Here is a 57671-nt window from a genome sequence, read left to right as displayed (position 1 = left end):
TGTATAGATTTTTAATTTCACTGAAAAAATTATTTAATAAAGGAACAGAACTATTATTAATTACGTGATTAGATATGTCTGTTGAAAAATAAGAACCTGCTAATAAGTTAGTTTGTATGCTTTCTATGGAAGGATTTGTACGGTGTTCATTCTGATTTTTGTCTCTATATAACAAACAAGCAGCTAACTCTACTGTTTCATTTTCTATATCCCAGTATATTGGAGATGGATTAAGTTTTAGTTTATTGTTTGTAGATAGACCAAGTGAGAAATGGCTGTGAACATTTCTCTCTAATGCCTTTAATTTATTTCTCCTATTATCAATGTGAAAATTACCATTGTTAGTCATTATTCAAAACTCCTTAATAAATCACCATCAACTAATGTGAAAAACCAATTATGACAAACTGAGTGAGCATTTTCCAGCCATTTATCTAAGTTGGCAGGAATTTCCGGTAAATCAGGTGCAATTGATTGAATAGTAATTTCCCATATTAAAGCATCACTGGGTAAATTTGTCTGATTATCCAACTTTTGCCCTTTAACAATTCTGAAATTTACAATTCCTTTAGGATTTTCAGAGTTAAAGGCAAATTGTAAATCTAATTGTATGGGATTATTTTTTACTAATGTCTTCTCGAAAAGTAAAGGATTCAAATTTAATTCTATTTTCATTCTATTTTTTAAAAATTCATAAAATTCATTTTCTTTTAAGTTTAAATCTATAGCATCAATATATTTTAATATGAGATGACGTGGACGAAATTTATCTTTACTTGGATGCACTATATACAAATTATCTACAACTTCAATGATTCGTTTTTTGAAATCTTGCCAAATATAATTTTCTGTATCATTAACTGTTAAAATTCCATTACCTAATTGTACTAGAGGCCAACCTTGATTACTCTTGAATCTATGTTTAATAATACCTTCTGCCATTTGCTCAGGAATAGAAGCAAAGGGCAATTGTTCATATACGGGATAATTCTCATTTATTCTGTCAAATAATCTGCCAAGTATTAGTTGAGTATTAGGATCACCACCTATTAATTGTGGTTGTTCTACATACCATCTAATCTCAAATATTGCCTCGACAAGAGGTTTGTTTGTTAAGTTTTCTAGGGTCATTTTTAAACTATGGTTTCTTACACTCTTTTATCTTAACTTACAAGGCTAATTATCTTGCATATTTTATTAACCATATATTGTCAGTACAGTAGGCGATCGCATCCTGAACAGTTTAAAGTAAAGTGTATCTGCTTTATATATAAGAGTCTTAGTTTTTTCCTAGCTCCAGAGATAAATGTTGATAAATAACATCTAGTCAGACAGGAATTACAGCTTTACCTTTATCTAGGGAAGCGATCGCAAACCACACTAACAAAAGAGAATATGTGTTTAAGAATAAAGGCCAGCAGTTGGATTTGAACCTACGACCTTCCGATTACAAGTCGGATGCACTACCACTGTGCTATGCTGGCGGTTTGGGTAAGAACGTTTTTAATTGCCTCACCGATTTCATATTATAGCATAGGCATATCATTTGTCTAGAGGGTAAACAAAATATTTTTCCAGTTGCCAAGAATCAGTAAAACTAGCGGACGTGCTGTAGATTGATGCAAAAATATTTGGTACAGTGCAATTGGAGTATTCCTGGTGACACGGCTATACCAAAGCGCAGGAACATTTGTTCTTTAGAGATAATCAAGCATGGCAGCATTGATAGGCAGAGATTTATTAAGTCTAGCGGATCTGAGTTCTGAGGAACTGCAAGAACTTCTGGAATTGGCTACTCAACTCAAGTCAGAAAAACTGAAGTTGCATTGTAACAAGGTTCTAGGTTTGTTATTTTCCAAAGCTTCAACACGCACTAGAGTCAGTTTTACAGTCGCAATGTACCAACTGGGCGGACAGGTAATTGATCTGCATCCTAATGTCACTCAGGTGAGTCGAGGAGAACCTATCCAGGATACTGCTAGGGTGTTAGATCGTTATTTGGATGTTTTAGCAATTCGTACCTTTGCTCAACAGGAGTTGGAAACTTTTGCCAAATATGCGAAAATTCCTGTAATTAATGCCCTCACGGATTTAGAACACCCCTGTCAGATATTGGCAGATTTACTCACCATTCAAGAAAAATTTGGCAGTTTGGCGGGTTTAACATTAACCTATGTCGGTGATGGGAATAATGTCGCTAATTCCCTGATGTTGGGTTGTGCTTTGGTGGGAATGAATGTCAGAATCGCTTTTCCGTCAGGATATGCCCCAGATGCAGAAATTGTAGAAAAAACTAGGGAAATAGCTAATAAAAAAACTGAAGTTATCTTGACTCACGATCCTGAAGCAGCAGCAAAAGGTGCATCCGTACTTTATACTGACGTTTGGGCAAGCATGGGGCAAGAAACACAAGCCAATAATCGCTTCCCTGTTTTTCAACCTTATCAAATTTCACAACAATTATTAAGTCTTGCAGATCCAGAAGCAATTGTTTTACACTGCTTACCAGCCCATCGCGGTGAAGAAATTACTGAAGAGGTAATTGAAGGTTCACAATCACGGGTTTGGGATCAGGCAGAAAATCGCCTCCACGCTCAAAAAGCTTTACTTGCAAGTATTCTTGGGGCAAAATAACAGTATTGGTAATGGGTAATGGGTAATGGGTAATGGGTAATTAGTGAAATTATTATCTGTTCCCTATTCCCTATTAGTTACTAATTACCATAAATTTTTAATAAAAGCTTGTTAAGGGAAGAATTTTGTAGTACCAATGTTCTAGGGACATTTATTATTTACTTCCCAAAAAAATTATGGAACGTCTCACAGAACCCCAAAAAGAACTATACGAATGGTTGGTAGAATATATCAGGTTGAATCAACATTCTCCATCAATTCGCCAAATGATGGAAGGGATGAATTTGAAATCTCCCGCACCCATTCAAAGTCGGTTAGAACATTTACGCAATAAGGGCTACATTGGCTGGAATGAAGGCAGGGCAAGAACTTTGCGGATAGTTCATCCTGTTAAACAAGGTGTACCAATTTTAGGAACTATTGCCGCTGGTGGTTTAATTGAACCGTTCACTGATGCGGTGGAACATTTAGATTTGGCTAATTTATCATTACCTCCTCAAAGCTATGCTTTACGGGTCGCGGGGGATAGTATGATTGAGGATTTAATAGCAGATGGTGATGTCGTATTTTTGCGCCCTGTAGCCGAACCAAATCAATTAAAAAATGGAACTATCGTCGCGGCAAGGGTGGAAGGACATGGAACAACTTTAAAACGATTTTATCGCCATGATGATCTTGTCACCCTTAAACCTGCAAATCGTAATTATCACCCGATAGAAGTATCAGCAATGCAAGTAGAGGTACAAGGTTCTTTGGTGGGTATTTGGCGTAATTATAACTAAAGGATGTCATTTGGAGACTTCCAAATAAAAAAATGTCCCAAAACTGATGCAAAAATTCTCTCTCTGTGTACTCTGTGCCTCTGTGGTTCGTTTCTTGGGATAATTTATTTCTTGGAAGTCTCTTGTCAGTTTGTAGGGGTAAAATGCAATGCTCATGAGTGTCAACTTAAGCTGCAAATGGCTCATCTGTAAGCTGCCACACCCGCCCAGAAATGAATTTCCGGGCTAATAGCCAAAGTGTACTAAAGTAGACTGATAGCAAAGCGTAACGTAAGCCATAGATTCTTCAAATTATTTAGTCATCTTTAGATGACTTGAGCTATTAGCAAGGAACTTAAGTTCCTTGCGGAACTAAGGTTTTACTTTACTCCTACTAATAATTACCAATTTATGTACCTAACGCAAAATGCAGTACCGAAATTGCCTACTTTTAAGCTCAAGTTACCTTATGCGGGTGAGAAAAAAGGCAGTTATCAAATTAATAAATCATTACCGGGATGTCCAAAAATGCCTTTATCTCTGCAATTGCGGGGATATCAACGCCAAGCTGTGACTAGCTGGTTTGCTAATCATGGTAGGGGGACATTAAAAATGGCTACTGGTAGTGGTAAGACTATTACTGCATTAGCGATCGCTTGTGAATTGTATCAGCAAATTGGTTTACAAGTCTTGTTAGTGGTGTGTCCCTATCGTCATCTTGTCACCCAATGGGGCAGGGAATGTGAGAAATTTAACTTACAGCCGATTTTAGCATTTGATAATTTACGCAGTTGGCAAAGTCAACTTTCTACGCAAATCTATAATTTGTCTGCTGGTTCTCAAGATTTCGTCACGGTAATTACCACTAACTCGACTTTAATTGGTGATGGTTTTCAAACACAACTTAAATATTTTCCACCAAAAACATTGATTATTGGCGATGAAGCCCATAATTTAGGCGCACCAAAACTAGAAGAAAGTTTACCCCGAAAAGTTGGTTTACGTCTAGGTTTATCAGCCACACCAGAAAGATATTTTGATGATGATGGTACAGAATCTTTATTAGATTATTTTGGGAATATTCTTCAACCTGAATTTAGTTTACAGGATGCAATTTCTCAAGGTGCATTAGTTCATTATATCTATAATCCGGTGTTGGTAGAATTGACGGAAACTGAGAGTATCGCTTATTTAAAATTAACCAAAAAAATTGGGCGTTCTCTTCTTTATCGAGATCGAGATATGGGGGAAGCAGGAGATTTTGAAGACAACGAAGATATCAAATCATTATTAATGCAAAGAGCGCGGTTAATTGGCACAGCAGAAAATAAATTAATAGCATTAAAAGAATTAATGTCAACTCGTCGAGAAACCACCCATACACTCTTTTATTGTAGTGATGGTTCTCAAGAAATCGGACAACGTTATTCTCTGCGTCAACTCAAAGCCGTTTCTCAACTTTTGGGAGGAGAATTAGGTTATAAAGTCAGTACCTACACAGCAAATACTTCTTTAGAGGAAAGAGAAACTTTACGCCAGCAATTTGAAAGTGGAGAATTACAGGGTTTAGTCGCAATTCGCTGTTTAGATGAAGGTGTAGATATTCCCGCAATTCAAACCGCAGTTATTTTATCAAGTTCAGGAAATCCCCGCCAATTTATCCAACGTCGGGGACGGGTTTTACGTCCTCACCCTGGCAAAGAACGGGCAACGATTTTTGATATGATTGTTTTACCGCCAGATTTGGATAGAGAAACTATTGAAGTGGAACGAAATTTATTAAAGAAGGAATTACGGCGGTTTGTGGAATTTGCAGATTTAGCTGATAATGCTGGAGAAGCGAGGATGAAGTTATTGGCTTTGCAAAAACGATATGGGTTATTGGATATTTAATGTTATGCGGATTTATCAATAGTTATTGACTTTATGTACCAAAAAAGGTACAATATGGTGTAGCATCAAATCTAATGTATGTATTTGTTGAGTAAAGGTATACAGAATACCTAATTCTAACTTATACATTTAATTAGGTTAGATGTATGACAGATAAAAGAGTTCCGGCTGAATTTTATAGAAACGAGAATGGTACTGAACCAGTCCGTGATTGGTTAAAAAGTTTACTTAAAGAGGAAAGATTTTTGATTGGTGCTGATATCAAAACAGTTGAATTTGGTTGGCCAATTGGAATGCCAACCTGTCGGCCAATGGGTGACGGATTATTTGAAGTGAGAACAAATTTACCACAAAATCAAATTGCTCGTGTATTATTTTGTTTTTATGAAGGTAAAATGATATTGCTGCATGGCTTCATTAAGAAAAGTCAGAAAACTCCAAAAAAGCAATTGGAATTAGCCTTGAAACGTAAACACACATTGGAGGCATAAACTATGATACAGAATGCGTATATTGGTTCTTCTTTTGATGATTTTTTGGAAGAAGATGGAATGTTAGATGAAATCAATTTAATAGCTATTAAAAGAGTGATTGCTTGGCAGATTAAAGAAGCAATGGCTGAGAAAAATCTTACTAAAACAGCAATGGCTGAGAAAATGAAAACAAGTAGATCATCTGTTGATAGACTTTTAGATCCTGATAATTCTTCTATTACTTTAGAGACAATTGATAAAGCTGCTAGAGTTGTTGGTAAGAAAATCCGTTTTGAATTAGTAGATACTGTTTAAAAAATAGTGTTAGGTTAAGCAAAAAAACAACCTCCGGCTTTTTGGATCAAAACATTATTTTATGTTTATTCTTGATCTTCAGGGTATAGGACATAATCTACATCTTCTTTTTGGAATTTATTCGTAAGCAGTAAGCTGATTAATTTTTTTCTGTTAGGTCCCGGATGAATTTTGATAGAGATACGTTGTTCACTTGACATCTTTTGAGTTATCCCTGTTCTGTCAGAGTAGGGATATATAACAATAATCAATAGTTATTGAATTTGTGTACTAGAAAAGGTAAAATATAGTCACTTATTTTACATCAGGGTATTGTATGCAAACTCCATCAAATCTGTTATTTTCCAAGTTCCAACCCCAAGAATTTAATCAACTATGTCAAGAAATTTCTAATGTGTTTGAAACCTCTCCAGCCGAATTAGCAGAACTATACAAAAAAATTCATGATAACTTTCACATTGACGGCTGGCCAAAACAATTCACAGAAAGGAATTTCTTCAAATCTCAGGACGAAAAATTTCATAATGACTACTATCAAAAATCACCTGTGATTGCTGTTGACTTACCTAGTCTCATGGAACTGAAAAACGATTCTGTTAATAAACCAACAATTGCTGTTATTGCTCAAGATCCTTACGGTAAAGACCTTTGTCAAGATGTAATAGTTGGTACACCTTTTGGGCTACATCATAAAGATTCCCGTGAAAAATATCCTCCTGAAACAGTATTTTATTTTGAAATAATTTATAATCTGCTTGAGGAACTGAATTGTAAGGTATATTTAACTGATGCTTACAAGATATGGGTTGGGGATCATACAAAGCAAAAAATAGAGAGAAGACGACTGCGAATAAAAGATCGACAAAGATTTATTCAACTGTTAAAGCGGGAATTGAATATAATTAATCCAGTTGGATTAATTACTTGGGGTAAAGAAGCCAAAGATGCGGTCAATCAAATAAACTTAGGAATTAAACATAAATATTTTCCTCATCCATCAGGTAGTAATGGTGCTGAGTGGAAAAAGATAATAGATGGTCGCATAACTCACGAAAATAAATTAAAGTTCTATAAAGAAAGCATTAAAAGCATTAAAAAACAATGGGAAATATAAAACTACATAGCACTAAGAAGGATTACTATAGTTGATTTATCGTTATCTTTTGGGAAGAAAAAGTTTTACTTTATTGGATAATAATACAATAACTAAAAATTAATCTTCTTCCCAAAAAAACAAAGATTCAAGTTTACCAGATTCAGTAAAGGTGATTGCAGCTATTAAACATTGAGGTAAATTAACACAAACTTTCTCAGCATAATTCCCCGCTTGTCCACCAACAATTAATTTTGGCTCATTATCAGAATTCACACTATTATTTTTAGCATAGACATCTGATTTAGCTATTTCATAATTAACCGGATATAAGAGAGAATAAAAAACCTCATCATCTAAGGTTGCAGTAACAATATATTTACCAGCATTACCACCACCAATCATCATATAACTCTCGTCGTCTACTTCTAAACTGACTAAAGTTTTAGTATTACCATCTAAATCACAAATAGCTGTTTTAATTTGTTGCAAATTTGGATTTTCAATGAAGTTTTCTTCATTTCTGTTTCCCGTCCAGTTGTCTGTATATAATTTTGATACAAACATTATTGCCTCCTTGACTTTGCGGTAAGTAAACTACCCTATCTTCCCTTTTACCCAAGTGCGGAAAGATTTCAACAAAGCAATTTCACCCATAGTTTTACTTTGCTGGATAAATCTATTCATATCCCCAGCAGAAACTAGAGGAAAAGTCATACTAAACTTAATTTCAATATATTGATTTTCCACCAATTGATAAAACTTCAAAACTTCACCGTCATATCTCCAAAGTTCAGCCACACCTAAAGCCGCATAAATATTAAACTTATTCACAGAACTGCTAGTAATATCAATTTCAACTGCTAAATCTGGAGGAGGATCTATTTCTAAATTTAAAGTTTCCTTACCTCTCATAACTGCTTCATTTTGGATATAATAGCAACTATCTGGTTCTATTCCCTTTGCAAAGAGTTTACGTTTTAATGTTGTAGAACCAGCGCTTCTAAGTTCTATATCTAATTCTTCAGCTAAGGAAAATATCAATCTGTCAAATTGAATTTTTGGATTTTCGTGTTCAAATAGTGGAGTCATAATTTCTAAAGTACCGCAGTCATAAGCAAACCGAGAACCCCTATCCTCACCTGTATCTCTTAACAAGGCTTCAAAGGTTTCCCAGCTAACGTTATATAAAACCGTTCTTTGTTCAGCAGTAATTGACTCCGGAAGCATATACAATACCTATTCCATCACGATACTAGATAAAATACTGAGAATTTTACTGATATTATTAATATAATAATCTGTCAAGTCAATTTCTACCACTTGATTAATCAGGTTTAAAAATTCCAGTTATACTCAAAACTGCTAGTACCGCAAGGCGGAAGTCAAAAGTCAAAAGTCAAAATGAAGACAGTATAGGCTTTTGGAGGATTTAGAATGGTTGGTTTATTTACGCCGTTTTGTACTAGAAGCTGGACTTTTTTATCATACAAAGAACAAGGTTCAAAGCCTCTCCAGTATTAAATATTATTCCTTTTCCCTCTCCTCTTAGGAGAGGGTTAGGGAGAGGTGCAAAGGAGAGGTTTACCAGAGGGGTTTCATATTTGGTTAAACCATGAACCGATTGCAGTATAGTAAGTAGTGAGACAGAATTAATTACACAATGTCATTGCGTAAACGTTGCGTGGCGTTAGCCATATGGAACGAAGTAAAATGAAGCAATCGCAAGGGTTGTGATTGCTTCCCTTCGCTCGCAATGACTGTAAATTTTTAATCGAAAACGGCAGGGACAATTGTTGGGGTGACGCTTTGTGTTCAGTCCTGACCTTGGGTATACTACTATTGCTGATGCCTAAACTCGTCAAAAACCGACTACCCCAACTACATTTTTCTTGTTTCTTTTTTGGTGGTTTATATCGCTCGCAAAAGCCTTTGTAGCGTTTGGCACAGTCATCTAATCTGCTGACAAACTTTTTGATATCCTACGATCCACTTTTCCCAAACTAGCCAAGTATGAATTATCAATTGACAATTGACAATTGATAGCTAACTGTGCAAAATTAATTGAATATTTTAAATGTTGGGTTTCCTTGCGTCAACCCAACCTGCACAAAGTGTGTTATTTCATAAAATGTCAGGGTCAATATTCAATTCTCTGAGTTTGGCAGCTAAACGTTCTGCAAGTTGTGTTTGTTGTTCTGCGAGTTGTGTTTGTTGTTCTGCACGTTGTGTTTGTTGTTCTGCGAGTTGAGCCTGTTGTTCTGCACGTTGAGCCTGTTGTTCTGCAAGTTTGGTTGCTTCTTCTGTGAGTTGAGCTTGTTGTTCTGCACGTTGGGTTGCTTGTACCCCATATTCTTCTGGTGTTAGCATTAACTGTCCTTCTGGCAGAAAATAACGCAATTTACCGTCATGGACACCTAAATATAAATTTAGCTGCTGACTCCATAATAAACCTTGAGGATTAGGTTCTATGGGTTGATATGTTCCACCAAACAAGATAAAACCAGCAAATTCTAAATTTTGCGGATTAAACCAGAAATATTCAGGTGTGCGGAAAATATCTTGATAAATTTGTTTTTTTAACCCTTTATCAGTGGAAACAGTGGAGGGAGAAAGCAATTCTATAATTAAGTTAGGATATTTACCATCTTCCTCCCAGACTACCCAATTATTGCGATCGCGGTTTTCTGTATCCAGCACTAGGAAAAAATCTGGACCACGAAAATCTTTGGTTTTAATTTGCCGAGGACTGTAATAAATAGTCATGTTCCCAGCAACAAAATAGTCATTAATTTTATTTATATCTCGCCACCACCAATTGAGACATTGGATTAGTAGTAGCATTTGTTGTAGATGTAAAGATGATTCCAAAGGGGGTTCGTCACTTTCTAGATTACTTGGTGGAAATATTACATCCAAACCGGGTTCAATATTTTGGGTGACGGTCATAGCTGCAAGTTAGTGGAGGATCTATTTTTATGGTAACAGATACTCAAAAAAGTTGTCATCCTCATATTTTACTGCCCATTATTGTGGAAAATTCAATTTCTCAGCCTCTCATTGTTAATGGTTACAAATATCAACATTTACGTTGTTCTTTTAATCCTGTTAATCCTTAAATCCTGGAAATCCTGATTCTGACAATTAAATTAAATCAGCACGAGGTTTAAAGGTTTCTATTTCTCGCAATTTTTCATAAAGTTCCCGTTCTTGGGGAGTAATATTTTTGGGAGTTACTATCTGAATTTCTACCAGTTGATCACCTCGTTGACCGCTTTCACTAGGGTAGCCTTTATTACCAAGACGGAATCTTTGTCCAGACCTGACACCAGGGGGAATGGTCATTTTCACTGGACCATCAAGGGTAGGTGCTTCAACTTGTCCGCCTAATGTTGCTTCACTGGGAGTTACAGGGACTTGACAGAAAATGTTAGCCCCTTCCAGCTTAAACAAAGGATGAGGATCAACGGTAATTTTCAAGTATAAATCACCACCACTAATTCCTTGATTTCGTAAGCGGATGGTTTGTCCTGTCACCATAGCTGGGGGCATTGTCACTTCGAGCGATCGCCCGTCCTCTAACCTTATTCTCTCATTCCCACCTTGATAAGCTTTTTCCAATGGTAAAGTTAATCTGGCTTCGATATCCCTGCGAGTGCTACGGGGTGGAGTATTGACAGTATATGCCACTTTAGTTCTAGGAGTGCGAAAGGGGTCGCTAGTGGTGGTGCTTCCCGGACTATTTTTAGGATCTTTACGGTTGCTGACACCAATCACTTGATTGACAAAACTTTCAAAATCGTTGAATTGGCTGGGGTCTACATCCTGACTAGAACGCCCGTTAGGACGGCTATCCCAACCTTTAGGCTTGGGAGTTTGTTTATTGCCAGCAAAGCCGTTTTGTTGCCAATAGCGGCTAAATTGGTCATATTGCGATCGCCTGCTAGAATCGGAAAGGATTTCATAAGCCTCCCCAATAGTTTTAAATTTCTCCTCAGCTTCCTTATTCCCTGGGTTCAGATCAGGGTGATATTGTCTAGCTAAACGCCGATAAACCTTTTTAATTTCTTCGCTTGTGGCATCTTTAGAAACTCCTAAAATCTCGTAATAATCCCGAAAATTTTGCAAATTTTGCATATATTTAAACGTCAGTGGTCAGTGGTCAGTGGTCAGTGGTCAGTGGTGTTTCTACTTGTGACTGACCCTGCAAATCCAATATTGGGAAAGATATTAAATCCCAATTTAAAAATCTAAAATCGAATTATAACCAATCATCGTCATCATCCCAGTTATCCTGGTAGCTGGGGCGTTTGCTGCGAGTGGGACGACTTTCATAATTGGGAGAACGCCCTGGGTTGCCATAATCTCTGTTAACACCTCGGTTAGATGAATCTCGTTGGCGATAGTTATCTCTGTAAACATCCCGTTCCGGTTCTCTTTCTTTTTCACCCACGAAGATTTCCCGGATAGCGCCAAATAAATCCTCATCTTCATCCTCAGCATAATACTGACGGACTTCTCTATTCAGTTCATACAGAGCATCTTGTAAATCAGCATAAGCCTGATCAATCCCCCGATCTTCGTCAGCTTGTAAACTTTCTCGTAAATTTCGGCAAATATTATCAATGCGTTGACGACGGTTACGGGCAAATTGCATTCCCATTTCCAAAGCCACTTCTCGCAGTTGCCGTTCTGCTTGTAATATTAACGCTTCGGCACGGGTACGTTTTTCAACTCGTTCTTTCCGTTCTCTGTCAACATCGGCGTATTTTTGAGCATCCTGAATCATCCGGTTAACTTCTGATTCACTCAAAGTAGAAGCACCTTGAATAGTAATGCTTTGTTCCCTGCCAGTGGTACGATCTAGTGCCGTTACCTGGAGAATCCCATTAGCATCAATATCAAAGGATACTTGAACTTGAGGAATACCTCTGGGGGCTGGAGGAATACCATAGAGTTTAAACCGTCCCAAGGACTTGTTATCTGTAGCCATGTCCCTTTCACCCTGCACTACATTGATTTCTACACTGTTTTGGTTATTTTCAGAAGTAGAAAAAATATCAGAACGACGGACTGGGATGGTTGTATTCCGGGGGATGAGTTTTTTCATTACACCACCGATGGTTTCTAAGCCCATAGATAGGGGTGTGACATCTAAGAGGAGAACATCTTTAAGTTCACCAGCCAGAATACTGCCCTGAATAGCTGCACCTACAGCGACGACTTCATCAGGATTGACGTTTTCATTAGGTTCAATGCCAATTAAGTCTTGAACTAGCTGTTTTACCATTGGCATTCTCGTAGAACCACCAACGAGGACAACTTCTTCAATATCTACAGGAGAAAGTCCGGCATCTTTTAACGCCCGTTTGACTGGTGTTCTGATTCTACTCAATAAGTCTACACATAAACCTTCAAATTGCGATCGCGTCAGGCGAGTTTCTAGGTGTTTTGGACCATCTTCCGTGGCGGTAATGAAGGGTAAATTAATATCGGTGACACTGACGGCAGAAAGCTCTATTTTCGCCTTTTCTGCGGCTTCCATTAACCGTTGCAAAGCTTGGCGATCGCGTCTTAAGTCTACACCCTCTGCTTCTAAAAACTGTTCCGCCAACCAATCAACTACTTTTCTATCAAAATCATTGCCACCAAGTTGAGTATCTCCACTAGTAGCTTTAACCTCAAATACGCCGTCACCTACTTCGAGCAAGGACACATCAAAAGTTCCCCCACCTAAATCAAACACGAGAATAGTTTCTGTGTAACCTCGATCTAATCCGTAAGCCAAAGATGCCGCTGTGGGTTCGTTGAGAATTCGTAACACATCTAAACCAGCAATTCTGCCCGCGTCACGGGTAGCTTGGCGTTGGGAATCATTAAAATAAGCCGGAACAGTAATGACAGCCCCGGTAACAGGTTCACCCAAATAACGACTAGCATCATCAGCTAATTTTTTCAGCACCATAGCTGAAATTTCTTCTGGAGAAAATTCCTTATTCAGCCGAGGACAGGCAACTTTAATATTGCCAACTTCATCTTTACGGATAGTGTAAGGTACGCGCTTAGAATCTGGGTTTAATTCGCCATACTTGCGCCCAATGAAGCGTTTTACCGCAAAAAAGGTATTTTGGGGATTAAGGACGGTTTGCCGTCTGGCCATTTGCCCCACAACCCTTTCCCCTTCTTTACTAAAGCCAACGACGGAGGGGGTTGTTCGCATTCCTTCTGCATTGGCAATCACCACCGGCTTGCCACCCTCCATGACGGCGACTACTGAGTTGGTTGTACCCAAGTCGATGCCAACTACCTTGCCCATGCGTTACTCGTCTCCTGTTGCGTGTTTTATAAATTTATTATGATATAATAATACTGCTTTTAGCTTGGTGCTAAATCAGGTCAACAATCCAATAATATAATAGTCATCATTATTAAATCAGGAATTAGAGGCATTTTAGCAACAGCAGTGCTACTTGCTAAACTAGGATAGCATTTTAGGTCAGTTGTCAGTTGTCAGTGGTCAGTTGGAAAAGGAAATTTTGATCTTTACTCTTGCCCATTAAACATTATCTTTATCCACTTTGAATTTAAAACAGCGGTTAGAAACCCATCTTCACCTGAGTTCGATGTAAGAAAACCAGCTAAAAATGAGTATTCAAAAGGGTTAGAGGCTTTTCTGGAAAGAGCCTATATTCTCAATAAGCCTTAATTATTGAGAATTAATAGGAAACCAGCCTAGATTTAAGTAAATTTTCATAACAAAATCTAAATTTATATTACGAATACTATTTGAATACAAACTCAAAGTACCTCAGATTAGGGACAATAGAAGAGGTTTAATTAAAGAAAATTAATGATTATAACTCATGGAATTAGAAACTATTTTCTGTGAAATTGATGATTTTTGTACCTATTTTGAGCCAATATTTCAAGCTCAACTTATCCCATCCCAAATAAAAAAAAGAATTAGACCCAGCCGATTATGTCTAAGTGAAATTATGACAATAATTGTGTATTTTCATCGCTCTAGTTACCGCAATTTTAAAGATTATTACCTGAAACATATCTTCAAATATTGCCAAGGTGAATTTCCCAATTTAGTGAGTTATCAAAGATTTGTTGAATTAATGCCAAATGCTTTAATTCCCTTGATGTATTATCTGAATACACGAAAAGGACTCAATACAGGTATAAGTTTTATTGATAGTACCTCTATTCCCATTTGTCATTCTAAAAGAGCCAAGACAAATAAGGTCTTTAAAGATTTAGCTGGCTGGGGGAAAAGTTCTATTTGTTGGTATTTTGGGTTTAAACTTCATTTGATTATTAATGATCAAGGAGAGTTACTTGCGTTTCAAATTACTCCTGGAAATACAGATGACCGAAAACCTGTTCCCACTTTGACTAAGAACTTATTTGGGAAAATATTTGGAGACAAAGGATATATTTCTCAAAAACTCTGGCTTGAACTTTGGTCTAATGGACTCAAATTAATCACTCCTTTCAAGAAAAATATGCGGAATAAGCTCTTGTCCCTGGAGGAGAAATTAATGCTCCGAAAACGCTCTTTAATTGAAACTGTTAATGACCAACTCAAAAATATTTCACAACTTGCTCATTCTCGACATCGAAGTGTTACTAATTTCATGGTTAATGTTGTTGCTGCAATAATAGCTTATACTTGGCAACCTAAAAAACCTTCTTTAAGATTTGATGAAAATGAAATTGAAACCTTACCAGTTTTATTAGCTTAATTACCAATTAAATATCAATATTACCTAATAGTAAATACATTTCAAAAAATTAATTTTTTGAGAACTTTTTGGCGTGGGCTTTAATTCTCAATAACCAATACTTATTGACAGAACTGTTGCTGTTACGTACTTTTAGACTTTTTATTTACATCGAACTCAGGTATCTTCAGGAAGTAGCCAGAGAACGCAACCCATACATGGACAGTGCGGCGCATTTCTTTGTTCAAGAATACATTCGCCAGCAATTAGGACAATGGGGAAGTGTGGAAATCCACACCTTTGAAGTCAGAGGCAAAACCTGTAAAAACCTAATTTTAAATTTACCCGCTGCAACCACAAAACAAAAGGCAGATTTACCACCTATTTTAATTGGCGCTCACTATGATGGTGTCCCTGGTACAGTAGCAGCGGATGATAATGCGACAGGGGTGGCAGTTTTATTAGAATTTGCCAGAAGTTTTGCCGAAACTCCCGCGAGATATCCTTTGCGGTTGGTGGCTTTTGACATGGAAGAATATGGGTTGTTAGGTAGTGCTAATTATGCAGCTTTGTTGCACGAACAAAAGCAACCTCTTCGCTTGATGATATCTTTAGAAATGTTGGGATATCGAGATTCTACTCCTGGTTCTCAAAATTACCCATTTCCTTTACAGTTTTTTTACCCCAATCGTGGTGATTTTATAGCTTTAATTGGCAATTTAAGGACTTTGGGTGATTTAATTAGTTTAAGTAAAAGTATTGATCAATCTGGTATATTTAGTCAATGGCTACCAGCACCAAATCGGGGTTTATTAGTTCCCCAAACTCGTCTAAGTGATCATGCACCTTTTTGGGATGAGGGTTATCCGGCAATTATGGTGACAGATACGGCGTTTATGCGAAATCCTCATTATCACAAACCCAGTGACACTATTGCCACTTTGGATTTAGATTTTTTGACGGGTGTATTTGAGGGTTTGGAACAGGGAATTAGGCGATTTTAAATTAAGATTATTGTCTGAATCAGGATATCCAGGATTAAAGGATTAACAGGATTAAAACTTCGTTCGGCAATAAGAGATTCCTACGGAGTACTTCGCGATCACATGATTCCTCTCTTTTCTAAAGTTTACTGGAGGCGATCGCTATTTCATCCAACAACAAATACTTTCAAATTATGTGATGTGTTTTGGAGTGTGATCGCAAATGATCAGAAGTCGGCATATATTAAGACCTATGCTAATTAATAGTATCATGTCTTGTGGAAAGCACCTCATAAAACATGATACAATAGGGGCTTATCAGCAAGATATCTACATACTCACAGATAGCAAATGACTAAGATAATTTCTTTGTTCAACAATAAAGGTGGTGTTGGCAAAACAACTACTGTTTTTAATTTAAGCGCTTCTTTGGCAAGAAAAGGAAAAAAAGTTCTTCTAATTGATTTTGATCCTCAGTGTAATCTTTCAATTGCTACAATTGGTTACGACGAGTTTTCAGATTATATTAAAAGGACAAAAGAGTATCCTTTTGGAAAAACTATTAGAGCTTTTGCTCAACCATCTTTACAACCGACTCAAAGTATTAAAGTCCATGTAACACAGCCTAAATACCAACTAAGCTGTCTTCATGACCAAATGGAAACCATAGATGGTCAAGTTTTAATAGATGTTATAGCAGGTGATTTTTGGCTAAATAGTTTTGCTGACGTTTTAACTGTTGGAACAGATGTTGTTCAAGGCTCAGGGCTATACAAATTTCTAATCCCTTTTCTTCTAGTAGAAAAACTTAAAGAAGAAGAAAAGAAGATTTACGATTATGTCTTAATCGATCTGCCTCCTTCTTTTAATACTCTAGTACGTTCTGCATTGTATTGTTCCGATTATTTTCTAGTGCCTTGTACTCCCGACTCATTTTCTTCCTATTGTGTTAATTTAATTGGGGAAGTTTTACCATCTTTTATCGAAGATTGGAATCAAGGCAGAAAGCGGTATGAAGCTTCAAATAAATACGATGAAATTATACCCTTAAAAGGTCAACCTAAATTTGGCGGCTGGATATTTAATGGGTTTGATACAACGATATACACCAGTACGAAAGAACGTAAAGAAATCGGATCTCATAAATTTCATCTTGATCAAATATTGGACACAATGAGAAATAGTCTCTTTCCTAAACTAAATGGAATTTCTTCTTACTCTTGTCTTCCTAGCTTCGTCACACCTGAACCTGCCGCAAAAATTGAAGACTTAAATACAATGGCTGCTGAAATTCAGAAGTTAAATGTACCTCTTAGCGATTTATCTTCATGGAAACCAACAATATTTTCATCTTGGTCAAGTTTTCAAAAAGAACTAATGAAAAGAATGAACCAAGAATACTCTTTTTTGGCAGATTATGTAATTAATAATTTTTAGTGTTAAGAACAACATTAGTAAACCGAAACAAGATTAGTGCGGGAGTCAAAGAAAGCAAATTTTCATTTCTTAGCATCAAAGTGAAATTCTCAAGTTTACGATTATACTATCCGAAGGTCAGGGTAGCGATTACTAGGTCGCGCTTCGCTATCGCCTCTTATCTTAATGGATATAGTAACTAATGCTATAACTACTATATATCCCATTCTCACATCACTAAAGATATGGAAGAACTTTTGACATTAAGGGAATTACTACTTAAAGGTGATATGACTGGAGCTTTGGCAATTGTTGACGAATTAGAAGAAATGAGCAGAGACGATAAAATCAACAACATTCGTAGCTATGCAGTAATTCTGCTCATACATCTAATCAAGCAAAAAGCAGAAAATCGCACTACGAAATCGTGGGAGCTATCAATTCGCAACTGTATACGCGGTATCCAAACCAAAAACCAGCGACGTAAAGCTGGCGGAACATACCTCAATACCGATGAATTAAGCCTAGCAATTTCTGAAGCTTATACAGAAGCAGTTGATCGCGCCTCCTTAGAGGTTGAAGAAGGACGCTATGAACCCCATGAGTTAGCCAAACTAGTCAACCGTCAAGAGATATGCGATCGCGCCATGATTTTAATCTCTACAAATCTAGAAATTTAAACTGGGTGTTAAGGATTCTAATGGGAGCTTAGGCGATTCAGAAGGTCAGCGTAGCGATCGCCAATACTACAAATAATACATACAATATATTTAAACATTGGCAATAAATTCTTCTACTGTTAACCCAGCAGTTCGTATCAGACCGAGTAAAGTCCCTTTTGCCACCTCATGATGATCAGGAACAGACAAAGTTACCATTTCACCTTCTTTGACCAAAATTATATGACTTGCACTTTGGCGTGCAAATCGCCAGCCCAGCTTTTCAAAGGTACGAACTAAGTAGGTGAACACAATAAAACCAAACTGTGTAAAGAAACGTAAAATCGCTGAAAACTTCTTTACTATTGCCTCTTGCCTTGCTATAACGACAATTTTCAACGTCAACCTACTTACTTCTTGTCCACTCAGACCAGGTAGTTTTGATGCCATAACTATACTAAGACTTCTACTTGTTTAGTTTCAATAGTCAATGGCAAGCCAATCTCTGCCCTAACCTGCAAGCAAGCAAAAATTGCATCTTGAATATTCTCTAAAGCCTCTTCTTTTGTCGCTCCCTGACTAATGCAACCAGGAATACTAGGACATTCAATCATCCAGACACCATCTTCATCTCGATCAATCGTAACATTGAATTTCATACTAAGTTGTAGTTAAGTAATACCTGTATTTTAGCTTTTAAAATTTCGATTATCCAACTGAACTTCCACAGTTTTAGTCTTAATGAAAGATTACCGCAAATTCTCGGAAAAAGTCAATTGCGATCGCTTTAAATAATAATTATAAGTGATACCTGCTGAGTAACAAACAGATACCACTCTCATAATCGTTCTCTTTCTCAGTCGTGGTTTATTTCACAAACTACCATAAACGGGAATGACTGCGCCACGAATATCAATAGCTGCTTCTGAGGCTAAGAAGCAGATAACTTGGGCGATAGATTCGGGTTTTACCCATTTATCAGCGTTTTCTGCACCCATAGCGGCTCTATTGCTGGGAGTATCAATGATACTGGGGAGAATGGTATTAGCTGTAATATTAGTATTTTTGGTTTCATGAGCGATCGCTTTTGTTAAGGCTATTACCCCAGCTTTGGCCGCAGAATAAGCCGCTAAATTTGCCGCAGGTTCAGCACCAGCGCGAGAACCTACAGTCACAATACGCCCATAACCATTTTCTAGCATACTTTCAAGGCTATATTTACAAGTTAAAAAAGTTGTATTTAAGTTTAAGTCTATTTGCTGTTTCCAATCATCAAAGCTGTATTTGTGAGTTTTTCCCATAGAAAAACCACCAACTAAATGAATTAACACATCCACTTTTGTCATGCGGCTGACCAGTTTCTCTACTGAGGCTTCATCTTCCAAATTAGCAGGAATAAAATGAATTCTCGCAAAATCCGCCGGCGAAATAATTCCTTTGAGCCGTTCTACATCTTGAGGATTACGATAAGGAATAGTTACATCTGCACCTTGGGCGATAACTGCGGGTGTGACACCTAAACCGAGTCCCCCTGTGCCACCTGTAAGTAAAACTTGTTTGCCTTTCATTATAAAGATGCACTCCTTGGATATTCTTTATTCAAGATAGCTTGACACTCCCCGGTCTAAAGACGCGGGGATTCTTAATCGAATAATTGTAAAGACAACTGCTCGAATAATATCCGCTTTTCAGGTATTACCTTAGATGTACGGTTCTTGCCCTGATCCTGTTTGCCATTACTGGCAGAATCATCTCTGACAAGCGTAACTTTCCCGCAGTCCGCAGGTAGGTTTTTAATGTCTTTGCTGACAAATTTTAAATTAGCTCTTCGTAAAATTGTCCGGGAGGCTTGAGTATCAGCATGGTCAATATGACCGCAGTTTTCACAAATGAACTTTTCGCCATCTCTGTTAGCTTTACTAATATGATGACAAGCCGAACATTCTTGAGAAGTAAATTTAGGATTAACGGATAATACTGGCTTACCAGACTTCAATGCCAGCCAAGCGATTTTAGAAAATAAGTCACCCCAACTGGCATCAGAAATAGAGCGATTTAACCCACGTTTTGCAGATTGACCATTAGGCATAAATCGCCCTTTCTGCCGTTTAGGTTTGCAGCGGGACTTCATCGCCTTAACATTTAGATCCTCTTGGACAATTGCCTCAGCGGTGTTAACAACTTTATTGGCTGCTTTCCATTGATGATCATTCCGTTTATCTGCAATCTTTTTATGTAGTTTGGCGACTCTTTTCCCGGCTTTTTTACGATTATTAGAACCCTTGACTTTACGGTTAACCCGGCGCTGTCTGATTCTTAATTGACGACGGACTTTTTTGTTAGTTGCAAATTTAGGATTTTCAATAAATGAACCATCCGACAAAGAAATTAATTTAGGTAGAGTCGAGGGCGGGTATTATCCCGCGCCCCTCTCTGTTAAATCTGGACGTGCCACTTTCACGGCATCCAGCTTCCGATGTTCTTAGCTTTCGCTTTTGCTCATGTGAATATAATCGTGGCAGCTTTCATGAATTGCTAGAAGGTTTTTAGGTTTACCATTCTTATGGTTTCCATCTATATGATGTAAGTGTACCTTCTCATCACTGAGCATTTTTAACCCACAATTACCACATTTATGGTTTTGCCGTTTGAGGGCTTTAGAGGTGTTACCGTCATATAACTTACTGTTGCGTTCGCTCCAGTAGGTTATATCTCCGTCGTAGGGTGATTTTTCACCTTTGACATTGATATGTTTATTTTCGGAGTAAGGGACTGCTGGGAACGCCTTATCTAGTAATTGCTTACTAGTGTAGCGATTCTGCTTTGTTTCCTTGTTGAATACCCTAAATGCTCTAGTTTCGATGTGGAATAACGAGTTTCTTGACCCGTCCATCTTGCAGAAGCGGTGGTAATTCCTCCAACCTCTAACTACAGGGGCTAATTTCTCAGCCTTTGTGGTAGAACCATAATTCGAGTTGTTGACGATGTGTTTTACTTTCTTGCGGAAAGCTTTGAAATTGTCCGCTGATGGGACGCATCTAAACTTCCCGTTTTTCTGGACTTTAAAATTCCAGCCGAGGAAATCAAACCCCTCTGTCGCGGCGGTTAACTTTGTCTTTTTCTCACTGACTTTCATTCCCCGCTCTGCTAAGAACTGACTGATTTTGTCAAGTATATCAGTTGCATCGTCTTGTGGTCTGAGTATTATTACCATATCATCGGCGTAGCGAATTGATGGCTCAATAATCCTTTCCTTTGGGGTCTTGTCTGTGATTCTGTAGCCTGACATCTGGTGATATCTGTGAATACTTTCAATCCCATTTAAGGCGATGTTAGCTAAAAGTGGACTTACCACCCCGCCTTGAGGTGTTCCTTGTTCAGGAAACTCTGGATTAACTCCGGCTTTGAGACAGCGGAATACTCCCTGTCTTATACTCTTAGGAGCGATAAGTTTATCCATGATGGCGGTATGGTTTATCCTGTCAAAGCATTTTTCAATATCGAGTTCTATAACTCGTTTATCTATTCCATTGCAAAATGAGCGTAGGTTGTTGAACAGGATTTTCTGGGCATCGTGAGCCGAACGCCCCGTCCTAAACCCATAGCTGTATGCGTGGAAGGTTGCTTCGTGCGCTGGTTCTAATGCGTATTTGATAAGGCATTGATACGCCCTATCGGCAATAGTGGGGACTTTGAGAATCCGGGTTTTACCATCCTTTTTAGGGATGGGTATTTCACGCAATCCCTGGTGATTCCAGTTATTGCATTCTGTTCTAAGTTTTTCATTTAGTTCAAACCTTTGCTCGAATGAGAGCGCGGTTTTCCCGTCAATTCCCGCTGTCTTTTTCCCAGCATTTAGCTGTGTTACTTGACGAATAGCCAGTAATCTTGCTGCGGTTGATTTCAGAATCAGCTTTTGTAGGGACTTAGCTTTGCGCTTGTCGCCAACTTGAACCGCTTTGTACACTCGTTTTTGTAGGCGGAATAGGTTACGGCGGAATTTCTTCCAAGGTAACGTTTTCCAGGATTCACTAGAGTTTTCTCTGTGTCTAATCATGCTCTGCTCCAATTTGTGTATTCTGAACACCTCAGACCAATTACGGTCTGTCCTACCCGAATTGAAGGAGTTCCGCTGCTCGTCTAGCCTACTTTAGGGTTCGACCTCCCTAAGACCCTCAATCCGTTTTTATTCGTTCCCTCGGTTAGATTGTTAGTTCCTTTAGGTGTAGCCATTTCAACTACTGGAATCCCTAGACTCTTGCCGCTATTAATTAAAGATGCGGCGGGAATTAATTCCAGTTAAGTCAGGATTTTTAATGTTGTGTCCTGCTTCGTAGTTAGTCGCTTTTCTAGGCTCTGTTTCACCGTGGGAACTCCCCATTAGCACCAGTGTCACCCCACAACGGATGTCTGATTGCGCCCTGTTCCTAGCTTCGACCTCCCGAAACCGAGTCGGGTCATCGTAGGCAGATAGGGAGTCATACCTGAGTCTGGTAGATGGGACTTACACCCATATCAGACCGAGAGTTCAACCTTTCCTCTATTACTAGAGTTGGGTTGGTTAGCTTATGTACGGGCTGGATACCGTGATTCAACTAACAACGAATCGCACTTAATTCCTACGTCAATACCCACCGCTGATTTGACAGTTTCAATTTCTGTGACTTCAGGTAGCGATTCAGGTAAATTGAGTAATACACTCATGTACCAGCCTTCCCGCAATCTCCTGGTGGATTTTCCAGAATCAATTTCATGATTTTGTTTCGCACAATCTCTCTTAGAGATCCCGCAGGGGTAGATACAAAGGGGCAAAGGAAGAAATACACGGAAAACCGCTGTCATAGAGACGCGGGATTTGGCATCTCTAATTGAAGACAGTAACTATTTTAAAGGTTAAAGCTTTGCTTGCAGATGTTGTACTAATTGTGGTGCTTGCATAACACCTTCGATTCTATCTACAGGCTGTCCTTGTTTAAATAGTACCAAGGTTGGTAAAGCCTCAATGCCGTATCGGCTGGCTAATTCTGTATACTTTTCTGTATCAATCTTGACAATCCGCAAACGGTCTTTCAATTGACTGTTGACTTGTTCTAAAATTGGCACCATCATTTGACAAGGACCACACCAGTCAGCATAAAAGTCTACCAATACGGGTACATCTGAACCAGATAGCATTTCTTCAAAGCTGTTGAATTGTTTTTTAATGGTCATAACACACCAGTTTTTAATTAATTGTTTGTTTTAATGTTAGTTCTTAGAATCTGTAATTTGTATATGTTTATATTTTTTATAGATCCCCAACTTCTCTAAGAAGTCGGGAATCTGGGTATTAATCTCTTACATTGTCAAAAACTGAGGATTGGTTTCAATCAATTTTGCTAAGTCTTGCAAGAATCCGGCGGCATCAGCACCATAAATGATGCGATGATCACAGGTAACAGTTACTTGCATTTGTTGACGTACACCAAATAAGCCGTCGGCTGTGGCTACTACCTGAGGACGTGATGCACCAATGGCTAAGATAGAACCTTGTCCAGGTGGTAAAATGGCATCAAAGGTATCTACACCAAACATTCCCAAGTTGGAGAGGGTGAAAGTACCGCTGTTGTATTCTGCTGGTTGTAGCTGTTTCGCTCTAGCGCGTTCTACTAAGGATTTCCAGTTGCGAGATAAAGAGTAGATGTCAACTGTATCTGCATTTTGCAAAACGGGTGTTATTAAACCACCATCATCCATGGCTACGGCGACGGAAACGTTAATATTAGGATGATTGACAATTCCTTCGTCTGAGTAGCTGGCATTGAGGATGGGGTGTTTTTGCAATGTCACGGCTACAGCTTTGGCTAGTAGCGCGGTCATTGTTACGCCTTTAGACTTAATTTGTTTGTAAAGTTTATCGAGTCCATCGGTGCTAATTGTGTAACTAACACGGAATACAGGTACGGATAGACTGGCTACCATACCCCGAACTACGGCATTTTGTAAGGTAGTGAATGGTACTATTTGACCGGGAACAGCACTACTAACTACAGGCACAGGTGCTGGTGCTGCTACAGGCACAGGTGCTGGGGCGGCTACTGGTACTGGTACTGGTACTGGTACTGGGGCGGCAGTGACAACAGGGGTAGCAATTGGCTGAACTTTACCAACTGCAACTTCTACATCCTCAGCGACAATGCGACCGTAGGGACCGCTACCTGTGAGGGTATTTAAATCTATTTTGAGTTCTTTGGCTAGTTTACGGGCGCGGGGTGAAACTACGACTCTGCCCGGTTGATGGTTAGAACCATTTTGAGATGCGGTGACAGGGGCGGCAACTGCGGCAACTGCAACTGGTGTGGGAGCAGGTGTCGAGGGGGCAGCAGCGTTATCTGCGTTGGCTAGGGACTTGGCTGTGGCTATTTCTGCTTCTGTTTCGGCAATGTAAGCGATCGCTGCGCCGACTGGTGCGGTTTCACCGGCAGGAACAATAATATGGGCGAGATATCCTTCATAGAAGGTTTCTACATCCATATCAGCTTTATCTGATTCGACAACCACCACCGTTTCGCCTTTCTCTACTTTATCTCCCGGCGACTTGACCCAGGAGACAATTTTGCCTTCGGTCATGGTGGAACTCAGCGCCGGCATAAATACTTCGTTAATGCTCATGATATGGTGGTTTCAGAATCAATTATATATGGACTTCAATCTACGAATTTTAACAGTTTTGTGATCAAGTGGGTGATTTTTTGGAAAAATCAGATTGATGAAAACTATCTGTTTTTTTTGCACAAAACACAACCGCCTACTTCATTGTCAGCGGTTCTGGGGAGTTGAATAGATTTTTGTAAGAAGATAGTTCTTCCTTATCGGTTTTACGATAACAAATCCAAAATCGTTTGTCAACCCCCTAATACTCTATTTTGGCGTTTTTATGGGAGTAAATCTTTTTGTCTAGTTTTTCAACTTAGGGAAATTACCCTGCCAATAAGACAATAAAGTCTGCCAAACAGCTTCCAATTCAGCATCACTACCATCAGATTTCGCTAAGGAGAGTTGCCCCCAGACACAGCGTTTGTCACGGAGAGTCTGTTTACCGTTGAAGAGATTCAACCATTGAGAGGGATTTAAATAAGGACGATAAAAATAGGCAATGAATTGAGACGCTGTGACTGTACTTTTTCCCATAGAATTAATGCAGGCTGTCAAATAGTGGTTTTGCTCAGAGGAGAATTGTAAATGATAACCTTTGGGATTGACCTTTTCCAGAGGCTTTATTAGCTTAGGTAAATCAGGTAGATAACTAAATTGCTCATATTCAGATTGGATATCACCTAAACTGATAGGGATGTAGTAGAAGTTGACAGTTAAACTCTGTCCGGCTTTTTGGTAATGATAAATTTGTCCAGCCAAGACATCCTTCCTCTTATCTGCTTCCATATCTGTAGTCTTTTGCGGTAGAGACAGAGGTTCACTAGCGGTGAATTGCCACCCAGGGAGAGGAATTTGCTGTGGAAAACGATAGACGGCGGCTTCACTCAAGCCCGCTCTGGGATAGACCCAAAAATTAAATAAAATGATGACTAAACTGATACCTATCAGTACACTTGAATAGGATACTGGCTGGGATTTCTGAGGGGTGACTTCTGACAGTGATGATAGTGATGATGGAATTTGGTTATTGGGTGATAGTAAGAGAATCACAGTCCCAAACAATAGGAACGAGAGTACAGCAAAGATATTACCACCTTGAGAACCATGCCAATAATGAAATGCAGGTTTATCTGTGACTACGAAGGCGATAATAGCCAATCGGATAATGGAAAAAATCAGACTAATAACGACTGCAAGGATAAAAGGCAAATAAATATTTTTCAGGAACCCGGGAAAAAGAATGACCAGCAGCAAAGAAACTTTTAATAGCAATATCAGCAGTGGTATCGCTGTACATTCTGACAAAACATCAATTGTCCCATTATTCACAGAAACAAGAGCGCCCTGAGTAGTAGAATCAAAGCCCAAGTACCATAAAAGAAAAGAGGTGAATTTGGCAGAAATGACCGTAATCTGCATCAGCATTCCCAATAATTTTACCAAGATAATAACTAAAGGAAATAGGGCAATAATTACTAAATATTGCCGGAATTGTTTAATTCCCTGAAATCCTGATGCCAATAAAGCGAAACCTATGGAACTGATTAATGGCAGAAAATACCAGAAAATAGAGATTTCTTGGAATGAAAAATTTGCATTGAGGTAGGGAATGATTATCAAACAACAACCAATAAAATTAGTCGGAAATCGGCTAACTAAGGTGAGGTCATAGCGTTTCTGGTAAAGATGCCCCAGGATACTTGTATATAGCGCTAGTTCCAAGAACCATTGATTGAAATCTTGTTCAACTCGCCAGTAGAGTGTTAGGTTAATTGAAGAAATCAACCCAAAGATGAATAGGAGCAGGAAAGTATGATCAGTATGATTGAGTAAGTTAACTTTCCTGAATCTTCCCATTTTACGTTTAATTGCTAACATTATCTGTAACATTCTAAAAAGCCTGGCCTATTTTGAACCAAACAAATACAAAGGTAAAACCAAGAATAAAGAGAGCAATAATTGTTCTATAACTATTTTTCCATCTATTTCTATATTGCTGTCGCTTAGCTTGGGCTGCCGCTTCGGAAATTCTTCTTTTGGCAATGAGTAAGTTTTGTGTAATTGCATTTTTGATCTGAGGATCTGGTAAATTTAATTCCTTTGGACTCAGGTTGATATTCTTACCAAAAAGCTTGAGTTGTTTTGTACTAACCCCAGAATTTAGACTCCTCTCGATTTGGCTTATTTGTTCAATATTGCTCTTTTGCTGTTCGATGATCTGATTATTTACTGATTTTAATAAACGTCCTGTATTTACAAAAACCAGGGGAATTGCCAGGAAAAATGCGACTCCCATCAATAGGATTATCCAGCGAATAATTTTTTGAAAAATAATTTCTGGAAAGCGGATGTCATATTGATTTTCACTAAAATAACGAGTAAAAATAAACCCCAAACCAATCAAAAAAATCCAACTGTGTTCAGTGAATGCTCTAATAGAATTAAGTTCACTTTCAAAGTTTTGGAGTTGGAACTCAGAAAGAACATAGATAAAGTCTATGAATGACATAATCACAAGAGCATAACCGATGATTGGTAATAGACCAGTCAGATCACTACTCTTAAATGAGATTCCTATTAATTTAACCCGACGGAAAAATTTGATAAAATTCCTGACTAAAGAGAAAAAGAAGAAATTAATGCTTTTTCTAATGTTCTTCATGTTCATGATGTTTGTTTATGCTATATAGCGGTATGCACTTGAGTGAGATACAGTCAGTGAATTATAACCTTTGTAGTAGCGTAGATTATACGCCCTAAATTATGTTATAAATTAAAGATAACCGTTATAGCGGTATCGGTAGGCTGATGTAACTTTGTTAAAAAATAGCCAAAAAACTGATAATAAGATTAATTAGCAGGAACAAAGCCAAACTATCTAATTGATTATAAATTGGTAGTGTGTCAAAAATTTCGGTTTTTAGCTATTATTAGTAATATTTATCTTTTAGAGATTCAATATAGTCATTTATTTCATTTATTTATCAAATAAGCGATCGCTTCCCCCTGCTTCAAGAAATATCCCCGACTTCTCCAAGAAGTCGAGGATTAAGTTATTTAGATATCTCCGCGAATTTCTTCAACAATGCCATCACGCAGGACGACTTCCACCTGCATTTTACTAATCAAGTTATCACCCAGTTCGATGCGGAAAAAGCTTTCCATTTGAAATTGGTTGACTTCTTGATCTAATTCCAACAATTGTACTTGCTGGAGGTTTTGCAGCATTTGGTTTTTCTGCTCTAGGAGTTCACTTTTCTTTTGATTGACTTGCAGTTGAATATTGTCAATTTGTTGGAGTGTTTGGGGTCCTGGTGGTTGAACACTTTGCTTTTGAATGGCGCTAATTGCTCTTTGTCCTTCAACGTCTAGTTGTTGTAGTTGTTGATCAACTTGATTAATCTGAGCTTGGAGTTGCTGTTGTACTTCCTCTTTCCAGAGACTAGTAACTATGGCTTTGACATTAATTGGGCGTTTTAAAAGCAATTGAGGGTTGGAGACATCCATAAAATTTGTACGTTCACTCTTAAATAGTTTGTAGTGTGGAGAGGAGTCAGTAGGGGTTTCCCCGCCCAAGATTTAGGGGGAAATTAGGAAATTATTTAGCAAACATCTTGTTAATAATATCGCAATATCGTTCCATGACAACGTGACGACGGATTTTCAGAGTTTGTGTCATGAGTCCATTTTCAATTGAGAATTGTTCCTCAATGAGTTTAAATGCTCCAATACGATCATCGGCTCGATAGCTGGGACGGTTTTGGACTTCCCGATTTAATTCTTGACGAAACAAATCCTGGACTATTTTACTCTCTAAGTCAATCTTTTCACTATTATTTTGAGTTTCTGCCCATTTTGCTAAGGCTTCTAGGTTAGGAACAATCAGAGCGCCAATGCTACGTTGATCTTGTCCTACTAACATGATTTGGTCAATATAGGGCGATCGCAAACAAGCATCTTCTATAGGCTGTGGTTCGATGTTTTCACCGTTGGTTAAGACAATGGTGTCTTTTGCTCTACCTGTTAATACTAGGTCATTTTCAGGAGTTACCCAACCTAAATCACCGCTATCAAACCAACCTTCTGTGTCTATGGCTTTGGTTGTGGCTTCGGGATTTTGATAATAGCCCTGCATGATTTGTGGCCCTTTGAGCAGGACTAAACCCCGTTCTCCAACTGGTAGAGGTTGACGAGTCTCAGGATTGACAATTTTTACTTCCGTACCCGGAATTGGTTGTCCCGAAGAACCCCGTAAATTTCGCCAAGGACGACGAGCATTAGTTACTGGTGAGGTTTCTGTCAAACCATAACCTTGTAAAATTTCCACACCAACAATTTCAAAGAAGTTATCTATATATGCAGGTAGCGCCCCACCACCACTAATAACGTGCTTAATTTTTCCACCTGTGGCTTCTCGCACTTTGGCATAAACTAATTTTTCACCTAGTATATGGAGTGGTAACAAGACTAATTCTGCTATTTTGGCTTGGGAACGTTCAATAAGTGAGGTGTGAATGTGATTTAAGCTCAATCTCTGGGAAATACGCCGCGCTTCAACATATTTCTGGCTCATATCCAGTAAAAATTTGACCAAACTTTGTTTTTTAGCTGGTTGTTCGCGGAATTGTTTTTGCACTCCTTCATAAATTGATTCCCATAGTCGAGGAACAGCAATCATGTAATTGGGTTTAAATTTCTTTAAATCCCCTTTCACAGAACGCAAATTAGTGTAAATTTGGGTACAACCTTGAGAAAGTAAAAAATATTCTCCACTGCGTTCATAACTATGCCATGTGGGCAGAATACTCAGAACAATATCTCCTTTTTCTGGTTGGACAACTACCCCCAAACTTTTAACTTGGTGCAGCAAATTTTTGTGAGATAGCATTACACCCTTGGGTTTTCCCGTAGTCCCGGAGGTATAAATTAGAGTTGCTAAACTTTCGCTGCTTTGTTTGGTAGCTATTAAAGTGTTGTTACTACCAATATCTAATAATTGGGAAAAGTTCACCACTGGAAAATTACGTTCTGTGGGTGGTGCTTCATCAGAAAGGAGAACTACCAGCTTAATCGGCAATTCATTTAAGCTTTCTCCTAACTTATTTAGAGTTTTGAGATCCTCAATTACTAATGCGGTACTGCCACTATGGGAAATAATATAGAGTAATTCTTCTCGTTCTGCTTGGGCGCTACGGACTGCATTTACCGCTCCAGCGGTCATTATACCTTGGTCGGCAATAAACCAGCGGGGACTGTTGTCAGCAATGAGGGAAACCCGTTCACCATAGGGAAGAGTGTCGCTATTGTTTATATTGATGCCTAACTTTTGCAAACCGGCGGCAAATTGTTGAATTTGCCCTGACAACTGACTATAGGTAATTTTTACTTCTGGTTTGGAGTGGGGGTTATGCAGGGCAACAATATTACCAAATTTCCTGGCAGCTAAAGTCCAAATTTCTGGTAGTGACTCGACGTTTGTGTAATCTACTAAACTCTGTAAAGCCAGGCTTTCCCGCTCAGAAATGTTAGCTAAGAAAGAAGTTGCAGATTGGGTTTTTGTCATAAGTAGGTTGGCGTTGAAAATTGTCGTCATAGCAAGGCAAGAGGCAAGAGGCAAGAGTAAAGAAGTTTTCAGCGATTTTACATTTCTTTACACAGTTTGGTTTTATTGTGTTCACCTACTTAAATACTGATGTTAAATCCAATAATAACCAATTATTTAATCTTTAGTTTACACATTAATTGATCACAATTACTGAATTATCACCGTTCCATATATAAAAATCTATGCTAAACTGATTTTATATAAACTAAATACTATGGTTGAGTCTTAGGACATTGCCATATATTTTAGTTTTAGTCAAACTGTGTTCATGTAATTTCATTTGGGGGTGATTCCCTATAGATTTGATGGATGTATTATTGCTCACCGTCATCAATGCAGGGGCTTGTTTGGCTTTGCCTAAGCTGCTATCTATGGTTTTGGTTCGTAAACCTCAACAATCTCAACCATTTGCCCTTACTCCTAGTTGCAAATCCGCCAAAATGGCAATGACCAGTTTCCCATATTGTACAGCCTACGGATTAACTGGTAGTCAATCTTGTAAATTTAGTCCGAATTTTTGTTCCCAATGTTCTCCTAATTAAAGAGAATATTAGCGAATAATAGCAATCCTCAATTATTTGTGAATATATTTATTTATTTTCTTCTCTGCGCTATTCATACAGCACTTCCTGGTGTTATGAGGTACATATCTAGCGGGCAAGATGCCTGCACTACAAGAGTTTCATGATTCAACTTTGTCCCTCATAAGAGCGGAAACCGCTGTAATTCTCGGTAAAAACATCAATTTTCACAAATCAGACAGGATTGCTATACATAACAGGGAATAGAAAAGTTGCAAGTATTTAATTTACTTATGCAATGTCAAAGACATTCAAAAATTCAAAAATGGTGTTTAGAATGCAAAATCAAGATGTAGTTATCACAGGGAGAGTTATTTATGAGTTTAATTGATGGTCTATTTTTAACAATATTGAATGCGGCTATTTGTTTGGTTTTACCAAAGCTGCTATCTCTGGCTTTATCTGCAAAAAACTAAAAATCAATATCATCTTTAATGGTTTTTTGTTTTTCTCTGCGCCATTTTGCTCTAACTAAACGAATTTCGTCAAAACTGTAGCTTTCACCTAAATTTTCCCGAATGGGTGTGAGGGCAATATCACCAACAATTTCTAAGACGTTCCAGATTTTCTTTTGGCGTTCTAAGGGGACTAATTTACTTAAATCTACAGGTTGTTTTTTCTCAATTAAATTGGAGAGATGATTGATAATTGTGGCAGTTTTAACGTTGCGTTGTTTAGCGATGTTTTCAATACTCAAACCCTGGTTATATAATTCCAATGTTGTTAATTCTGTATCAGAAGGTGAGTGAGAATGAGGTGAGGAACTAACTCGATTAATAGTCTTTTCTTGTAACCCTTGTTCTTGGCGGTATTTTTGAATTTCTGCTAAGAATCTTTCGCCATATTGAGATAATTTATGACTACCAACCCCGGAAAGATTGCCAAATTCATCTAAGGTTTTTGGTTGGCTTTGTGCCATTAATTTGAGGGTAGAATCATGGAAGATGACGTAGGGTGGTACTGCTTGTTCGTCTGCGAGTTCTTTCCTAAGCGATCGCAATTTTTGCATTAGCACTTCCACATCTGCTGCTTTGACATTTTCCTCTTCCCAAGTCATCTTTTTGACTGTAGGAACAGCAATGGAAACTGTGCGTTGTTTTCGCATGACTTCCCAGCTTAAAGCATTTAGTTTTAAAACTGAATAACCATCAGCCGTTTGTTCTATTAATCCTTGATGTAATAAGGATCTACATAACATTCGCCATTCATCTACTGTTTTATCTTTGCCAATTCCATAGGTAGAAAGTTGATCATGTTTATTAACAATAATTCTTTGATTTTTTCCACCTCGCAAAACATCAATAATATGCAGCATTCCAAATCTTTCTTTACACCTAGCCACACAAGATAAAAATTTCATGGCTTCAATTGTCCAATCTTGAACAGGTTTGGGATAAAGACAATTATCGCAATTTCCGCAATTTCCGGGAAATCTTTCCCCGAAATAACTTAATTGAATTGTGCGTCTACAATCTGTCCCTTCCGCATAATCAATTACCTGTCTTAGTTGCTGTTTAGCTATTAATTGTTCTTGAGGATCGGTTTTTTGATTAATACTCCATTCTATAGTTTTAATATCACCATAATTGAAAAATAATGTACATTTAGAAGGTTCATCATCTCTACCGGCTCGCCCTGATTCCTGATAGTAACTCTCTAGATTTCGGGGTAAATCGGAATGCACCACAAACCGCACATCAGGTTTATTAATGCCCATACCAAAGGCAACGGTGGCTACCATTACTCGCACATCATCCCGAATAAACCGAGTTTGATTTTTTGATCTTTCCTCATCACTTAAACCAGCATGATAAGGCAAAACAGAAATCTTATCATTTTGGAGTTTTAAAGTTATTTCATCAACTTTTTTGCGAGTTAAACAATAAATAATTCCCGAACCTTCATTTTCTCTAACTATTTCTAATAATTCGGCGTAAGCACGGTTACTTTTAGCCCGGACTTCATAATAAAGATTTTGGCGGTTAAAACTAGCAATATGAATACTTGGTTGTCTTAATCCTAATTGTTCAATAATATCAGCCTTGACTCTATCTGTGGCGGTAGCAGTGAGGGCAACTGTAGGCACATCAGGATAACGTTTTCGGAGTAATCTTAATTGCCGATATTCTGGGCGGAAATCATGCCCCCATTCTGAGACACAATGGGCTTCATCAATGGCAAAGGTGGAAATCCCCACTTTTTCCTTAACTACGTCTAAAAGGGGGAGAAATCGGTCACTAACAAGGCGTTCTGGGGCGACATAAAGCAATTTTATTTTACCATTCATGATCGCTTCTTCACGGGAGCGAACTTTATAGGCGTTAAGACTACTATTCAGAAATGTGGCAGAAATGTTATTAGTTCGCAGTGCTTCTACTTGATCTTGCATTAAAGCTATCAAGGGTGAGACTACCACTGTTAAACCGGGTTTCAAAAGTGCCGGTAATTGAAAGCACAGAGATTTACCCCCACCGGTGGGCATAATTACCATTAAATCACGATTCTCTAGTGCATCTTCGATAATTTGCCGTTGTCCAGGGCGAAATTGATCATAACCAAAATGATGTTTTAAAGCTTTTTCTAGGTGTGGGTACTGAAGCATGGTAGATGGCTGCTGCGTGTCTGGTTTGTGATGAAGATATTAGAATTTTAACGCACGTTGGGGAATTGGTAGAGGGAACGCTAGAATTTATAGATAGGAAAATGTCAGAATCAGGATATCCAGGATTAAAGGATGAACAGGATAAAAATAGGGATTTTATGACTGATTACCTATTACCCATTCCCAGTCTTAGCTAGATATCTAGCAATTTGGGTTATTATAGAACATCAAAACTACAAGATCAACTAATGTCTGCAACTAGGTAGAATAAAATAACTATGACGCAAGAATTAATGGAGTTAAGACAAACTATATTAGAAGGGCGTTATGATGATGCCTTGGAAATTCTTGATGATTTGGAGGAGATGAGCAAACAGGGAACTTTGCGAAAAATAGAAGCTTTTTTAGTGAGGTTGGTTATTCATCTGATTAAAAATCAAATTGAACAGCGTTTAACTAATTCTTGGATTGCTTCAATTTCTGATTCTGTGATTCAAATTGCCAAATTGAATATTAAAGATAATCAAAAATCTTATTATATTAAATCTGATGCATGGGGTGAATATTTAGCAGAAGCTTTAGAAATGGCAATTCGTCCCGCTAGTGCGGAGATTTTTGGCGGAACGTTAAAACCAAGTCAAGTTTCTCAAAGATTACAAGGAAAAGAATTAATTGATTTTGCTGAAAACCTTTTGTTATTAACTTATGAATATCAACCTAAAGAGTTAGCAAAGATGATTGATAATTATTTATCACAATTACCAGGAGGTGAAGATTGGTTTGAGTAATTTTGGTAAAACTAAGTTGTTTGAGTATAATGAAGTAATGAATAACCAACTTGGCGTAGATATATGCTTTTTTTGTCTTCGTGATGATAAGATATTGGATGAACGAACCACGAAGGAGCGAAGGTAGCGAAGAAAGAAGAGTTTTAGAGAGTTTTTGCGTTAGTTTTGGTAAATTGTCTTTGTTGGAAGTTTTTTGTCATAAACTAGTTAAGCTAGTTTTAAAAATTACCCAGAGTTTTGTATTTTGCTATCTTGTGAAAGGATTTAACCTGTAATTTCTTCAGATTAACTTAAAAAAGTGAACCGGATAAACTCATGTTTATTAGTATTGACCAGATTAGAGAGTCTCTTAAATATTTGGAAAAGGTAGATTCTTTTTGGGGAATTACTTTTTTGAAATTCAAGCAATTACAATTACCAGTAGGTAATACTGTTGAAGTATCTCTATATTCGGAAATTAAAGATTTTTTAGAAAAAAACTATAAACTCTATAAGGACTCAACATTTTCTTATAGATGTTTCCGTTTATCAAAAAGTAAAAATAGATGGATAAAACTTAACAGATATGTAAATTATATAATAGAAGATGTTTATAGAGAGATTTATAAAGATATCCATACACCAATATTTAGAGAATCATTAATCAATAACATAAATGAAGACAGATGGGGCTGGAAAGATAACTATATTGAAATTTTAAAATCCTGTTTGTCTCAGTATGATAATCAACTGATTCCTGCTTTTCATTTAGCTGTCTGGATATATTGTGAAAAAGAATGGTCATCTGAAACAACACCAGAAGATATTATTCAAAATTTCAAAAATGAATTTTTATTAAATGAACAAGAAATTAATCAATTATTTGATATTTCTATACCTGAAAATATCAATATAAACCAACTTTTTCAAGACGAAGTAGTGTCTTGGGAAGAATTAAAAACTGTTATTGGCAAACCTCCAGATATTCTACCGGAAGAAGGTACTTTAACTTATTTAGAAATACAAGGTGTAGGGGCTGCAAAAAAACTTTGTTTTGAACCAGCAGAAAGACTGAGCCTAATTACAGGTGATAATGGACTGGGTAAAACTTTTTTACTAGAATGTGCTTGGTGGGCTTTAACTGGACAGTGGGCAAATTTACCAGCATATCCAATGCAAACTGCAAGTGAAGATGAACCTGTAATTACATTTAAAATTTCTGGAGATTCTGAATCTGATACAGAGAGTATTTCTTATGATTGGCAACTTCAAAGATGGAATGAAATTAAAAATCGCTCAACTATTCCAGGTCTTTTAATTTATGCCAGAGTAGATGGTTCTTTTGCCGTATGGGACACAGCAAAACAATATTTATCATCTTCTTCACGGATTAGAAATATTGAGAAAAAACCACTTCCTTTTGTCTTTACAAAAGATGAGTTATGGAATGGTCAAAAAGATGAAAATGGCAATACTTTTATTAATGGATTATTACAAGATTGGATTCAATGGCAAAGTAGACCAGATAAATATCCATTTAATACCTTAGAAAAAGTATTAGCACGTTTATCACCTCCCGAAGAAGGTGATTTAGGAATTTTGAAACCGGGAGAACCTGTCAGACTTCCTTATGATGCTAGAGAAATTCCCACCATAGAACATCCTTATGGAACTGTTCCCATTATTCATGCTTCGGCAGGAGTACAGCGGATAATTACAATGGCTTATTTGATAGTTTGGGCTTATGAAGAACATAAAATACAATCAAAACTTATCCGCATAGAACCACAGAAGAGAATGGTTATTTTAGTAGATGAATTAGAAGCACATCTTCACCCCCAATGGCAAAGGGCTATTTTACCTGCTTTGTTAGATGTGAGAGATGATTTAGCATCTGATTTACAAGTGCAAATTATGGTTGCTACTCATTCTCCTTTAGTAATGGCATCTGTAGAACCTAGATTTGATCAAACAGTTGATAAGCTATTTAGTTTAGAACTGGTGAAAAGCGATTCATTAGGGAATGAAGTCCAAATTGAAGAACTTCCTTTTATCCGTCAAGGTGTGGTAGATTCTTGGTTAATGTCTGATGTTTTCAAATTGCGTCATGCTCGTTCTTTGGAAGCAGAAAAAGCTATAGAAGCAGCGAAAGTTTTACAATTATCAGATAATCCCAATTCGGAAGATGTGGCAAGAGTATCAAATGATTTGGCAAGGTATTTATCAGAAGATGATAGATTTTGGCCAAGGTGGGTTTATTTTGCAGAACAGCATGGAGTAGATTTGTGATTCCTATTAAACCCCAGCCTGAACCTGATGATTTTGACGAGAAAGTTAGAAAACCAGGTTTGGCTTTCTTAAGTAAATTTCCTAATCCTACAAATAAAGATTACGAAAATAAAAACGCTACCTATTGGCGAGAATCGTTAAATGATTTATACAAATCTTATAATAAAATTTGTGCCTATTCTGCTCAATGGATTTCCCGTCCAGAAGGTAATCCAACGGTTGACCATTTTCTTCCTAAATCTGCTAAACCTGAATTAGCTTATGAATGGCATAATTTTCGTCTTGCTTGTTTAACTTTAAATCACAAAAAAGGAACAAAATTAGATGTTATAGACCCTTTTGAATTACCTGTAAATAGTTTTATTCTAGATTTTCCTTCTCTTATTATCAAGCCTAATCCTGAACTTTTATATCCGCTCAAAGAAAGAGTAATATCAACAATTAATCGCTTGGAATTAAATGATTATGACAAGTGTATTGACGGAAGATTAGAATGGCTAAAAACTTACTATGAAGATAATTCTAGTTTCGACTCTTTAAAAAGGAAAGCTCCATTTATTGCTTATGAATTAGAACGTCAAGGGTTAGTAGAAGTAGACAAGATAGCAAAAATTATGGGTGTGAAAATATAACCCAGCAAACAGAAAAATGGAAAATATTTTTGATAAATCAAGAATGATGCCAAGCTTGATAAAATTCTGGATAGGACATATTTTGGGCGCAATTCCAAATCAAATCATAGTCTTCACTATCTAGTTTATAGCGACGTAAAGCTTGCACCACCAAGAATATATCTTTATTGCTAGTGACTATCTTTCCTAGGCTTTTAGCTGCTAGTTTATGGGTGTACTCATTCTGTGATTTATCCAGAAGTTGCACTAAAGCGGCAATGGCTTTTTCATTATTCATGCCTATATTGCCTAAGCTTTCTAGTGCATAGACAATAATTTCATCATTTTCTGATGTATTTATAAGTTGCAATAAAGCGGAGATGGCTTTTTCGTTACCAGGATGTATATTTCCTAAGCTTTCGGCTACTTGCACGAGGATATGCTCATTCTGTGATGTATCTAAGAGTTGCCCTAAAGCAGAAACAGCTTTTGCATCACCTTTGCCTATTTCTCCTAATGTATAAAGTGCTTGACTAATCGCTTCTTCATTCTCTGATACATTTAAGATTTGGATTAAATCGGCAATGGCTTTTTCGTGATCAGTTTCTATTTGGTATGGGGTTGTAGCAGCTTGGAGAATAACGGCTTTTTCGTGGTTATTGTCTATTTTTCCTAATCCACTTATATATTTATTGCCTGATTTATCTAGTAATTGTACTAGAGCAGAAATGGCTTTTTCATTGCCAATGCCTATTTTACCTAAGCTTTCAGCTAGTTGCCAATAAATAGCATCATTTTGTGCTGTATCTAAAATCTGCACTAAGGCGGAAATAGCTTGTTCATTACCATAGCCTATTTCTCCTAAGCTTTCAGTCGCTTGCCTACGGATATCATTATTATCTGATGTAGTTATAATTTTTACTAAGGCGGAAATAGCTTGTTCATTACCATAGCCTACTTTTCCTAAGCTTTTAACTACTCGTCTACGGATGTCTTTATCCTGTGACGTATTCAATAGTTGGGTTAAAGCGGAAATGGATTTTTCACTACCAGATCCGATTGTTTCTAAGCTGGTAATGGCGAGAAAAAGGGTAAAATTTTGTTGTAATGTGTTGATTGATTGGACTAAAGTATCTATGGCTTTGGTTCTGTCGGTTTCTTGAAGTCCTACAGTGACTTGCTGTTCAATGCTATTGAAACAATAATAATCTAATTTCCAATTAACCAGTTGTTGAACTATGTTATCAGCTTTTGCCGATTCTGGGAATTGAGCGATCGCTGCTGCTGCTAAAAAATAGGCGCGATAACCATAAAAACCCTTACCCTGATATGGTACACAGCCATCTTCAAAATTGACCAAAGCTTGAATAAATGCCTCTTTTGACTCTTTGGGTACATCTTCGCGTCCAAACCAGGATAATATTACTGGTTGCCATTGGGGTTCAAAAATGCGGTATGCTTGATTGTCTATGGGTTGATTTTTATGGTTTTTGGGCAAGAAGACATCCCAATCATCAGTCACCGTTGTGGCAAAATCCTCTGGTTTCATAAATCTACTATAAATAATAAAACTTATTTCGAGATTGACAGGTGGTATTTTGAAAAAAATTACTAGAATTCACTGTATCACGTTAGTAAATTATCATTTTAAATGTAACAATATGAATTATTAACTTTTTTCAGACTCAAATCATGAAAGCAATTTGGAATGGTGCTATTCTAGCCGAAAGCGATAATACTGTAGTTGTGGAAGGAAATCATTATTTCCCGGTTGACACTATTAATAAGGAATACTTTACAGACAGCAGCACTCATACCACTTGTCCTTGGAAAGGGGTTGCTAGTTACTACAGTGTTGAAGTTAATGGACAAGTTAACAAAGATGCAGCTTGGTACTATCCTAGCACCAAGGAAAAGGCTAAAAATATAGAAGGTTATGTTGCTTTCTGGAAAGGTGTAAAAATCGAAGCTTAGTAAACAAAAAGATTCCCGACTTCTTTAAGAAGTCGGGAATCTAAGTTAAGTATTTCTAATCTTTAGCAATCACAATATCATTAGATTTAATCACAGCATAGGCTTCTGTACCTTCAGATAATTCTAATTCTTCAGCGGAAACTCTAGTAATCATGGAAGTTAATTCAACTTTCTGAACGATTTCTAAAGTTATTTCAGTATTTATACTGCCTGTAGTTACTCGTTTTACAATTCCTTTTAAAACATTACGAGAACTAACTTTTAATGCTTTTTTGGGACTAACAATTTCAAATTCAATATTTTTTGTTTCTGCTTGTTCTAGTGAAGTTGATGATGATATGGACGGTGCTGAATATTGTTTAAGTCCCCGGACTAATTCTCGCAAAATCTCTGTTTTAGTCCGCTGGGAGTTTTGACAAAATTCTTCTAATATCTTGCGTTCTTCTTCAGATGTTTGAAATGTCACCCAACCCTGGTCTTTTCTTGGCATAAAACTACTAATTTATTGAGTAAATATAATCCTAATACAATACTAGCAATAATCAATACAATCAAGGACGCAGACCCTGCGCCCCTACAGGTTTCTCTATATTGCTAATTCATTTTAAGCAATGCTAGAAATACCGAAATCTGGTGGTATATCTTGCAGTCTTCCCGGTCCAATAGCTTGTAATCCTTCTTTGAGGAGAATATCACCCGTATACAAGGCTTTACCGACTATCACACCTGTGACACCTTGGGGTTCTAAGGCTAATAAACTTAATAAATCGGTGACGGAACTTACACCACCGGAAGCAATTACGGGTATGGAAATTGCTGCTGCGAGTTCTCGTAATGCGTCTAAATTAGGTCCTTCTAATGTGCCGTCACGGTTGATATCAGTGTAAATGATGGCTGCTGCACCTAGTTCTTGCATTTGTACTGCTAGTTGGGTGGCTAATAATGTTGACGTTTCTAACCAACCGCGAGTTGCGACTAAGCCGTTACGGGCATCTATGCCAATAATAATTTGTTGGGGAAATTCTTGACAGAGTTCTTGGACTAATTGAGGTTGTTCGACGGCGACAGTGCCGAGAATTGCCCAATTTACTCCCAGATTAAATAATTGTACAACACTGGAGCGATCGCGCAATCCGCCCCCAACTTCAATGGGTATATCAAGATTATTTCTAATGGCTTCAATAGCTGCTAAGTTGACGATTTTCCCAGCTTTTGCGCCGTCTAAATCAACTAAATGTAGTCTTGTCGCGCCTTGGTCTGCCCACATTTTCGCTACTTCAACGGGGTTTTCGCTGAATACTTGCGATCGCTCGTAGTCTCCTTTATATAGTCGCACACAGCGACCTTCTAGTAAATCAATTGCGGGGATGACTTCCATTTATTTTTTTCCTGATAAACAATAATTTTTTTCTCACGCAAAGGCGCAAAGGCGCAAAGAAGAAAGACTGAGTTTAATTTTTGCTTTTTAATTCTTGTACTGCTTGGCGAAAACCTAAGACTAGTAAGATGTTAGCAAGGGTTAAAAAGACTTCTGCGCTGCCATGTAACCAGTCTACGTTGGCTAGTTGTTCTCCGTACTGGACTTTGGCGTAAATGGCGGCGGGGATGGTGATGGCGACAAATACCAATGTGCCGTAAAATCCATATAGGGCTAAACGTGGCATTTGTGGACTGCGGCTGATAAACCACAAGAAACCCAGATAGGGAAACAGAGAGAGGGCAAAGAGGGTTTCTTTTGATATCATTGTTCTGATTTGATAGATTGTGTCTCAATGGGGCTTGTAGACTTGGTAGAACGCCAAATTAGATAAGCTGCTGCCCAGAGAGTAAAGTTACCAACTAATGTCATGGTAGCTTGTAGGGTGACTAACCATTCTAATGATTCGGAATTGTCGAAATAATGCCAAGTACAAGCACACATTGCGCTAATTAAAGCTGGTAACATGGCAAAGGATAATCCCCACCAACTCCGATTTTCTGTAAGTTCACCGTATATCCAAATTAGCCAAATTGCGGCTATCCACTCAATGACGCTAGAAATATGAATTATCCAGGTGGGAATCGAAAGGGCGTGCATAATTAATCTAAAATCTAAAATTTAAAATGGGGAAAATGCGGGTTTTATTGTCTGGGTATTACGGTAAGGGTAATGGTGGTGATGAAGCTTTGTTAGCCACACTTCTGCAAATGCTACCACTTGATGTTACTCCTGTGGTGCTTTCTGGAAATCCTGAAGAAACTCATCGGCATTATGGTGTGGAATGTTACAACCGCATGGCGATTTTCTCAGTCTTAAAGGCTTTGCGTTCTTGTGATGCTTTTGTTTGGGGTGGTGGTAGTTTAATTCAAGATGCTACCAGTCTGATTAGCCCTTTTTATTATGGGGGATTGATGGCTTTAGCTCAAGTTATGGGTTTGAAAACTGTGGCTTGGGGACAGGGTATAGGTCCTTTGTTGCATTTCCAAACTCGTTGGTTAGCAAAGGGGAATTTTGCAGGTTGTACTCAAGTGAGTGTGCGCGATCGCTCCAGTTCTCGGTTATTATCAGATTGGAGTATACCCCATATCCTTGCCCCTGACCCGGTTTGGGCATTGGAATCGAAGCCAGTCCCGGAATTAGTAGATTTACCAAAACCCAGAATTGCAGTTACTTTAAGAAATCATCCTCAATTGACAGAAAAGCGGTTAACAAATTTAACTCAAGCTTTAGTTAATTTGCAGAAGGAAACCCAAGCTTTTATTTTATTATTACCATTTCAAAAAAGTGAAGATCTAGGAATTGCGGAAAAAATTCATACTCAATTACCAGATGTGAGTAGAGTTATTTGTTCCGAAGATCCACAAATTTTAAAAGGTGTATTTCGCGGTGTGGAAATGTCCATAGGAATGCGTCTCCATAGTTTAATTATGGCAGCAAGTGAAGGTTCTCGTTGTTTTGCATTAAGTTATGATCCCAAAGTCAACCGATTAATGGAAGATTTAGAAATACCTGGTTGGGATTTAAAGGATTTACCAGATGATGTAGATTTAATCAGTAAAATTTGGATTGATTATTATAATAATGGTGTGGCTTTGTCACCTCATAAAATTCAATCCTTAGTAAATGAGGCTTTTTTACATCGGGATTTATTAAAGAAAGTGTTACCATAAAAAGCGATTTATACTATCATGTGAAACCTGTTCATCCTTAAATCCTGATAGCGTTCACGTAGTATGCTGGAGGCACCAGACATAGCGTGGCGTAAGTAGGTGAACACAATAAAACCAAACTGTGTAAAGAAACGTAAAATCGCCCAAACCCTCTTCACTCTTGCCTCTTGCCTCTTGCCTCTTGCCATAACGACAATTTTCAACGCCAACCTACTTACTTATGTCAATAAACCTAATAATTCCCCATTCCCCAACAGCAGAATATTTCTGTAACACCAACCTAAATATCTATGATTCCCCTAAATGTATCCGTTTAGCTACCCAAGCCGCCACCGGACGACATTTACAAATAACATCAAATCATCCAGATACAGCAGTTGCAGTATGTTTATGTGAAGATGACTATCCAGGATGGTTATCACTTCAAGATTTGCAATTTCTTCAACCAACAGAAACAATATATCAACCTCAATTCATCTCAACCGCAGAAATTCAACAGCACATACCCACAGTTATCGCTTTTACCCAAGCAGCAAAAGCAGAAGATAATTATTACCTTTGGGGTGGCACAGTCGCACCTAATTATGATTGTTCGGGTTTAATGCAAGCAGCATTTAAATCTGTGGGTGTGTGGCTACCGAGAGACGCTTATCAACAAGAAGCTTTTACCCAAGCAATTGATATTACTGAATTACAACCAGGGGATTTAATCTTTTTTGGAACTCCTGAAAAAGCTACTCATGTAGGATTATATTTGGGTAATAATTGCTATATTCACAGTTCAGGAAAAGAACAAGGACGCAACGGTATTGGTATTGACCAACTTTCGGAACAGGGAAACAAAGTTAGTCAGGCTTATTATCAACAGTTACGCGGCGCTGGGAGAGTTGTGAAAAGTTATGAATGAACCACATTTTTGTCTCTAATTAAATCAAGACTACTTAATATCCTTATGACCAATTACCAATCACCAAGTTTAGATGTATCCGTAGTTGTCCCAATTAAAGATGAGGTCGAAAGTTTACCCTTATTACTAGAAGCCATTTCTGCGACTCTCACCGCTAGTGAATTGAATTATGAAATTATTTGTGTAGATGATGGTTCTAGTGATGGTACAGCGGAATTTCTCAAGGAACAAGCGCAAATTCGCACTGATTTAAAAGTGGTGATTTTGCGACGTAATTATGGACAAACTGCGGCTATGTCTGCGGGTTTTAATTATGCTACAGCTAAAGTAATTGTGACTTTAGACGCTGATTTGCAAAATGACCCCGCTGATATTCCGATGTTATTAGCCAAGCTAGATGAGGGTTATGATTTAGTTAGTGGTTGGCGGCAAAATCGCCAAGATGGGGCGGTCAATCGGTTGCTTCCTTCTAAAATTGCCAATTGGTTAATTCGTGGGGCTACAAGCGTCTATATTCATGATTATGGTTGTTCTCTGAAAGCCTATCGGTCTGAATTGGTGGCAGATATGAATCTTTATGGAGAACTACACCGCTTTTTACCTGCTTTGGCATATATCGAAGGGGCAAGAATTACAGAAGTACCTGTGCGTCATCATGCGCGGCGGTTTGGACAAAGTAAGTATGGGATATCACGGACTTTCCGGGTATTGATGGATTTATTAACTATTCTATTTATGAAGAAGTTTCTCACCCGTCCCATGCACGTTTTTGGCTTGTTGGGATTGATTTCCATGATTGCTGGTGGGGGAATAGGTATATATTTAACTTTCGTCAAATTGGCTTTTCATGTAGATATTGGTAGCCGTCCTTTGTTGATTTTGGCAGTGTTGCTGTTAGTAACAGGAGTCCAGTTATTTTGCTTCGGTCTTTTGGCAGAATTACTGATGCGAACTTATCATGAATCTCAAGGACGACCAATCTATCGGGTGCGAGAAGTTGTGGCAAAAAATGTTAAGTAACGTAACAATAGAGAAATAATACTTTTTACATTATTGCATCTGCCGTGAAAGCCTTTGATACTTTTGACGCTAATCTGCGAAAAAACCTGCTCATGTTATTTGCAGCGGGTCTGTTTTTCTGGTCAGGTTTGGCTTCATTATTGCCTACCCTACCCTTATATATTGAACATATTGGTGCAAGCAAACAGGAAATTGGCATTGTCATGGGTAGCTTTGCCATTGGGATGTTGCTATGTCGCCCGTCAATGGGTACTTTAGCAGATATTCGGGGTCGTAAAATAGTATTATTGATTGGAATGTCCGCAGCAGCGATCGCTCCTTTGGGATATTTATGTGTAAAATCAATTATTCCCCTCATGGTAATTCGTGCCTTTCATGGCATTAGTATCGCCGCTTTTGCCACAGCTTACATTGCCCTAGTCAGCGATTTAGCACCAGAACACCGTCGCGGTGAAGTCGTTGGTTACATGAGTTTGGTGAATCCTTTAGGTGTGGGAATAGGTCCGGCTATAGGTGGGTTTTTACAAGCAAGTGCTGGTTATACCCCATTATTTCTCTCATCTGCGGCTTTATGTTCCTTGGGTTTATTATGTATCATCCCCATTATTAATCCACCAATTGCCACCAAACCAACTAACAGTAAAAATGATAACTTTTGGCAAATATTAACTAGTCATCGGGTGCGGATTCCCGCTATCGTCTTACTCCTGAGTGGTTTGACTTTAGGTAGTTTGCATACTTTCATCTCCCTATTTATTAAATCAACCGGAGTTGATTTAAATCCAGGTTTATTTTTTACTGCGGCGGCTGTCTCCAGTTTTAGTTGTAGATTATTTACTGGTAAAGCTTCTGATAGATATGGAAGGGGTTTATTTGTCACCATGAGTTTGATAGCTTATACATTCTCTGTCATCTGCATTTGGCAAGCAAATAACTCTTTCATGTTCTTATTGGGAGCATTCATGGAAGGTGCTGCTTCTGGTACACTTATCCCCATGATTTCTGTATTGATGACAGATAGGGCTTTACCCCACGAACGCGGGAGAATATTTGGTGCTTCCTTAATGGGATTTGATATCGGTTTAGCGATCGCAGGGCCAATTTTTGGTACATTTGCCGAAACACTTGGTTATCGAAATATGTTTGGTTTGACTACAGGTTTAACAGTCATTGCCATGATCATCTTCCTCACCCAGTCTAGCCGCAATATTCCTCAATCTCTGCGTTTTGCCCTTGGTCGCACAGAAGATATCTACGCCGTCAAATAACCGTAGGGGCGCAGGGCCTGCGCCCTTCCATATCCTGCACTGATAATTATCAAAAATGCACAAACTCCAAAAAAGGAACTTGTGCATTTAAAATCAGATAATGGGCGAGGAGGGATTCGAACCCCCGACACCGTGGTTCGTAGCCACGTGCTCTAGTCCACTGAGCTACACACCCTTGACTCATGAATTTCATAATAGCACATACTTTCCCAATGACGCAAGCTAATTTTCCAAATTCTTTTCCACTAACCCATTTGGATGCCCAGGGACAAGCCCAAATGGTTGATGTATCCAGCAAAGTCGCCACTGTTCGCCAAGCAGTAGCCACTGGTAAGGTGCGAATGTTACCTGAGACATTCGCCGCTATTCAAGCCGGAAACACTCCCAAAGGGGACGTTTTAGCAACTGCTAGGTTAGCGGGAATCATGGCTGCTAAACAGACAGCGAATTTAATTCCTCTCTGTCACCCCTTACAGTTGCAAAAAATTACCGTTGAGATTATCCCCGATGCCCAACTACCTGGTTATCAAATTGATGCCACTGTCAAAACCAAAGCAGAAACAGGTGTGGAAATGGAAGCTTTAACAGCGGTATCTATTGCCGCTTTAACTTTATATGATATGGCTAAAGCGTTAGAAAAGTCTATTCAAATTGAGGCGATTCATTTAGTCAGTAAGACAGGTGGAAAGTCTGGAGACTGGGGATAGTTGACATTTGTTGAATAAATCAGTACACTATTATTTGTTAGGAGATTTGCCGTACACTAAAGATTTACACATCATATTTATTGTGTAGAAAGTATCATGACTCACTCAGTGGCTAGAAATAGCCCAGAAAAATCCTTGAGTTCCAAATCAGAAAGATTAGAAGCCCGTATCAGTCCACAGAATAAGGAACTGTTCCAACGGGCGGCTGATATTCAAGGGCGAACACTTACAGATTTTGTAGTTAGCAGTCTTGTCAGTGCTGCAAACCAGATTATTCAGGAAAATGAAATCATGGTTTTAAGCAGAAAAGACCAAGAAGTTTTTGTAGAAGCACTGCTTAATCCGCCAGAACCCAGTAACAAGTTACGGCTTGCGGCTCAACGCTATAAAAAGAATATGGGTGTATAAGTGCAGTTAACAGATAATTTTGATGCTTTTGAGAATTATTTAATAGAGCCGCTAGGAAAAAAGCATAACCGGGCGGCTTTTTGTTGTGGAGTTGATCAATTAGATAAATATTTCCAAAAACAAGCTGGGCAAGATGCACGTAAACGCATAGCAGCCCCATTTGTTTTAGTAGAAAAAAGTTCTGGTTTCGTCGCAGGTTATTACACACTATCATCAACAAGTATTCAAATCGGAGAATTGCCGATAGAAATTACTAAAAAACTACCAAAATATCCTCAACTTCCCGCTACTCTTTTAGGTAGATTAGCAGTTGATCAAAATCATCGTCAAAAAGGTTTAGGGGAAATGTTGTTAATGGATGCCCTATATCGTAGTTTGCAAAATGAAATTGCGACAATTGCGGTAGTTGTTGATGCCAAAGATGATAAAGCCCGTTCTTTTTATGAGCATTATCAATTCATTTGCTTTCCTGATTATTCTCATCGGCTTTTTTTGATGATGGAAACGATAGCTAAAATGATCAATTCAGATTAAATAAATTTACTCAAAAACTACAGTTCTATTGCCATAAACTAAAACGCGATTTTGTAAATGCAATCTTACCGCTCTTGCTAACACAATTCTTTCTAAATCTTTACCTTTTCTAATTAAATCATTCACCTCATCTCGATGACTTACCCGCACCACATCCTGTTCAATAATTGGTCCTGCATCTAAGTCAGCAGTGGCATAATGGGCTGTTGCTCCAATAATTTTCACACCTCTTTCAAAGGCGCGATGATAGGGATTAGCCCCAATAAATGCAGGTAAAAATGAATGATGAATATTAATAATTTGCGGGAATTTCTCAATGAAATCTGCACTAACTATTTGCATATATTTTGCCAAGACAACTAAATCAATTTTGTATTCATGCAGTAATTCTAGTTGTTTAGCTTCCTGTTCTTGTTTATTTTCTTTAGTAATTGGTAAGTAATGGTAATCAATACCGAATTGTTCAACTATCGGTTGTAAGTCAGGGTGATTACTCATAATTAAAGGAATCTCTGCATGAAATTCTTTAGCACGATGTCTCCAAATTAAATCAAATAAACAATGATCTTGACGACTTACCCAAATAGCAATGCGGGGAAGAGTATCAGAAAAGTGTAATTCCCATTTTGCATTTAAAGGTTGAGCGATCGCATTAAAAGCAGGAGTAATTACATCTTTGGGTAAATTAAACCCTTTTAATTGCCACTCTATGCGAGTTAGAAATAGTCCAGCTTCAAAATCTGTATGTTGATCTGCATGAGTAATATTGCCACCATTAGCATAGATAAAATTGGCAAATTTTGCCACCAATCCCCGTTGATCTGGACAAGAAATTAATAAAGTTGCTGTTTGTTTTGTCATTGGAGTTTTTAAAGGTTAGATGTTAGGTAAATTTTCTCGTTTCTCGTTTTCTCGTTCCCATTCTCGTTTCTCGTTTCTCGTTCCCATACTCTGTATGGGAATGAATTCTAGAAGGCTCTGCCTTCAATAACAGTAGAGGCAGAGCCTCTGTAGTGACATTCCCAGCCAGAGACTGGGAACGAGATAATTTTTGTAGAGACGTTACATAGAACGTCTCTACATTATTTATTTGGAGAAGTTGGGGAAGGAAGACTAGGTAATGGCTGTACATCAATCTTTTCCGCTGGTTGTTTCCATTCAGATATATCTCGATTAACTGCATTCACAAAATCTTTAGACACTAACAATAAATTCATATTTTTGTTACCATCAGCTTGAGCATATAAAAATTGATTATTAAAATCACCTTTACCTAAAATCAATTGATGGCTTTGTTTATTTTTTAGTTTAACATCAATAGTAGCTACAGGTTTATCCAGACCAAATTCTGATAATTCAGTGGGTGAAACTGATACTGTTCTTTCACTTTTGCCCTCAACTAATAAATCCATTAAATAAGAAACAATTGCATCATTTGCTAGTGTTGATATGGGAGATTTTATTTCCCATTGGGGTTTTTCAGTTGTATTTCTTTTCTCTATTTGTAATATTGTTTCCTTAAAATTAATTGTTAAAGATTGCACATCATCAGCATTAAAAGCAAAAATTTTCTGTTTTTGGGGTTTTATTTCTGTTTGCTGATTTTTACCTTTGATTTCATGAAAGTAGACAAAACTACCTAATCCCAAGGCTAAAAGTATTAAAATTAAAGTCGTTTTTGGTAATTTCATGTTGAATATTACTAAATTATCTAATTAGTTAGAAATTAAAACCGCTTCTCGCCATTTTTGCACTGAGTTAATTATATAAATGCGATTGATATATTGTAACTGTTCAACTGCAATAATTTCTTCTCTGATTTTTCCTTTTTCAAGTAAATCAGCGCGAAAAGTACCTGCTAACAAACCGCATTTTACCGAAGGTGTCAATAATTCTCCATTCAACTCTACCACAATATTACCAATACAAGTTTCTGTGATTTCACCTCTTTCATTCCATAATAAAACATCATCACAATCAGGAAAAGCAGCTTTCGCTGTTTCATAAACTTGGCGATTAGTCGTTTTATGATACAAAAATGGATTATTAGAGTCAATGGCTGTGCAACACATACTTAGTTTAACAAATTCCTGATTATTCACAGGAGATAAAGGTATAGTTTGATATGTAATGTCACCATAATAATCTAATAACAACCGCACTTTATAAGCTTGACTTAAAAATGTTTTTGTTAATTCATCAAGTTGTTTTTTCAAACTATTGATATCAACATTAAAATTAAAGTAAATTGCTGAAGACTGCAACCTTTGTAAATGATAATCTAAAACAAAATAGCCATGATCAGGTTGCCATAATATCGTTTCTAAAAGTGAAAAATCTGGTTGATTTAAGGTGAGAACTTGGGCTTTAATTTGACATTCTTGATATTCATCACTACTTACAGAATCCCAAACAATTCCTCCTCCGACTCCATACTCAGCTTGACTATTTTCCTTATCAATTAATACAGTCCGAATAGCCACATTAAATTGCGCTTGACGGTGGGGACTAATAAATCCAATACATCCAGTATAAATGCGGCGTGGTGTATTTTCCAACTTCTGAATAATTTGCATAGTCCGGGCTTTAGGTGCGCCAGTAATAGACGCACAGGGAAACAACGCCCTCATAATTTCACTTAGGGAAGCTGTAGTTTTGGCTGTGACTGTGGATGTCATTTGCCAAACTGTGGGATATTTTTCAACATTGAATAAATGGGGAACTTTGACAGTATTAATATCAGCTATTCTTCCCATGTCATTGCGAATCATATCCACAATCATCACATTTTCAGCGCGGTTTTTTTCAGAAAAATGTAGTTGATTAGCAATATTATGATCGGTTGCTAATGTTAAACCTCTAGCTGCTGTTCCTTTCATGGGACGAGAGGTTAAATTATTACCGTCAAGATCAAAAAATAGTTCGGGGGAAGCGGAACAAATAGCAAAGTTATCAATGTCAACATAAGCCCCATAGTCGGCGTTTTGCGCTTGCACTAATTTGAGAAATAATTCCCAAGTATCGCCATTAAAGGGTGCATTTAGTCGTAAGGTATAATTAACTTGATATGTTTCCCCCAAAGCAATATATTCTTTGATTTTACTAATGGCTTGATGATATTCGGCTTCACTAACTGAAGGTTTCCAATTGAGTTGATATTCTGTCGGTAAGGTTGGTTTTGGTAATTCAATAATTTCTGTTTTTTTATATAATCCAAACCAAAGTAAGGGAAATGAACCAGAAGAATGGGTTTCTAGGACGGAATCAAAAGCTGTGGAAGCTTCATAACTAATGAAACCCGCTGCATACATTTGATGTTTGGCGATTAAATCATTTACAAGTTGCAATTTAGGAACAACTTGATCAATACTATCAGCTTTGATAATTTCATCAGGATTTTGAAAACAAAGCCAATGCTTGAATTTAGCATCATGAATTACTAATTTATTTTTCATCGGCGTTTCCACCAAATAATAAATCCTGTGGTTAATCCAATTAAAGGTAATACAAACACAGCAATTATTGTTAACCAGTTAGCTTGAAGAGTTGATATAACAATGCGGCGATTTTTCGGTTCTTTAGGACGAATTGAGAGAAGTTGTTGATCTTGTTGACTTAGCCAACTAACTGAGTTTAAAAATACATCTCCATTTAATTGTTGTTCAAATAAACCATCAACAGCAAAATTTGAGTTTCCAAATATTACTAATCTGGATTCTTTAGCAGTAGGTTGAGAATTTATGGAAGTTGGAATTGGTGAAGTTGTGGGAATTGGTGTTGGTGAAGTTGTGGGAATTGGTGTTGGTGAAGTTGTGGGAATTGGAATTGGTGAAGTTGTGGGAATTGGTGTTGGTGAAGTTGTGGGAATTGGAATTGGTGAAGTTGTGGGAATTGGAATTGGTGAAGTTGTGGGAATTGGAATTGGTGAAGTTGTGGGAATTGGAATTGGTGAAGTTGTGGGAATTGGAATTGGTGAAGTTGTGGGAATTGGAATTGGTGAAGTTGTGGGAATTGGAATTGGTGAAGTTGTGGGAATTGGAATTGGTGAAGTTGTGGGAATTGGAATTGGTGAAGTTGTGGGAATTGGAATTGGTGAAGTTGTGGGAATTGGTGTTGGTGAAGTTGTGGGAATTGGTGTTGGTAAAGTTGTGGGAATTGCATTTGATAACTTTCTAGTTAATGCTACTCCTAAAGTTAAAGGTCCTTTTAAATCTTGACCTTCATTAAACTCTAATTTTTCACTTTTTTGATCACTTTCTGCCCAACTGTTGGGATAGGGTTTAGTTTTTAATAAAGCCATAGACTCGATACCAGAAACAGGATCAATTTCCAAAGAACGAGTTAAGGGATATACAGAAATATTTTTAGCAAAATCTTTAGTAATAGGATGTTGTCCATATTCTGTAACCAGAATAGCAGCGGGTCCTAGTTGTAAATTTTCGCCAGAAGTATCAATAGCCAAACGATTATCTAAGCGTATACCCCAATCTTTTAAAATAGTGCCTATTTTCGGGTCAGTATTGGGATCAATCATCAATAATAAGTTACCACCACGATTGAGATAATTTTGTAAAGCTGTAACTTCCCCTATCAATAATTCTTTTTTAGGTCCAGCGACAACTATAACAGTAGCATCATCAGGAACTTGCGGCTGTTCTGCTAAATTCAAAGCTGATGTGGTAAAGTTTTTATCGGTTAATGCTTTAATTGCTTGGGAAATTGCCCCTTTACTAGCTGTAAGTGGATGTTCACCATGACCTTGAAGAAAGTAAACTTTAGCAGTTGTGGAACTGGTAATTTGTTGTAACCTATTAGTTAATTTTATTTCTGATAAACGTTCATTTTCATTAATTATCTGGACTAATTGCCGTTTGTTTTGAAATTCTAGATAAACTTCGCCATAATCTTTGACACCAAATTTTTCGGCTATTCCTGGCTTTAATTGAGGGTCAATATACTCAAATTTAAATTTATTACTTTGACGATGATAGTTATCTAATAATTCTCGATCTTGGAGATTTTGGTCTTTACTAAATAACCAAACTTTTATGGTTTCGGGTAAGTTACTGACTAATTCTCTTGATTGAGGGGATAGGGTAAATAATTGACTATCTGTTAAATCTAGGCGCAGGTGATAGCGAATACCTAAAAAGTTAATTAATCCTAAGATAACTAATACTGATAAGGTGGCGACAAGGGCGTTAGTACCCGATTGGGTGGAACGTTTTTGCCACCATTTACTTTGTTGGCTTTGGATTATTATCCAGAGGCTACAAATTATTAAACCTAGTATTGTTAATAATAAAGGGATTATTCCCCATTTTTCTGATATTAAACCAATGGTTAAGCCGGAAGTTAAAAAGAATGGTCCTAGCCAAAATACAAGTTGCCAAAGTTTATTTTTATTCATTCTTTATAGTAGGGGGCGGGGAGAGTGGGGGGAGTGGGGGGAGTGGGGGAGTGGGGGGAGTGGGGGAGTGGGGGGAGTGGGGGGAGTGGGGGAGTAGGGGAGTGGGGGGAGTAGGGGGAGTAGGGGGAGTAGGGGAGTAGGGGGAGGAGTTTTACTGATGACAACAGACAACAGACAACAGACAACAGACAACTGACAACTGACAACTGACAATTACTGACGTTGAAACCGGAGTGCATCAATTGATTGGGCGGTGAGAAAAATACCTAAGACAATGTAACTGGCAAATAAAATCAAGCTGCTAGTATCAAAAATGCCTTGAATCAGGGTGTTATAATGTTTGAGAAGGGATAAATGACTCACTGCTTCACCCATTTGTCCGGGAATGGCTTTGGCAATTAAATCAATAAATAATAGCAAAATGACGAGGGCAAAGGTGAGGACAGCCGATAAGATTGTGCTGTCTGTTAATGAGGAAATAAACATTCCTAAAGATAAAATTGCTGCTGCTAGGAGGAGTAATCCTAAATGACCAAGTATAGGAATTATGGGGGATATGGGAGGATTAGAATTGGATAATGCGATCGCCTCCAATCCCATTAATGGTAAAATCATGGTTAAGAAAAATGTCAATACCCCTAATAATTTACCCACAGCTACAGCCCAGTTGGTAATCGGCGATGTGGCTAGTAGTTCTAAAGTTCCCCGTTTGCGTTCTTCGGCATAGAGTCCCATTGAGAGAATCGGTAATACAAATAACATTAACCACCCCATTCTATCTAAAAATGCCCGCACAAATTCGTAGGGAACATCTATTGTTGGGGCGGAAACTCCCATTTGTTGCCCTTGTAAATCATAGCTAGAAACTGTGACTAAAATTCCCTCTGGTCCTAACAAAATCATCACGAAAAATAACCCGGCTAAAAACCAAAATGCACTAGCTACTCCATAGGCTAATGGCGAAACAAAATAACTCTGTAGTTCTCGACGATAAATGGCAATAATGTTGGCGATAACTATACCCATTTACGCAGCCTCTCCTTCTTCAATTTCTGGGGTTATTTCCGTTGGTAAATTCTTTTCTGCTGTAGTTAATTCTAAGAAAACATCTTCTAGCGTGGCATTGATTCGTCGCATTTCATATAAATCAAACCCAGCCCGAATTAAAGCAGCAGTAATTTCTTTTCCTGGTTCTGTTCCTGGCTGCAATATTACCCGGAGGCAAGTATGATTGTCTGACGATTGCTGATGGTTAGGCATTAATTCTACTGAACTTACATCGGCTATATTTTGCAGCATTTGTCTAGCTAAAGCTGCATCTCCACCGATTTCTAACTCATATCCCGCCCCACCTGTTAACTGTGTCATCAAATTTTCTGGGGTATTAGTTGCGACTATTTGCCCCCTGTTAATAATGGCAACTCGGCTACAGGTCATGCTCACTTCTGGGAGAATATGGGTAGACAAAATAATGGTGTGTGTTCCTGCTAAACTTTTAATTAAGTTTCGCACTTCGATGATTTGCCGAGGGTCAAGACCAATGGTAGGTTCATCAAGAATAATAGCTGGTGGATCATGAACGATCGCCTGGGCAATTCCCACTCTTTGCCGATAACCTTTAGAAAGTTTACGAATAATAACTTTGCGCTTATCTTCTAAGTTACAACGGTTAATAGCTGCTGTTACCTTTGTCGGGCGATCGCCTGAAGAAACTCCCTTAATCCGAGCGACAAAGTGTAAAAAACCCTCCACAGTCATCTCTGGATATAATGGGGGCGTTTCTGGTAAATAACCAATTCGCTGTCGCACCAACAGAGAATGATCATGAACATCATAACCCGCAATCTTGGCTGTCCCACTTGTAGCTGGTAAATAACCAGCTAAAATTCGCATAGTTGTGGTTTTACCAGCCCCATTCGGTCCCAAAAAACCTAAAATTTCCCCTGGTTCAACACTAAAGGTAACATCAGTAATTGCTGTTGTCGAACCATAAATTTTACTCAGATGCTCAACTTCGATCATTCACCTAATCACTAATCATGAGAATACCCACACAATCTTAGCGAAAGAATGGGTAATTAGCTTCAACAGCAACAAAAAAGCGATGATCAATAAGATCCCCGACTTCTCTAAGAAGTCGGGGATCTTATTCGTAAAATCAAAAGAGCGATCGCCTAATATAAATTGATCATAGATCAATTACCAAATCAACCTGTATACCATTCTGGAGTCAACTTCTCTGTATCAGCAACAGGAGTTTCAGTCGCTAGAGTTCCATCCATAGTCCAGATTTTATCTGCGGACGTTTGTTGATCACGCCAGTAGATATCAGTCTTACCATCACCATTGAAATCACCTAAAGATGCTGTCAAACCAGGAGTATTGCTAGGTAGGAAAGCTTCAGAACTTACCGCTGTACCATCCATTAACCAAGCAGTATTTGCCCCACTAGTCGCATTGTGCCAGAAGATGTCAGTTTTACCATCGCCATTGAAATCGCCAATTCTCGCACTCCAATCTGTACCCAATGTGCTAACAACACCTTCAGTCACAAAAACGCCATTCATTGTCCAAATCTTATTCTCGCCTGTAGAGGTATTGCGCCACAGAACGTCAGTCTTGAAGTCGCCGTTAAAATCACCAAGAGTAGAAGTCCAAGAAGCATCTTGAGATTGGAGATCATACTTAGTGGCTTGGCTACCATCCATAAACCAAGCGGTATTTGCACCTGTGCTGGAATTGCGCCAGAAGATGTCACTCTTACCATTACCATCAAAATCAACAATGGTAGCAGTCAATCCTGGTGCTGTAGTTTCTAAAACAGTCGCATTAGCTACTTTTGTGCCATCCATTTGCCAAATAGCATTTTCACCAGTAGTGGCATTATTCCAGAAAATATCAGTTTTGCGATCGCCATTAAAATCGCCAATATTCGCACTCCAACCTGGATCAACTCGATCTAAAGTCAAGTAACTGGAAACTTTTGCGCCATCCATTAGCACAATCACATTATCACCAGTTGATTTATTCCGTAATAAGAAATCAGTCTTATTATCGCTATTAAAATCAGCAGTTTTGTATTCCCAGGTATTTAAGTCATAGCTACCCAAAGAAGCCTGTTCTAAAACTTGAGTTCCATTCATCAAGCGAACTAAAATTTCACCAGTTTGAGCATTCACCCAAAGTTTATCAGTTTTCCCATCACCATTAAAATCAGGAACAATGGCTGCACTGGTTAAATAAGGATTAGGATTAGGGTTAGCACTGCCGCCAATGGGGATTTGAGCTAATGGATTTGTTGGAACTAATGGATCTGCATTCGCAGATCCAGAAGAACTTCTACCGCTAAAAGATGAAGGATTTAAATCTTCAAGAGGTGATGCTTGCTCGATTTTATTTTGAGCTTGTAAACCGTAATTTCTTGTATCTAAAGATAATTGATCAGGCATGACTTGTTTTTATGAGTAATTAATATCCATTTTTAAGTTGATTTTCATGAAGATTCTGTAAACAACAAACATTTGTTTAATTGTTTTGATTGAATGTCATTATTTATAGACATTTTCATAATGTTCATTAACACTAACTTTTAATTTTTAAAGTAATATCTAAACAATCAAAAAATATTTTATTTTCTGTTTATCAATGTCATAATTTAAAAATGAAATCCTGTTTTGTTGACAATCTCATCCCTAAAAGTCCTCATGGATTGTCAAGGAAATTAAAAATTGGTTAAAATAACTAAAATTAACAATTTTTCTGATAACATTTCTCAGTAGTCTAGAATTGTTAAAGCCAAAAACAACACTATCAATAAATCAACTATGCAAACAGAATATCGGCAACGTCGTGAGCAGTTAATGGCGAAAATAGGCAGTGGTACAGCGATTTTTAGAAGTGCGCCAACAGCAGTAATGCACAACGATGTCGAGTATATTTATCGTCAAGATAGTGATTTCTTTTACTTAACTGGCTTTAATGAAGCCCAAGCAGTCGCAGTATTAGCACCACATCATCCAGAACATCGGTTTATCTTATTTGTCCAACCCAAAGACCGAGAAAAGGAAGTTTGGAGTGGTTATCGTTGTGGAATAGATGCAGCGAAGGAGTTTTATGGTGCAGACGCAGCTTACCCCATTGCGGAGTTAGATGAGAAGTTACCCCAATATTTAGAAAAAGCCAATTGTATTTATTATCATTTAGGACGCGATCGCAATTTCAACGACAAAATTCTCAAACATTATCAAAGTTTACTCCGAACCTATCCTAAACGCGGTACAGGACCCACATCCATTACTGATCCTGGTACTGTCATTAATACCATGCGGTTATATAAAAGCAAAACAGAATTAGACCTAATGCGTCAAGCCGTAGAAATTGCCGTAGAAGCTCATAATTATGCTTTAAAAACCACCGCACCAGGACGTTATGAATATGAAATCCAAGCCGAAATAGAACATATTTTCCGTTTACGGGGTGGCATGGGTCCAGCTTATCCTTCCATAGTCGCATCAGGTAAGAATGCTTGCGTACTGCATTACATAGAAAACAACTGTCAAATGCAAGCCAATGATTTACTCTTGATTGATGCTGGTTGCGCTTATGGTTATTACAATTCTGATATTACCCGCACGTTTCCCGTCAGCGGTAAATTCACACCAGAACAAAAAGCATTATATGAAATAGTATTAGCAGCACAAAAACAGGCAATAGCAGAAGTAAGACCGGGTAATTCCTTCCATGCACCTCATAATGCAGCCGTGCGGATATTGACAGAAGGATTAGTTGAACTGGGTTTACTCAAAGGAGAAATTGACAAATTAATCGCAGAGGAAAAATATAAACCCTTTTATATGCACCGCACCAGTCATTGGTTAGGCTTAGATGTTCATGATGTGGGCGTTTATCAACATGGAGAAAACCCCCAAACCTTACAACCTGGACAAGTGCTAACCGTAGAACCAGGGCTTTATATTGTACCGCATACCAAACCCGCCGAAGACCAACCGGAAATTGACCCCCGTTGGGTAGGGATTGGGATTCGCATTGAAGATGATGTATTAGTTACCGCAGATGGAAATGAGGTTTTAACAGCGGGAGTTCCCAAGGAAATAAAGGATTTAGCTTAACCGACAGAAGCCCCACGACTGACCCGAAGGGCAGCGTGGGGGATGAATGGCGCGTGAATTAACGACAGTTTTTCGACCAAAGCGACAGCAAGGGAGAAAAACATGGAGGCAATTCA

General features: G+C 37.9%; 57 protein-coding genes and 2 tRNA genes (1 of these 59 running past the window's edge). 25 read left to right on the top strand and 34 right to left on the bottom strand.

Annotation, left to right across the window (positions count from 1 at the left end; translation table 11 throughout):
• From HEQ36_RS17775 to HEQ36_RS17765, 3 genes are all read right to left on the bottom strand, one after another.
• Nucleotides 1-349, bottom strand: the 5' portion of a protein-coding gene (locus HEQ36_RS17775) for a hypothetical protein (protein WP_053537794.1). 299 nt of this gene lie to the left of the window's left edge; the window shows 349 of its 648 coding nt (coding positions 1-349); its start codon is at nt 347-349; its stop codon lies beyond the left edge, outside the window.
• The gene (locus HEQ36_RS17770; protein WP_053537795.1) at nt 349-1131 is read right to left on the bottom strand and encodes a TIGR04255 family protein; all 783 of its coding nucleotides are present in this window, start codon (nt 1129-1131) and stop codon (nt 349-351) included. The genes HEQ36_RS17775 and HEQ36_RS17770 overlap by 1 nt, the downstream gene beginning before the upstream one ends.
• 281 nt (nt 1132-1412) lie before the next feature.
• Nucleotides 1413-1484 (bottom strand) — tRNA-Thr (locus HEQ36_RS17765).
• 229 nt (nt 1485-1713) lie between these two features.
• On the opposite strand from HEQ36_RS17765, the gene argF reads away from it, so the two are divergent.
• The 6 genes from argF to HEQ36_RS17735 all read left to right on the top strand — a co-directional run bounded on the left by argF (nt 1714) and on the right by HEQ36_RS17735 (nt 7190).
• Nucleotides 1714-2634, top strand: a complete 921-nt coding sequence (gene argF / locus HEQ36_RS17760; RefSeq protein WP_027403744.1) for an ornithine carbamoyltransferase — start codon at nt 1714-1716, stop codon at nt 2632-2634.
• A gap of 176 nt (nt 2635-2810) precedes the next feature.
• Nucleotides 2811-3416, top strand: a complete 606-nt coding sequence (gene lexA / locus HEQ36_RS17755; RefSeq protein WP_039201448.1) for a transcriptional repressor LexA — start codon at nt 2811-2813, stop codon at nt 3414-3416.
• A gap of 390 nt (nt 3417-3806) precedes the next feature.
• Nucleotides 3807-5288 (top strand): DNA phosphorothioation system restriction enzyme, encoded by a 1482-nt coding sequence (locus HEQ36_RS17750; RefSeq protein ID WP_168637282.1) that lies wholly within the window; start codon nt 3807-3809, stop codon nt 5286-5288.
• 146 nt (nt 5289-5434) lie between these two features.
• Nucleotides 5435-5779 (top strand): type II toxin-antitoxin system RelE/ParE family toxin, encoded by a 345-nt coding sequence (locus HEQ36_RS17745; protein ID WP_053537797.1) that lies wholly within the window; start codon nt 5435-5437, stop codon nt 5777-5779.
• A gap of 3 nt (nt 5780-5782) precedes the next feature.
• Nucleotides 5783-6076 (top strand): helix-turn-helix transcriptional regulator, encoded by a 294-nt coding sequence (locus HEQ36_RS17740; RefSeq protein ID WP_039201443.1) that lies wholly within the window; start codon nt 5783-5785, stop codon nt 6074-6076.
• A 316-nt stretch (nt 6077-6392) separates the two neighbouring features.
• Nucleotides 6393-7190 (top strand): hypothetical protein, encoded by a 798-nt coding sequence (locus HEQ36_RS17735; protein ID WP_053537798.1) that lies wholly within the window; start codon nt 6393-6395, stop codon nt 7188-7190.
• A 99-nt stretch (nt 7191-7289) separates the two neighbouring features.
• On the opposite strand, the gene HEQ36_RS17730 is transcribed toward HEQ36_RS17735, so the two are convergent.
• From HEQ36_RS17730 to HEQ36_RS17720, 3 genes are all read right to left on the bottom strand, one after another.
• Nucleotides 7290-7736 (bottom strand): hypothetical protein, encoded by a 447-nt coding sequence (locus HEQ36_RS17730; protein ID WP_039201442.1) that lies wholly within the window; start codon nt 7734-7736, stop codon nt 7290-7292.
• A gap of 30 nt (nt 7737-7766) precedes the next feature.
• On the bottom strand, nt 7767-8399 hold the full coding sequence (locus HEQ36_RS17725; protein ID WP_168637283.1) for a Uma2 family endonuclease: 633 nt from the start codon (nt 8397-8399) through the stop codon (nt 7767-7769).
• An 894-nt stretch (nt 8400-9293) separates the two neighbouring features.
• Complete coding sequence (locus tag HEQ36_RS17720) at nt 9294-10118, bottom strand: Uma2 family endonuclease (RefSeq protein WP_168637284.1); 825 nt, start codon at nt 10116-10118, stop codon at nt 9294-9296.
• Nucleotides 10119-10147: 29 nt separating this feature from the next.
• Here HEQ36_RS17720 and HEQ36_RS17715 point away from each other — a divergent pair, with 29 nt between their 5' ends.
• Entirely contained in the window at nt 10148-10288 is a 141-nt protein-coding gene (locus tag HEQ36_RS17715; protein ID WP_168637285.1) for a hypothetical protein, read from the top strand.
• A gap of 25 nt (nt 10289-10313) precedes the next feature.
• Here HEQ36_RS17715 and HEQ36_RS17710 read toward each other — a convergent pair whose 3' ends face one another.
• Entirely contained in the window at nt 10314-11306 is a 993-nt protein-coding gene (locus tag HEQ36_RS17710; protein WP_039201435.1) for a DnaJ C-terminal domain-containing protein, read from the bottom strand.
• Between the two features lie 124 nt (nt 11307-11430).
• Nucleotides 11431-13485 (bottom strand): molecular chaperone DnaK, encoded by a 2055-nt coding sequence (gene dnaK / locus HEQ36_RS17705; protein ID WP_039201433.1) that lies wholly within the window; start codon nt 13483-13485, stop codon nt 11431-11433.
• Between the two features lie 547 nt (nt 13486-14032).
• On the opposite strand from dnaK, the gene HEQ36_RS17700 reads away from it, so the two are divergent.
• From HEQ36_RS17700 to HEQ36_RS17685, 4 genes are all read left to right on the top strand, one after another.
• On the top strand, nt 14033-14920 hold the full coding sequence (locus HEQ36_RS17700) for an IS982 family transposase (RefSeq protein ID WP_168634808.1): 888 nt from the start codon (nt 14033-14035) through the stop codon (nt 14918-14920).
• Between the two features lie 197 nt (nt 14921-15117).
• Nucleotides 15118-15903: a M28 family peptidase gene (locus HEQ36_RS17695; protein ID WP_168637288.1), complete on the top strand. Its 786-nt coding sequence runs from the start codon at nt 15118-15120 to the stop codon at nt 15901-15903.
• A 330-nt stretch (nt 15904-16233) separates the two neighbouring features.
• Nucleotides 16234-17319 (top strand): ParA family protein, encoded by a 1086-nt coding sequence (locus HEQ36_RS17690; RefSeq protein WP_168637286.1) that lies wholly within the window; start codon nt 16234-16236, stop codon nt 17317-17319.
• A 224-nt stretch (nt 17320-17543) separates the two neighbouring features.
• Complete coding sequence (locus HEQ36_RS17685; RefSeq protein ID WP_168637287.1) at nt 17544-17978, top strand: DUF29 family protein; 435 nt, start codon at nt 17544-17546, stop codon at nt 17976-17978.
• 90 nt (nt 17979-18068) lie between these two features.
• Here HEQ36_RS17685 and HEQ36_RS17680 read toward each other — a convergent pair whose 3' ends face one another.
• The 12 genes from HEQ36_RS17680 to HEQ36_RS17625 all read right to left on the bottom strand — a co-directional run bounded on the left by HEQ36_RS17680 (nt 18069) and on the right by HEQ36_RS17625 (nt 30156).
• Complete coding sequence (locus tag HEQ36_RS17680) at nt 18069-18407, bottom strand: type II toxin-antitoxin system HicA family toxin (RefSeq protein WP_233455606.1); 339 nt, start codon at nt 18405-18407, stop codon at nt 18069-18071.
• A gap of 2 nt (nt 18408-18409) precedes the next feature.
• A complete protein-coding gene (locus HEQ36_RS17675; RefSeq protein WP_039201429.1) occupies nt 18410-18616 on the bottom strand; it encodes a type II toxin-antitoxin system HicB family antitoxin in 207 nt (68 codons plus the stop codon).
• A gap of 213 nt (nt 18617-18829) precedes the next feature.
• The gene (gene fabG, locus HEQ36_RS17670) at nt 18830-19525 is read right to left on the bottom strand and encodes a 3-oxoacyl-ACP reductase FabG (protein ID WP_053537806.1); all 696 of its coding nucleotides are present in this window, start codon (nt 19523-19525) and stop codon (nt 18830-18832) included.
• A gap of 74 nt (nt 19526-19599) precedes the next feature.
• Nucleotides 19600-20340: a transposase gene (locus tag HEQ36_RS17665; protein ID WP_290708167.1), complete on the bottom strand. Its 741-nt coding sequence runs from the start codon at nt 20338-20340 to the stop codon at nt 19600-19602.
• Between the two features lie 99 nt (nt 20341-20439).
• A complete protein-coding gene (locus tag HEQ36_RS17660) occupies nt 20440-22014 on the bottom strand; it encodes a reverse transcriptase domain-containing protein (protein WP_290706444.1) in 1575 nt (524 codons plus the stop codon).
• 509 nt (nt 22015-22523) lie between these two features.
• Entirely contained in the window at nt 22524-22661 is a 138-nt protein-coding gene (locus tag HEQ36_RS17655) for a hypothetical protein (protein ID WP_168636322.1), read from the bottom strand.
• A 189-nt stretch (nt 22662-22850) separates the two neighbouring features.
• Complete coding sequence (gene trxA, locus HEQ36_RS17650; RefSeq protein WP_053537807.1) at nt 22851-23168, bottom strand: thioredoxin; 318 nt, start codon at nt 23166-23168, stop codon at nt 22851-22853.
• Nucleotides 23169-23294: 126 nt separating this feature from the next.
• Nucleotides 23295-24608, bottom strand: a complete 1314-nt coding sequence (locus tag HEQ36_RS17645) for a dihydrolipoamide acetyltransferase family protein (protein WP_168636321.1) — start codon at nt 24606-24608, stop codon at nt 23295-23297.
• Between the two features lie 285 nt (nt 24609-24893).
• Nucleotides 24894-26471, bottom strand: a complete 1578-nt coding sequence (locus tag HEQ36_RS17640; protein ID WP_053537809.1) for a cyanoexosortase A system-associated protein — start codon at nt 26469-26471, stop codon at nt 24894-24896.
• Between the two features lie 13 nt (nt 26472-26484).
• Nucleotides 26485-27261: an HpsJ family protein gene (locus HEQ36_RS17635; protein WP_290708165.1), complete on the bottom strand. Its 777-nt coding sequence runs from the start codon at nt 27259-27261 to the stop codon at nt 26485-26487.
• A gap of 389 nt (nt 27262-27650) precedes the next feature.
• Nucleotides 27651-28100 (bottom strand): YlqD family protein, encoded by a 450-nt coding sequence (locus HEQ36_RS17630; protein WP_053537811.1) that lies wholly within the window; start codon nt 28098-28100, stop codon nt 27651-27653.
• A 91-nt stretch (nt 28101-28191) separates the two neighbouring features.
• Nucleotides 28192-30156 carry a long-chain fatty acid--CoA ligase gene (locus tag HEQ36_RS17625; RefSeq protein WP_053537812.1) on the bottom strand — a complete coding sequence of 655 codons (1965 nt, stop codon included), beginning with the start codon at nt 30154-30156 and terminating at the stop codon, nt 28192-28194.
• A gap of 347 nt (nt 30157-30503) precedes the next feature.
• On the opposite strand from HEQ36_RS17625, the gene HEQ36_RS17620 reads away from it, so the two are divergent.
• Nucleotides 30504-30740, top strand: a complete 237-nt coding sequence (locus tag HEQ36_RS17620) for a hypothetical protein (protein WP_015083356.1) — start codon at nt 30504-30506, stop codon at nt 30738-30740.
• 451 nt (nt 30741-31191) lie between these two features.
• Here HEQ36_RS17620 and recQ read toward each other — a convergent pair whose 3' ends face one another.
• Entirely contained in the window at nt 31192-33381 is a 2190-nt protein-coding gene (recQ, locus tag HEQ36_RS17615; RefSeq protein ID WP_168636320.1) for a DNA helicase RecQ, read from the bottom strand.
• Between the two features lie 5 nt (nt 33382-33386).
• On the opposite strand from recQ, the gene HEQ36_RS17610 reads away from it, so the two are divergent.
• From HEQ36_RS17610 to HEQ36_RS17595, 4 genes are all read left to right on the top strand, one after another.
• A complete protein-coding gene (locus HEQ36_RS17610) occupies nt 33387-33578 on the top strand; it encodes a hypothetical protein (RefSeq protein ID WP_053537814.1) in 192 nt (63 codons plus the stop codon).
• Nucleotides 33579-33659: 81 nt separating this feature from the next.
• Entirely contained in the window at nt 33660-34169 is a 510-nt protein-coding gene (locus HEQ36_RS17605; protein WP_053537815.1) for a DUF29 family protein, read from the top strand.
• 315 nt (nt 34170-34484) lie between these two features.
• Nucleotides 34485-36437 carry an AAA family ATPase gene (locus tag HEQ36_RS17600; RefSeq protein ID WP_168636319.1) on the top strand — a complete coding sequence of 651 codons (1953 nt, stop codon included), beginning with the start codon at nt 34485-34487 and terminating at the stop codon, nt 36435-36437.
• Complete coding sequence (locus HEQ36_RS17595; protein ID WP_168636318.1) at nt 36434-37069, top strand: hypothetical protein; 636 nt, start codon at nt 36434-36436, stop codon at nt 37067-37069. Before HEQ36_RS17600 ends, HEQ36_RS17595 begins: the two co-directional genes overlap by 4 nt.
• A gap of 37 nt (nt 37070-37106) precedes the next feature.
• Here the strand turns inward: HEQ36_RS17595 and HEQ36_RS17590 are convergent, their stop codons facing one another.
• Nucleotides 37107-38597, bottom strand: coding sequence for a HEAT repeat domain-containing protein (locus HEQ36_RS17590; RefSeq protein WP_168636317.1), 1491 nt, complete (start codon nt 38595-38597; stop codon nt 37107-37109).
• Between the two features lie 140 nt (nt 38598-38737).
• Here HEQ36_RS17590 and HEQ36_RS17585 point away from each other — a divergent pair, with 140 nt between their 5' ends.
• Nucleotides 38738-39022 (top strand): DUF427 domain-containing protein, encoded by a 285-nt coding sequence (locus tag HEQ36_RS17585; RefSeq protein ID WP_168636504.1) that lies wholly within the window; start codon nt 38738-38740, stop codon nt 39020-39022.
• A gap of 55 nt (nt 39023-39077) precedes the next feature.
• Here HEQ36_RS17585 and HEQ36_RS17580 read toward each other — a convergent pair whose 3' ends face one another.
• The 4 genes from HEQ36_RS17580 to HEQ36_RS17565 all read right to left on the bottom strand — a co-directional run bounded on the left by HEQ36_RS17580 (nt 39078) and on the right by HEQ36_RS17565 (nt 41099).
• Entirely contained in the window at nt 39078-39512 is a 435-nt protein-coding gene (locus HEQ36_RS17580; RefSeq protein ID WP_168636316.1) for a molybdopterin-binding protein, read from the bottom strand.
• A gap of 114 nt (nt 39513-39626) precedes the next feature.
• On the bottom strand, nt 39627-40400 hold the full coding sequence (hisA, locus tag HEQ36_RS17575) for a 1-(5-phosphoribosyl)-5-[(5-phosphoribosylamino)methylideneamino]imidazole-4-carboxamide isomerase (protein ID WP_053537823.1): 774 nt from the start codon (nt 40398-40400) through the stop codon (nt 39627-39629).
• A gap of 73 nt (nt 40401-40473) precedes the next feature.
• Nucleotides 40474-40767, bottom strand: a complete 294-nt coding sequence (locus HEQ36_RS17570; RefSeq protein WP_168636315.1) for a DUF3593 domain-containing protein — start codon at nt 40765-40767, stop codon at nt 40474-40476.
• Nucleotides 40764-41099 carry a DUF2499 domain-containing protein gene (locus tag HEQ36_RS17565; protein ID WP_015083349.1) on the bottom strand — a complete coding sequence of 112 codons (336 nt, stop codon included), beginning with the start codon at nt 41097-41099 and terminating at the stop codon, nt 40764-40766. The genes HEQ36_RS17570 and HEQ36_RS17565 overlap by 4 nt, the downstream gene beginning before the upstream one ends.
• Nucleotides 41100-41125: 26 nt before the next feature.
• On the opposite strand from HEQ36_RS17565, the gene csaB reads away from it, so the two are divergent.
• From csaB to HEQ36_RS17545, 4 genes are all read left to right on the top strand, one after another.
• Entirely contained in the window at nt 41126-42172 is a 1047-nt protein-coding gene (gene csaB / locus HEQ36_RS17560; RefSeq protein WP_053537824.1) for a polysaccharide pyruvyl transferase CsaB, read from the top strand.
• A 220-nt stretch (nt 42173-42392) separates the two neighbouring features.
• Complete coding sequence (locus HEQ36_RS17555; protein WP_168636314.1) at nt 42393-43079, top strand: C40 family peptidase; 687 nt, start codon at nt 42393-42395, stop codon at nt 43077-43079.
• Between the two features lie 45 nt (nt 43080-43124).
• Nucleotides 43125-44099, top strand: coding sequence for a glycosyltransferase family 2 protein (locus HEQ36_RS17550; protein ID WP_168636313.1), 975 nt, complete (start codon nt 43125-43127; stop codon nt 44097-44099).
• 44 nt (nt 44100-44143) lie between these two features.
• Nucleotides 44144-45367, top strand: a complete 1224-nt coding sequence (locus HEQ36_RS17545) for an MFS transporter (RefSeq protein WP_168636312.1) — start codon at nt 44144-44146, stop codon at nt 45365-45367.
• Between the two features lie 101 nt (nt 45368-45468).
• Here the strand turns inward: HEQ36_RS17545 and HEQ36_RS17540 are convergent.
• A tRNA-Arg gene (locus tag HEQ36_RS17540) sits at nt 45469-45542 on the bottom strand.
• A gap of 37 nt (nt 45543-45579) precedes the next feature.
• On the opposite strand from HEQ36_RS17540, the gene moaC reads away from it, so the two are divergent.
• The 3 genes from moaC to HEQ36_RS17525 all read left to right on the top strand — a co-directional run bounded on the left by moaC (nt 45580) and on the right by HEQ36_RS17525 (nt 47016).
• Entirely contained in the window at nt 45580-46074 is a 495-nt protein-coding gene (gene moaC / locus HEQ36_RS17535) for a cyclic pyranopterin monophosphate synthase MoaC (RefSeq protein ID WP_168636311.1), read from the top strand.
• Nucleotides 46075-46170: 96 nt separating this feature from the next.
• Nucleotides 46171-46482: a DUF1778 domain-containing protein gene (locus HEQ36_RS17530; protein WP_039200081.1), complete on the top strand. Its 312-nt coding sequence runs from the start codon at nt 46171-46173 to the stop codon at nt 46480-46482.
• Nucleotides 46483-47016: a GNAT family N-acetyltransferase gene (locus HEQ36_RS17525; RefSeq protein WP_053537831.1), complete on the top strand. Its 534-nt coding sequence runs from the start codon at nt 46483-46485 to the stop codon at nt 47014-47016.
• A gap of 6 nt (nt 47017-47022) precedes the next feature.
• On the opposite strand, the gene purU is transcribed toward HEQ36_RS17525, so the two are convergent.
• From purU to HEQ36_RS17490, 7 genes are all read right to left on the bottom strand, one after another.
• Nucleotides 47023-47877, bottom strand: coding sequence for a formyltetrahydrofolate deformylase (gene purU, locus HEQ36_RS17520; RefSeq protein ID WP_027403777.1), 855 nt, complete (start codon nt 47875-47877; stop codon nt 47023-47025).
• Nucleotides 47878-48098: 221 nt separating this feature from the next.
• On the bottom strand, nt 48099-48707 hold the full coding sequence (locus HEQ36_RS17515) for a DUF4340 domain-containing protein (RefSeq protein WP_290708158.1): 609 nt from the start codon (nt 48705-48707) through the stop codon (nt 48099-48101).
• Nucleotides 48708-48731: 24 nt separating this feature from the next.
• Nucleotides 48732-50471 carry an aminodeoxychorismate synthase component I gene (gene pabB, locus HEQ36_RS17510; protein ID WP_168636310.1) on the bottom strand — a complete coding sequence of 580 codons (1740 nt, stop codon included), beginning with the start codon at nt 50469-50471 and terminating at the stop codon, nt 48732-48734.
• Entirely contained in the window at nt 50468-52426 is a 1959-nt protein-coding gene (locus HEQ36_RS17505; RefSeq protein ID WP_290708156.1) for a Gldg family protein, read from the bottom strand. The genes pabB and HEQ36_RS17505 overlap by 4 nt, the downstream gene beginning before the upstream one ends.
• 213 nt (nt 52427-52639) lie before the next feature.
• Nucleotides 52640-53452, bottom strand: coding sequence for an ABC transporter permease (locus HEQ36_RS17500; protein ID WP_053537835.1), 813 nt, complete (start codon nt 53450-53452; stop codon nt 52640-52642).
• Nucleotides 53453-54448, bottom strand: a complete 996-nt coding sequence (locus tag HEQ36_RS17495) for an ABC transporter ATP-binding protein (protein ID WP_168636308.1) — start codon at nt 54446-54448, stop codon at nt 53453-53455. It lies immediately after the preceding gene.
• A 185-nt stretch (nt 54449-54633) separates the two neighbouring features.
• The gene (locus HEQ36_RS17490) at nt 54634-55875 is read right to left on the bottom strand and encodes a VCBS repeat-containing protein (protein WP_168636307.1); all 1242 of its coding nucleotides are present in this window, start codon (nt 55873-55875) and stop codon (nt 54634-54636) included.
• Between the two features lie 375 nt (nt 55876-56250).
• On the opposite strand from HEQ36_RS17490, the gene HEQ36_RS17485 reads away from it, so the two are divergent.
• The gene (locus HEQ36_RS17485) at nt 56251-57555 is read left to right on the top strand and encodes an aminopeptidase P N-terminal domain-containing protein (RefSeq protein ID WP_168636306.1); all 1305 of its coding nucleotides are present in this window, start codon (nt 56251-56253) and stop codon (nt 57553-57555) included.
• The last annotated feature ends 116 nt before the right edge of the window (nt 57556-57671 follow it).

It is taken from the genome of Anabaena sp. 54 (assembly GCF_017355725.1).
GTDB classification, from domain to species: Bacteria; Cyanobacteriota; Cyanobacteriia; order Cyanobacteriales; family Nostocaceae; genus Dolichospermum; species Dolichospermum heterosporum.
Note: the sequence above shows the minus strand (reverse complement) of the source record. Positions and strands in the feature narration are given on the sequence as shown.

Excerpts from the sequence above, each read along its gene's own strand:
- HEQ36_RS17745 (WP_053537797.1), top strand. The coding sequence starts at position 5,435 with ATGACAGATAAAAGAGTTCCGGCTGAATTTTATAGAAACGAGAATGGT.
- HEQ36_RS17700 (WP_168634808.1), top strand. The coding sequence starts at position 14,033 with ATGGAATTAGAAACTATTTTCTGTGAAATTGATGATTTTTGTACCTAT.
- HEQ36_RS17630 (WP_053537811.1), bottom strand. The coding sequence starts at position 28,100 with ATGGATGTCTCCAACCCTCAATTGCTTTTAAAACGCCCAATTAATGTC.
- HEQ36_RS17570 (WP_168636315.1), bottom strand. The coding sequence starts at position 40,767 with ATGATATCAAAAGAAACCCTCTTTGCCCTCTCTCTGTTTCCCTATCTG.
- pabB (WP_168636310.1), bottom strand. The coding sequence starts at position 50,471 with ATGAAAAATAAATTAGTAATTCATGATGCTAAATTCAAGCATTGGCTT.
- HEQ36_RS17710 (WP_039201435.1), bottom strand. The coding sequence starts at position 11,306 with ATGCAAAATTTGCAAAATTTTCGGGATTATTACGAGATTTTAGGAGTT.
- purU (WP_027403777.1), bottom strand. The coding sequence starts at position 47,877 with ATGACAAAACAAACAGCAACTTTATTAATTTCTTGTCCAGATCAACGG.
- HEQ36_RS17750 (WP_168637282.1), top strand. The coding sequence starts at position 3,807 with ATGTACCTAACGCAAAATGCAGTACCGAAATTGCCTACTTTTAAGCTC.
- HEQ36_RS17590 (WP_168636317.1), bottom strand. The coding sequence starts at position 38,597 with ATGAAACCAGAGGATTTTGCCACAACGGTGACTGATGATTGGGATGTC.
- HEQ36_RS17725 (WP_168637283.1), bottom strand. The coding sequence starts at position 8,399 with ATGCTTCCGGAGTCAATTACTGCTGAACAAAGAACGGTTTTATATAAC.
- moaC (WP_168636311.1), top strand. The coding sequence starts at position 45,580 with ATGACGCAAGCTAATTTTCCAAATTCTTTTCCACTAACCCATTTGGAT.
- HEQ36_RS17610 (WP_053537814.1), top strand. The coding sequence starts at position 33,387 with ATGGCTGCTGCGTGTCTGGTTTGTGATGAAGATATTAGAATTTTAACG.
- dnaK (WP_039201433.1), bottom strand. The coding sequence starts at position 13,485 with ATGGGCAAGGTAGTTGGCATCGACTTGGGTACAACCAACTCAGTAGTC.
- HEQ36_RS17620 (WP_015083356.1), top strand. The coding sequence starts at position 30,504 with ATGGATGTATTATTGCTCACCGTCATCAATGCAGGGGCTTGTTTGGCT.
- HEQ36_RS17600 (WP_168636319.1), top strand. The coding sequence starts at position 34,485 with ATGTTTATTAGTATTGACCAGATTAGAGAGTCTCTTAAATATTTGGAA.
- HEQ36_RS17505 (WP_290708156.1), bottom strand. The coding sequence starts at position 52,426 with ATGAATAAAAATAAACTTTGGCAACTTGTATTTTGGCTAGGACCATTC.
- HEQ36_RS17565 (WP_015083349.1), bottom strand. The coding sequence starts at position 41,099 with ATGCACGCCCTTTCGATTCCCACCTGGATAATTCATATTTCTAGCGTC.
- HEQ36_RS17720 (WP_168637284.1), bottom strand. The coding sequence starts at position 10,118 with ATGACCGTCACCCAAAATATTGAACCCGGTTTGGATGTAATATTTCCA.
- HEQ36_RS17550 (WP_168636313.1), top strand. The coding sequence starts at position 43,125 with ATGACCAATTACCAATCACCAAGTTTAGATGTATCCGTAGTTGTCCCA.
- HEQ36_RS17500 (WP_053537835.1), bottom strand. The coding sequence starts at position 53,452 with ATGGGTATAGTTATCGCCAACATTATTGCCATTTATCGTCGAGAACTA.
- HEQ36_RS17680 (WP_233455606.1), bottom strand. The coding sequence starts at position 18,407 with ATGGCATCAAAACTACCTGGTCTGAGTGGACAAGAAGTAAGTAGGTTG.
- HEQ36_RS17730 (WP_039201442.1), bottom strand. The coding sequence starts at position 7,736 with ATGTTTGTATCAAAATTATATACAGACAACTGGACGGGAAACAGAAAT.
- hisA (WP_053537823.1), bottom strand. The coding sequence starts at position 40,400 with ATGGAAGTCATCCCCGCAATTGATTTACTAGAAGGTCGCTGTGTGCGA.
- HEQ36_RS17645 (WP_168636321.1), bottom strand. The coding sequence starts at position 24,608 with ATGAGCATTAACGAAGTATTTATGCCGGCGCTGAGTTCCACCATGACC.
- HEQ36_RS17675 (WP_039201429.1), bottom strand. The coding sequence starts at position 18,616 with ATGAAATTCAATGTTACGATTGATCGAGATGAAGATGGTGTCTGGATG.
- HEQ36_RS17485 (WP_168636306.1), top strand. The coding sequence starts at position 56,251 with ATGCAAACAGAATATCGGCAACGTCGTGAGCAGTTAATGGCGAAAATA.
- HEQ36_RS17635 (WP_290708165.1), bottom strand. The coding sequence starts at position 27,261 with ATGAACATGAAGAACATTAGAAAAAGCATTAATTTCTTCTTTTTCTCT.
- csaB (WP_053537824.1), top strand. The coding sequence starts at position 41,126 with ATGGGGAAAATGCGGGTTTTATTGTCTGGGTATTACGGTAAGGGTAAT.
- HEQ36_RS17490 (WP_168636307.1), bottom strand. The coding sequence starts at position 55,875 with ATGCCTGATCAATTATCTTTAGATACAAGAAATTACGGTTTACAAGCT.
- HEQ36_RS17735 (WP_053537798.1), top strand. The coding sequence starts at position 6,393 with ATGCAAACTCCATCAAATCTGTTATTTTCCAAGTTCCAACCCCAAGAA.
- HEQ36_RS17640 (WP_053537809.1), bottom strand. The coding sequence starts at position 26,471 with ATGTTAGCAATTAAACGTAAAATGGGAAGATTCAGGAAAGTTAACTTA.
- HEQ36_RS17555 (WP_168636314.1), top strand. The coding sequence starts at position 42,393 with ATGTCAATAAACCTAATAATTCCCCATTCCCCAACAGCAGAATATTTC.
- trxA (WP_053537807.1), bottom strand. The coding sequence starts at position 23,168 with ATGACCATTAAAAAACAATTCAACAGCTTTGAAGAAATGCTATCTGGT.
- HEQ36_RS17625 (WP_053537812.1), bottom strand. The coding sequence starts at position 30,156 with ATGACAAAAACCCAATCTGCAACTTCTTTCTTAGCTAACATTTCTGAG.
- HEQ36_RS17690 (WP_168637286.1), top strand. The coding sequence starts at position 16,234 with ATGACTAAGATAATTTCTTTGTTCAACAATAAAGGTGGTGTTGGCAAA.
- recQ (WP_168636320.1), bottom strand. The coding sequence starts at position 33,381 with ATGCTTCAGTACCCACACCTAGAAAAAGCTTTAAAACATCATTTTGGT.
- HEQ36_RS17495 (WP_168636308.1), bottom strand. The coding sequence starts at position 54,448 with ATGATCGAAGTTGAGCATCTGAGTAAAATTTATGGTTCGACAACAGCA.
- HEQ36_RS17685 (WP_168637287.1), top strand. The coding sequence starts at position 17,544 with ATGGAAGAACTTTTGACATTAAGGGAATTACTACTTAAAGGTGATATG.
- HEQ36_RS17695 (WP_168637288.1), top strand. The coding sequence starts at position 15,118 with ATGGACAGTGCGGCGCATTTCTTTGTTCAAGAATACATTCGCCAGCAA.
- HEQ36_RS17580 (WP_168636316.1), bottom strand. The coding sequence starts at position 39,512 with ATGCCAAGAAAAGACCAGGGTTGGGTGACATTTCAAACATCTGAAGAA.
- HEQ36_RS17515 (WP_290708158.1), bottom strand. The coding sequence starts at position 48,707 with ATGAAATTACCAAAAACGACTTTAATTTTAATACTTTTAGCCTTGGGA.
- HEQ36_RS17715 (WP_168637285.1), top strand. The coding sequence starts at position 10,148 with ATGGTAACAGATACTCAAAAAAGTTGTCATCCTCATATTTTACTGCCC.
- fabG (WP_053537806.1), bottom strand. The coding sequence starts at position 19,525 with ATGAAAGGCAAACAAGTTTTACTTACAGGTGGCACAGGGGGACTCGGT.
- HEQ36_RS17655 (WP_168636322.1), bottom strand. The coding sequence starts at position 22,661 with ATGAGTGTATTACTCAATTTACCTGAATCGCTACCTGAAGTCACAGAA.
- HEQ36_RS17770 (WP_053537795.1), bottom strand. The coding sequence starts at position 1,131 with ATGACCCTAGAAAACTTAACAAACAAACCTCTTGTCGAGGCAATATTT.
- lexA (WP_039201448.1), top strand. The coding sequence starts at position 2,811 with ATGGAACGTCTCACAGAACCCCAAAAAGAACTATACGAATGGTTGGTA.
- HEQ36_RS17530 (WP_039200081.1), top strand. The coding sequence starts at position 46,171 with ATGACTCACTCAGTGGCTAGAAATAGCCCAGAAAAATCCTTGAGTTCC.
- argF (WP_027403744.1), top strand. The coding sequence starts at position 1,714 with ATGGCAGCATTGATAGGCAGAGATTTATTAAGTCTAGCGGATCTGAGT.
- HEQ36_RS17605 (WP_053537815.1), top strand. The coding sequence starts at position 33,660 with ATGACGCAAGAATTAATGGAGTTAAGACAAACTATATTAGAAGGGCGT.
- HEQ36_RS17660 (WP_290706444.1), bottom strand. The coding sequence starts at position 22,014 with ATGATTAGACACAGAGAAAACTCTAGTGAATCCTGGAAAACGTTACCT.
- HEQ36_RS17740 (WP_039201443.1), top strand. The coding sequence starts at position 5,783 with ATGATACAGAATGCGTATATTGGTTCTTCTTTTGATGATTTTTTGGAA.